This window comes from Pelomicrobium sp. G1, assembly GCF_051905455.1.
GTDB lineage: Bacteria > Pseudomonadota > Gammaproteobacteria > Burkholderiales > UBA6910 > Pelomicrobium.
This window is the reverse complement of the sequence record NZ_JBQACR010000015.1, coordinates 27,317-82,513: the sequence shown is the minus strand read 5'-3', so window position 1 is coordinate 82,513 and position 55,197 is coordinate 27,317. Positions and strand designations below refer to the sequence as shown.

The following is a 55,197-nucleotide window of genomic DNA, read 5'->3' as shown; positions in this document are numbered from 1 at the left end:
GTACCGGTGTGTGGCCACATCGGGCTCACCCCTCAATCGGTGCACCAGCTGGGAGGCTTCAAGGTGCAGGGGCGCGACGAAGCCCAAGCCGCCCGACTTATCGACGACGCCAAGGCCCTGGAGCAGGCGGGCGCCGGGCTCCTCGTCCTGGAGGCCATGCCAGCAACCCTGGCCCAGCAGGTGACCGCTTCCATCGGAACTCCCACCATCGGCATCGGCGCCGGTCCCCATTGCAGCGGTCAGGTGCTGGTGCTCTACGACATGCTGGACCTCTATCCCGGACGCCGGCCCAGGTTCGTGCGCAATTTCATGGCAGGAACAGGCAACGTCCAGGCGGCGGTGGGGGCCTTCGTGCAAGCGGTCAAAAACCACAGCTTCCCGGGGCCCGAAGAAAGCTTCGAGTAAATGGAGCTCGTGTCCCGCATCGCCGCCCTGCGGGAGCGGCTAACCGGCCACCGGCAGATCGCCTTTATTCCCACCATGGGGAACCTGCACGAGGGGCACCTGGCGCTGGTGCGCCTCGCCGGGAGCCACGGTCGACCCGTGGTGGTCTCCATCTTCGTGAATCCCCTCCAGTTCGGCCCGCGGGAAGATTTCGCCACTTATCCCCGTACCCTAGAGGAGGATTGCGAAAAGCTGCGGGAGCTTGACGTGGATGTCGTGTTCGCCCCGGACATGGAAGAAATGTATCCCGTCCCCCAAACGTTCGTAGTAGAGCTGCCCCGGCTGGGTCAAATCCTAGAAGGGGAGTTCCGACCCGGTTTCTTCCGGGGGGTAGCTACCGTGGTGCTCAAGCTCTTCAACATTGTGCAGCCCCGCTGGGCGGTCTTCGGCAAGAAGGACTACCAGCAGCTCCTGGTGGTGCGGGAGATGGTGCGCCAGTTCAACCTGCCCATCGAAATCGTCGCGGGGGAGACAGTGCGGGCCCCGGACGGGTTGGCCTTGTCGAGCCGCAACGGCTATCTCTCCTCCGCCGAACGGGCCGAAGCCCCCCGCCTTTACGCCACCTTGCGCGAGATCGCCCGGGCCATCGAAGGGGGAGCGCGGGACTTCCGCGTCCTGGAACGGGAAGCCCGGGACCGCCTTGACAAGGCGGGGTGGCAGGTGGATTATGTTGCGCTGCACCAAAGAGCTTCTCTGGAGCCTGCCCGGCAGGGAGATCGGGAGCTGGTGGCCCTCGCCGCCGCCCGGCTGGGCGGCACGCGGCTGATCGACAATCTGGAAATCACGGTTCCGGCCTGAGGGCCTTATACTTCGCGTTTTTTATCAAAAAAAAGCCAAAGGGGAGTGCCCGTCCATGCAGCGCACGATGCTTCAGGCGAAATTGCACCGGGTCACGGTGACCCACTCGGAGCTGGATTACGAGGGTTCCTGTGCCATCGATGAGGCCCTGCTCGATGCCACCGGCATACGGGAATACCAGCAGATCGACGTCTACAACATCGCCAACGGCGAGCGCTTCACCACCTACGCGATCCGCGCCGAGCGCGGGAGCGGCACCATCTCGGTGAACGGGGCCGCCGCCCACAAGGCCAAACCCGGCGATCTCCTCATCATCGCCGCCTACGCCGCCTATTCGGAGCCGGAGCTGGCCCGCTATCACCCCCGGCTCGTCTACGTGGACGGCCGCAACCGCATCACCCACACCAGGGACAGCATCCCGGTCCAGGCGGCCTGAGGACATCCCTCTCAAGCGCTGCGCCGGGCCCCGCGCAGTGCCTGCAGCCGGGCCAGATCCTCGGGCCGGTCCAGGTCCCAGCGCTCCGGCAGGCAGGCGACGCGCCAGTTCAGGCGCTCGAGCCGCTCCATGGTCTCGCGGAACACGCGGGCGCTGCCCCACGGGATCCCGGAGAAAAGCTCGGGGTTAAGGCGCCGCAGGCCGATCAACACGTAGCCGCCGTCTTCGGCCGGCGCGAGGACCGCGTCGGCACCCCGGCCAAGGGCCCCAGCGGCGGTCCGCAGGTCCTCGACGGTGAGGGGCGGGCAATCGGTCCCCACTAGCAGCGCCATGGGCGCCCGGTCCAAGGCCCTCTTCAGGGCCTCACCCATCCGCTCTCCCAGGTCCGCGCCTTCTTGGCCCATCAGAGCCACCCCGTAGCGGGCGGCGCAGCAGGCGAAGAAGGGATGCGCCGCGCTGGGGTACCCCGCTAGGGTGACGGGGCCCAGGCCGCTTTCCACCGCTTTCGCCAGGGTCTCCCGGGTCAGCCGGCGATGGAGCGCGGCGGCCCGTAGGGCCCCCAGGACCGGGATCAGCCGGGTCTTGACCTGCCCCGGCACCGGCGCCCGGGCGAACACGATGAGCTCGCAAACTTCCATCATTCCGTAATGGTACAGTTCGTCCTACCTCCCGTTTGATCGGCGTTCCCGGCCAGTGAGCACCGCCATCGTCTGGTTCCGCCAGGATCTGCGCCTGGCCGACAACCCGGCCCTCGCCCGGGCCCTGGCCCGCTGTCGGCACGTCGTGCCCGTGTATATTCACGCCCCGGAAGAATCCGGCCCATGGGCGCCGGGGGCAGCCTCCCGCTGGTGGCTGCACCACGCCCTCGCCGCCCTGGACGTTGCCTTGCGAACGCGGGGCTCCCGCTTGATCCTGCGCCGCGGTCCAAGCTTGGAAGCCCTGGAGCGGCTCGCGAGGGAGACGGGAGCCACCCACGTGTTCTGGAACCGGCTCTACGAGCCCGCCCACCGGGCGCGGGACCGGCGCGTCGAAGCGCGGCTTCGCGCCGCTGGGGTGCAGGTGGAATGCGCCAACGCCGCCCTCCTCTTCGAGCCGGGGTCCCTCCTCAAAGACGACGGCAGCCCCTACCAGGTGTTCACCCCTTTCTGGCGGGCCTGCCTGCGCCGGGGCTGGCCCGCCGATCCGATTCCCGCCCCACAGGCTCTGCCGCCCGTCCCCCCAGCGCTTTCTTCCCTCGAGCTCGAAGAGCTCGCCCTGTTGCCGAAAATTCCCTGGGACGGGGGCCTTCGCGCCGCTTGGTGCCCCGGCGAAGCGGGGGCCCAGGCCCGGCTCGAGACTTTCCTGGACAGCGCCCTCCCCCGCTACGCCGAGGCGCGGGACCGGCCGGACCTGGCAAGCACCTCCCGGCTCTCCCCCCATCTCCACTTCGGCGAGATCGGCCCGCGCCAGGTCGCCGCGGCGGTGAGGCGGCGCCTGGCCCTTGACCGGGTAGCGGCGCTACACGCCCACGGAGAAAGCTTCCTGCGGCAGCTCGTCTGGCGGGAATTCGCCCACCATCTGCTCATCCATTTCCCCCATACCCCAGAAGAACCTCTGGATCGGCGTTTCGCCCGTTTCCCCTGGGCCGAGCGCTACCGGGACGCCCTCGCCGCCTGGCAGCGGGGACGCACCGGGGTCCCCCTGGTGGACGCCGGCATGCGGGAGCTCTGGGCGACGGGCTGGATGCACAACCGGGTACGGATGATCGTCGCCTCCTTCCTCACCAAGAACCTGCTGGTTCCCTGGCAGGAAGGCGCGCGCTGGTTCTGGGACACCCTGGTGGACGCGGATCTCGCCAACAACACCTTGGGCTGGCAATGGGCCGCCGGCTGCGGAGCGGACGCAGCGCCCTATTTCCGCGTCTTCAATCCGGTGCTCCAGGGCCGCAAGTTCGATCCCCGGGGCGCCTACCTGCGCGGCCACTTGCCGGAGCTCGCGGGGCTTCCCGACGAGCACCTCCACGCCCCTTGGGCGACACCGCCCGCGGTCCTGGAAGCCGCCGGCGTTCGCCTGGGGGAGACTTACCCCCGCCCCCTCGTGGACCTGAAAGCGAGCCGGGAACAGGCCCTGGCCCGCTTCCAGCGCATCAAAAACCGCCTCATGCCACCCCCATAAAGGATGTTCTGTTCTTTTAGCTCCTTTTCAGCGGTAGCACCGCGCCAGGCGCTCCGGCGGCACCCCTAGGGCATAGGCGGCGCGCAGCACCCACATGAGGAGAATCGTGCGAATGATTCCGCCCTCTTCCCAGCGGCGGCTGGAGGTGACCACGGGCACGCGCAGGCACAGTGGCCGGCCATGCCGCTTGAGCCGCTTGGAGAGCTCCACGTCCTCCATGAGAGGTTGGTCGGGGAAGGCGCCCACTTCGAGGAACAGACGGCGCTCGACGAACATGGCCTGATCGCCTGTGGCGATGCCCGACAGCCGGGAGCGCAGGTTCATCAGGCGCTCCACCACCCGCAGCAGGGGATGGACTCCGGAGAGCCGCACGTCGAACCGGCCCCAGCGGCGACCGGTTCGTGCCATGCCCATCTCGATTTGCCGATGCGCGTCCGCCGGAAGTCGGGTGTCTGCGTGCAGGAACAGTAGCACGTCGCCCCGGGCAGCGGCGGCGCCGGCGTTCATTTGGGACGCCCGCCCCCGGGGCGCTGCCAGCACCCGGTCAGCCCAGGCTTGGGCGAGGGCCACGGTGGCGTCCCGGCTGCCTCCGTCCACCACGATAACTTCGCAGCACTGGGCGCGCAGGGGCGCCAGGGCCTGCAGGGTGTCCCCGATCACGCCCGCTTCGTTCAGGGCCGGGACTACGATGGAAAGACGCACGGGGCGGGAACCTGTCTCTTCTTTCTAGGTAGGGTCTTTTTTTACTTGTTGTGGCCCACGCAGCTTCAGCCCAGCGCCGCGACGCTGGACAGGCGGCGGGGGCGGGCTCGAGCCACGCTGTAGGCCGGCCCTCGTAGCATGCGATCGAAATAGCTCTCGAAGGCGGGCGAGCCCGGCGGCCAGTCGGCGAGGAAAGCCCGCTGCCAGCGGGCGTGATCGTAGGGAAGGGGCAGCGCCTCCACGCGGAGGCCCCCCACGCGGACCCCGTAAAGGATCTTTTCCGGGGCGGGTGTCGCGCCGATGCGGGTCACCACCCCGAAGCGGGTGCCGGCGAAATTGGGCATGCCCGCCGCCCCGTTGTTCACCACACAGCCCAGCCCCGCCGGCAGCGCCACCTCCCGCAGCACGGGCAGGCAGGTGTGGCTGCAGGCGAAGACCCGCACGTTCGCCTCGGTGAACCACCGGGCGGGCGCCTCGCTGGAAGCGAGGCCGTCCAGGCTTTCGGCAGAAAAATTCCAGCCGGCGAGGGCATGGGCGTCCCCATGGACGATGGCCACCCGCTCGCCCGCCACCTCCGCTACCAGAAACCTGGGCAGCACCGCCAGCCGTTCCACCAGGGCTGGGAACCCCCGGGCCGTCTCCCGCAGCCGGACCATGATGGCGTTGGAGCGTTCCACCACCGCATCGGGCACCCACTCGGGATAGGCGCAGCCGCACCCCGCGCCCTCCTCGCGGCGGGCGAGCTCCGTTTCCACGTTGCCCCGCAGGGCGTCGAAGGCAAGCACCGCCTCGTTGATCGCCTGGAAGGTGTCCGGCCGCACGTCGAACCAGTGGAAATCCCCGTTGAACACCACCCGGGCGGCGGGCTCCCGGGCGGCGAGCCCGAGCACCGCTTCCAGCGCCTGGGGGTTTCCGTACAGGCCGCCCACCACGTAGAGGGCCTCGGCGGCGAAATCCGCCGGGCGGTTCAAGTCCCGCGGCTCATAGCGATAGTCCAGGGGACAGTTGCGCCCCGGAATGGACCGGGCTTCCTCCATGGCACGGCACCTCGGCGAAAAAGCTCGAGTTTTTGTCGCTCCGCTAGGGGGAAATCTTACGCCGCGGGGCGCGGGCGAAGCACCGCTGGGAAATGACCGTCCGACTCCCGGGCATGAGAAAAGCGCCCCGCGGGCGCCTTTCTCGACGAGCCGGTTACGGCAACGCCGGCGATCAATCCAGACCCGGATTCTCCACGGGCTGACCCACCTGGTGATGGGCCATCATCTCCAGCGCCTTTACCATGCCCGAGTGATCCCACTTCGCCCCGCCGTTGGCCACGCAGGCGTTGAACAGCTCCTGGGCGGTGGCCGTGTTGGGCAGCGACACCCCAAGGGCGCGGGCGCCGGCCAGCGCCAGATTGAGGTCCTTCTGGTGCAGCTCAATGCGGAAACCCGGATCGAAGGTGCGCTTGATCATGCGCTCGCCGTGGACCTCCAAGATCCGCGAGGAGGCGAACCCGCCCATCAAGGCCTGGCGCACCCGGGCCGGATCCGCCCCCGCCTTGGAGGCGAATACTAGAGCCTCCGCCACCGCCTCGATGGTGAGGGCGACGATGATCTGGTTGGCCACCTTGCACGTCTGCCCGTCCCCATTGCCCCCCACCAAGGTGATGTTCTTGCCCATGAGCTCGAACAGGGGCTTCACCTTGGCGAAGGCGTCCTCGGGCCCGCCCACCATGATGGTGAGGGTGGCGTTCTTGGCGCCCACTTCCCCTCCCGACACGGGGGCGTCTAGATACTGGCAGCCAAGCCCGTTGATGCGCTCGGCGAATTGCTTGGTCTCGATGGGGGAGATGGAGCTCATGTCCACCACGATCTTGCCCGGGGTGATTCCTTCTGCCACTCCAGCCTCGCCGAACAGCACTTTCTGCACGTCCGGCGTGTCGGGCACCATGGTAATGATGACTTCCGCCTTTTGCGCCACCTCCTTGGGCGATTTGCAGGCGGTCGCGCCGGCGGCCGTGAGCTCCTGGGGCACGCCGCTGCGGCTGTGGGCGAAGAGGGTGTGGCCGCCCTTCACCAGGTTGAGAGCCATGGGCTTGCCCATGATGCCGAGTCCAATGAATCCCACGTTCATTGCTTTCTTCCTCCAGACGGTTCAAAGCCATTGATAGAGGCCAAGCGTTCATCAGGCATTTTGAGGACGCTCGCTAAAACTTATCGCTCCCGTTCCTCAGGCCGCCGCCCGATAGGGGGCAAACCAGCCGAGCCCCGCCTCGGTGGTGGTGGCCGGCTTGTATTCGCAGCCGATCCAGCCGGTGTAGCCGATGCGATCCAAGTGGGCGAACAGGAACGGATAGTTGATTTCTCCCGTCCCCGGCTCATGCCGCCCCGGATTGTCGGCGAGCTGGACGTGGGCGATTAGCTTCAGGTTCTTTTCCATGGTGCGAGCGAGATCGCCCTCCATGATCTGCATGTGATAGATGTCGTACTGCAGGAACAGGTTGTCCGAGCCCACGTCTTCGATGATGCCCACCGCCTGGGCCGTATGAGTCAGGTAGAAGCCCGGGATGTCGATCGTGTTGATGGGCTCGATCAGGAGCTTGATACCTGCTTTTTTAAGTTCGGCGGCGGCGAACTTAAGGTTATCGACGAAGGTTTGGCGGACTTTGTCTAGGGGGACCTCCGCGGGGGTGATGCCGGCGAGACAATTCAACTGCCCGCAACCCAGGGTCTTGGCGTACTCGATGGCCTTGCCCACCCCGTCCTGGAACTCGCCCACCCGGTCCGGGTGGCAGGCAATGCCCCGCTCCCCCTTGCCCCAATCCCCCGCGGGCAGGTTGTGCAGCACCTGGACGAGCCCGTGGCGGTCCAGGCGCTCCTTGAGCGCGTTCTTGTCGTAGGGGTAAGGAAACAGATACTCCACGCCTCGGAAGCCGGCCTTGGCCGCGGCGGCGAACCGGTCCAGGAACTCGACCTCGTTGAACATCATGGTGAGATTGGCGGCGAACTTCGGCATACGGGATCCTCTTTGTAAAAAAACAGGCCCCTCGCCCGACCGTCCCTGCGGGGGCGAGGGTCAGATACTGTCCATGATAACCGGCGAAAGCCTGCGGGCGACAGGGCGCTCGCTTCTTCGGGGAGGAGGAAGGCCCCGCCGCCCCGGGCCCGCAAGCACGGCGTTGTCACGCCGTCGCCGGTTCTTTGGTGCCCGCGCGGTCCTCGATCGGCTCGAATTCCTTGATCTGATCGATCTCGGGACCCATGGCAATGTTGGTCGCGCGCTCGGTGATCACCTCCACCACCACCGGGACCTTGTGCTCGTTGGCGAGATTTCTCGCGTCCTCGAAGGCGGCGGCAAGCAGGTTCGGATCGAACACGCGGATCGCCAGGCAGCCGAAAGCCTCGGCCGCCTTCACGTGGTCGACCCCGTATTCCCCGATCTCGGGCGCATTGATGTTCTTGAACGACAGTTGCACTTCATAATCCATGCCGTAACCCAGCTCCGCTTGACGAATCAGGCCCAGGTAGGCGTTGTTGAGCAGCACCAAGACGAAGGGGATCTTGTACTGGGCTGCCACTGCCAGCTCCTCGATCAGGAACTGGAACGAGTAGTCGCCCACGATGCCCACCACTTCCTTGTCCGGGCAAGCGAGCTTTGCGCCGGTGCAGGCCGAGATCTCCCAGCCGAGGGGTCCCGCCTGGCCGCACACCAAGTAATGGCGCGGCTTGTTAATCTTCTGGAACTGGCCGGAGGCGATCTGGTACAGCCCGATGGCGGTCACGAACACGGTGTCGTCGCCGAACACCTTGTTCACTTCCTCGAACACCCGCTGGGGCTTGATCGGGACGTTGTCGAAATGGGTCTTGCGGTGCATGGTGCGCTTGCGCTCCTGCACCTCTGCCACCCAGGCGCTGCGGTCGGCGAGCTTGCCCGCCGCCTGCCATTCCCGGGCCACTTCCACGAACAGCTCCAGGGCGAATTTGGCGTCGGAGACGATGCCAAGATCCGGGCAGAAGACGCGCCCGATCTGGGTCGGCTCGATGTCCACGTGGACGAACTTGCGCCCACGGGTGAAGACGTCCACGCTGCCCGTCATGCGGTTGGCCCAGCGGTTGCCCAACCCCAGCACGAAGTCGCTGCGCAGGTAGTTGGCGTTGCCGTAGCGGTGCTGGGTCTGCAGCCCCACCATGCCGGCGTTGAGGGGATGGTCGTCGGGCAGCGCCCCCCACCCCATGAGGGTAGGCACCACCGGGGTCTGGGTGATCTCGGCGAATTCCCGCAGCAGATGGCACGCGTCTGCGTTGATCACCCCGCCGCCGGCGATGATCAGGGGCCGCCGCGCCTCCATCATCATGGTGAGGGCCTTCTCGATCTGGCGCCGGTGGGCCCGCGGCTTGAACACCTCCAGCGGCGCGTCGGCCTCCGGATCGTACTCGATCATCTCTTTCTGCACGTCGAGGGGCAGGTCGATGAGCACCGGTCCCGGCCGCCCCGAGCGCATGAGGTGGAAGGCGTGGCGGAAGGCCCAGGGCACCTGGGCCGCCTCCATCACGGTGACGGACCACTTGGTCACCGGGCGAACGATCGACGCGATGTCCACCGCCTGGAAGTCCTCCTTGTGGAGCTTCGCCCGGGGCGCCTGGCCGGTGATGCACAGGATCGGCACCGAGTCGGCCATGGCGGAATAAAGGCCGGTCACCATGTTGGTGCCGGCGGGGCCGGAGGTGCCGATGCACACGCCGATCTTGTCTTTCTTCGCCCGCGTGTAGCCCTCGGCCGCGTGGGTGCCGCCCTCTTCGTGCCGCACCAGGACGTGCTTGATGGAGCTCTTGCGCAACGCGTCGTAAAGCGGCAGGATCGCCGCTCCCGGCACGCCGAAGGCAAGATCGACCCCTTCGCTTTCCAAGACCTTCACTGCCGCTTCCGCGGCGGTCATCTTCGCCATAGCGACCTCCTAATAGGATTTCAGTATATGAAATTATTTGTTGTTATATGGAATCAAGCATAGCACTGGAAATTGCAGAATGCAAATCAAACTTCCATAATATGAAATTATCGTCATCATAAGCCGCGCCTAGATGCGGCAGAATCCCTCGCCGGCGAAGCGGTCCACGACTCGGCTTCGCTTCGCCGGCAATCGAGCTCGAAGCACCACTAGAGTAGTTGAGTAGTTATAGATGCGCCCCACCTTGACGAGTTAAAGCGCTCGCGGTAAATTGGTCTGATAATCAGGCCACTTGATAACCTAGTGGCTGAGTAATCATAACTGTTTGATTTAACGAGACGAGTGATATTATGACGGTCATGGAAGCCCTGCAAGAAGTCGCCCGGCCGCTGCGCCTGAGCGAGACGGTGATCCGAGCGTTGCAGGGGCTCATCCGGGACGGCACCTTCCGTCCCGGTGACCGGCTGCCCACCGAGCGGGCGCTGGCCGAGCGCTTTGGGGTAAGCCGGGCCGTGGTGCGGGAAGCGATCGCCTGTCTGAAAGCGGACGGCTACGTGGTCGCGCGCCAGGGGGCGGGGGCCTATGTGGCGGCGCGGCCGGAGCTTCTGAGCTTCAAGCTGGCTCATGATCAGCCGGACTTGCAGGAGCTCGGCCACGTCTTCGAGTTGCGCTTGTCGGTGGAGAGCACCGCCGCCGAGCTGGCGGCCCTGCGGCGCACGTCCCAGGACATCGAGAAAATCGCCGGACCCTTGGCCGCCATGGACCGGGCGCTCGCGGGCCAGGGCAACGGCTCGGAGGCGGATAACGCCTTTCACCGGGCGATCGCCGCCGCCGCCCACAACCCCTACCTGGAGCGCCTGGTCGCCCTCATCGGCCATCCTTTCGCCGACAGCCGCCGTCCCACCTGGAGCGAGGCGAGCCTGGCCCAGGCCGCCCAGGCGGAGCACCGGCGGCTGTTCCAGGCCATCGCCGCCGGAGACCCGGACGCCGCCCGGGAAGCGGCCCGGGCCCATCTGGTTAGCGCGGCCGCCCGGCTGGGGCTGGCCCCCATGGAGTTCGCCCGGCCCCGCGCCATCCCCCCGAGCCCCTCGTGAAACATCCGGACTAGATTCCGGAGGCATCGATGCTCCACGCAGAACAGACCTCAACCCGAACCTCCGCCCGCCCACTGGTGCAGCGGCTGCGCCGCCTAGTGGGCCCCGACAACGTGCTGTCGGAGCCGGAGGAGCTACGCCCCTACGAGTGCGACGGGCTCACTGCGTTCCGGCAAGTGCCGGGAGTCGTGGTTCTCCCGGAAACCGAGGACCAGGTGGTGCAAATCCTGCGTCTGTGCTATGGGGAGGGCGTACCGGTGGTGGCCCGCGGCGCGGGTACCGGCCTCTCGGGCGGTGCGCTTCCCCTCAAGGAGGGGGTACTGCTCTCCCTGGCTAAGTTCATGCGCATCTTGGAAATCGATCCCCTGGCGCGCACCGCCCGGGTGCAGCCGGGGGTGCGCAACCTGGCGGTTTCCGAGGCCGCGGCACCCTACGGGCTGTATTACGCCCCCGATCCCTCCAGCCAGATCGCCTGCACCATCGGGGGCAACGTGGCGGAGAACTCCGGCGGCGTCCATTGCCTGAAGTACGGGCTCACCGTGCACAACGTCATGAAGGTGCGCGCCGTCACCATCGAGGGCGACATCGTGGAGTTCGGCGCCGACGCCCTGGACGCGGCGGGCTACGACCTGCTCGCCCTGATCACCGGCTCGGAGGGGATGCTAGCGGTCATCACCGAGGTCACGGTGAAGCTGCTGCCCGTGCCCGAAACCGCCCAGGTGGTGATGGCCGCCTTCGACAGCCTGGAGAAGGCGGGCGACGCCGTGGCCGCCGTCATCGCTGCCGGGATCGTGCCCGCGGGGCTGGAGATGATGGACCAGCTCACCACCCGAGCCGTGGAGGACTTCGTGCGCGCCGGCTATAACCTGGACGCGGAAGCGATCCTGCTGTGCGAGTCGGACGGCACCGCGGAAGAGGTGGCCGACGAGATCGCCCGGGTCACGGAGGTCATGAAGGCGTGCGGCGCCACGGAGATCCGCGTCTCCCGCAACGACTCGGAGCGGCTGCGGCTGTGGGCCGGGCGCAAGGCCGCCTTCCCCGCCGCCGGGCGCCTCTCCCCCGACTACTACTGCATGGACGGCACCATCCCCCGCAAGAAGCTGGGCCAGGTGCTGAAGGGCATCGAAGCGCTTTCCCGGGAGTACGGCCTGCGCTGCATGAACGTCTTCCACGCCGGCGACGGCAACCTGCACCCCCTCATCCTCTACGACGCCAACGTGCCCGGCGAGCTGGAGAAGGCGGAAGAATTCGGCGGCCGCATCCTGGAGATGTGCATCGAGGCGGGGGGCACCATCACCGGGGAGCACGGGGTGGGAGTGGAGAAGCTCAACCAGATGTGCGTCCAGTTCCGGCCGGCGGAGCTGGAGGCGTTCCACCGTGTGAAGCACGCTTTCGACGAGCGCGGATTGCTCAACCCCGGCAAGGCGGTGCCCACCCTCGCCCGCTGCGCCGAATTCGGGCGCATGCACGTGAAAGCAGGGCAGGAACGCTTCCCCGACCTGCCCCGCTTCTGAACATCGCCCTCGGCCTGACCCATGCAAGAGACCATCGATCGCATCGCCGAAATCCTGCGCCGGGCATCCGCCGAGGGCACGCCGCTCCACATCGTGGGCGGCGGCACCAAGCGCTTCTACGGCGGCCCCAGCATCGGCGAAACCCTGAACGTGGCCGCCTACCGGGGCATCGTGGACTACGAGCCCTCGGAGCTGGTGCTCACCGCCCGTTGCGGAACATCCCTTAAGGAAGTGGAAGCCGCGTTGGCCCAGCAGGGGCAGATGCTTCCCTTCGAGCCACCCCATTTCGGCGAAGACGCGACCCTGGGCGGGTGCGTCGCCGCCGGGCTCTCGGGGCCCCGGCGCGCGGCGAGCGGCGCGGTGCGGGACTACGTGCTGGGGGTGCGCATGCTGGACGGGCGCGGCACCGACCTCTCCTTCGGCGGGCGGGTGATGAAGAACGTGGCGGGCTACGATGTCTCGCGCCTGATGGCGGGCTCCCTGGGAACCCTGGGCGTGATCCTGGAGGTGTCCCTCAAGGTCCTGCCCCGGCCTCGGGCCGAGCGCACCCTGCGCCTGGAAATGGACGAGGGCCGAGCCATCGAGACCATGAACGCTCTCGCCGGCAAGCCCCTGCCCATCTCCGCCACCTTCCATCACGAAGGCCTCCTCTGGATCCGGCTCTCGGGGGCCGAGAGCGCCATTCGCGCCGCCCATTCGAAGATCGGTGGCGAGGAGGTCGCCGAGGGCGAAGCCTTCTGGACTTCGGTGCGGGAGCAGACCCACCCGTTCTTCGCCTCCAGTCCGCGGCTGTGGCGGCTATCGATCAAGTCCACCACCCCGCCTCTGGCCCTCGGTCCCCAAGCGATGGAGTGGGGCGGGGCTCTCCGCTGGATCGCCCGGGATGCCCCGGCAGCGGAGATCCGGGCCGCCGCCCTACGATCCGGCGGCCACGCCACCTTGTTCCGCGGCGCGGACGGGACAACTCCCGTATTCCATCCCCTGCCCGCGGCCTTGGAACGCATCCACCGGCGGCTCAAGCAGGCCTTCGACCCCGCCGGGATCCTGAACCCCGGGCGGCTCTACCCCGGCATGTGAAACCGAATGGAAACCCATCTCGCCGAATTCATTCGTCATACCCCGGAGGGCCGGGAAGCGGAAGCGATCCTGCGCGCCTGTACCCACTGCGGCTTTTGCACCGCCACTTGTCCCACCTACCAGCTCCTCGGCGACGAGCTGGACGGCCCGCGGGGCCGAATCTATCTCATGAAGCAGGTGCTGGAAGGGGCGCCAGCGACGAAGAAGGTGCAACTGCACCTGGACCGCTGCCTCACCTGCCGCGCCTGCGAGACTACTTGCCCTTCGGGGGTCAAGTACGGGCGCCTCGCCGACATCGGCCGCGCCGTCATCGAGCGGCAAGTGGGCCGGGGCCGGATCGAGCGGCTCGTGCGCGGCGCCCTGCGGGCCGTGCTGCCCAGACCCTGGATTTTCAATCCCCTGCTGCGGCTCGGGCAGCTCGCGCGGCCGCTCCTGCCGCCCGCCCTGAAAAAGAGCGTGCCGCCGCGCCAGGCGCCGACTCCGTGGCCCGCGCCCCGCCATCCGCGGCGCATGGTGGTGCTGGACGGCTGTGTGCAACCCGGGATCGCTCCCAACATCAACGCCGCGGCTGCCCGGGTGCTGGACCGCCTGGGCATCTCCCTGGTGCAGGCGAGGCACCCCGCCTGCTGCGGCGCCGTCCCCTATCATCTCAACGCCCAGGAAGAAGGGCTCGATTACGCCCGCCGCCTGATCGACGCCTGGTGGCCCCACGTGGAGCAAGGGGCGGAAGCCATCGTGATCACCGCCACCGGCTGCGGCGCCATGGTGGCCGAGTACGGCCATCTGCTACGCCACGACCCCGCCTACGCGCCCAGGGCTGCCCGGGTCTCGGCCCTTGCCAGGGACGTGAGCCAGGTGCTCGTCGCGGAACGGGAGCGCCTCGCCACCCTCCTCGATGGGAAGCCCAGGCCCAGGCTCGCCTTCCACGCCCCGTGCACCCTGCAGCACGCGCTGAAGCTCCGGGGGGCGGTGGAAGAGTTGCTGCGCGGCGCGGGCTTCGCCCTCACCCCCGTGCCCAACGCTCACCTGTGCTGCGGCTCGGCGGGCACCTACTCCCTCCTGCAGCCGGAGCTTTCCCAGAGGCTGCTGCGCAACAAGGTGGCGGCCCTCGCCTCGGGAAAACCTGAGCTCATCGCCACCGCCAACATCGGCTGCCTCACCCATCTCGCAAGCGGCACGGACTTACCCGTCAAACACTGGATCGAAGTGCTGGACGAGGCGATGGCGGCGGTCTGAAGACGGCTGCGCGCCCGTGCCACCGGCCCCGTGGGCGCGTCCCCGGTCACGACCGCCGAGCGTTTATCTCCCATTCAGGTAGCGATTGTCGTCGAAGGTGCTTACCCAGGCTGGCCTGAACACCGCCATCATGGCGATGAGCATGCCGGTGATCATGCCTTCGGGTATCGCGAGCAGAACCAGCAGGGGAAAGTAGCGGTCCGCGAGGACCGCGAAAGAATAAGCGCCGCCCGCCCACAACACCGCCCATGCCGCCAGAACCGCGCAGACCATGGCCAGGGCGGCGCCCCAGTAACCAGCTAGGAACACGTAAACGAAGAAGTTGGGGGGTAGGAAGCGCTCGCTCGCCTTGAGGATTCCGTGGCTCACCATCACCGGAACGAGGCCCATGATCAGGGCATTCAAAGGATAGTTCAGGGCGTCGATCTCGCCGTTGAGCGCGCTTGCCGCCAGCACGAAGCTCATGCCCGCCATGGCGAGCCGCCAGCCGAACATGAGGGTGAGCAAGGTGGCCCCCAAGTAATGGTACTCGGTCCCGGGCAGGAGGGGCGTCTCGATCCACCACAGCACCATGAGCATCACGCAGGTGCCGAGATAGGCGTTAAGCTTTGCCTTGTCCTTGAGCCGTACCCAGGGGGCCCGGCGGATCAGGTGCACGAGGAGCAGCCCGTAGAGAACGGTCGCCACCCAGTACCAGTGAGCTGGGAGCAGATTTAAAGGGATGCTCATGATTCAACCTCTCGCCGCGTCCCGTTGCGGACACTAGAATCTATCTCAAAATCGGGTAGGGTGCGTTGAGCGCAGCGAAACGCACCGCTGTTTCAGAGGCGTCGCGACCGTGCGTTGAAGCGCACCTTATCGCGCTGGCGATTTTGAGATAGGTTCTAGAAACTCATACGCGCGCAGACAGCAATTTTGAGATAGGTTCTATTGAGAATTACGTAATCTCGTGACATCAGAACAGCTCAGCCTGTTTCCAGAAGGCGGCGATGAGGGATGTGCGTCGCTGTGCCGATTGGAGCTTGCCGCGTGCGGTGATGGCGAGGTCGGCAATGGAGCTGGGGCAGTAATTCGCAAGGGCATGTCGCTTGAGCCAGGCCCACAGGTATTCGAGCGGATTGAGCTCGGGCGCATAAGGTGGCAGGAAGGCCAGCTCGATCTTTTCCTCCAGGCCGTCGACGTAGTCCCGTACCAGACGGGAACGATGGGCCTTGAGACCGTCCCAAATGATCAGCAAGCGTCGTCCGATCTGTTTGACCAGTGCCTTGAGGAACTCGACGATCTGCGGCCCTTTGATCGATCCCTCGTGCAGGCGGAAATTGGCGTTCGTGAAGCTCACCCCGGCGATCTCCGCGCCGAGCTGCGTTTGCAGCGCGCGCCGTTTCCGCTCGCGCTCGTCGCGATCCTCTACTTCCCTGTAGCGGGTTTCTGCCAGACGCCGGGTGCGATAGGCAAAATGCGAGTGCCACAGCGCCGCCTGCGGGCGCGGGGTCTTTTCTTTTAGCTCGGCGGCCATGTCGGTATAGCGCAACAGGGCGTAGAGATAACCGGTAGACAGGGCATGCTCCTGTGCGGCCCGCTCCAGAGCTGCCGTGCGCTTCATGAGTTCACCGAAGTCGGCCCATGAAACTGACTGGCCAAAGCAGGTTACGGCGTTCTTGGTTCTCATGCCTGGGTTTTCCCTGTTGGGCATCGGGCCGGCATCGTAGTCCTTGGCATGGTCCAGCGCCTCCTTCGCCAGTGCCGCAAGCTGCCGGATGGGCAGCCCAGGCTTGGTCATGGACAGCCCCGCAGAGAAATGAATATCCGGATTGCCGGCAACATACCGTGCGAATTCCTCGCGCATCCTGCTTGCGAGCCCAATCATCGAATGCCACGGGCCGATGAGGAAGAAGTCGTCGCCGCCGGCGAACACGGTATAGGTGTTCGGAAATTCTTTTTGACACAACCACGGCAGATATACGGTGAAGAAGGCGTTCACCTGCCTAGACAGCGCGGCCATCTTTGCGAAGGTGGGACGCTCCAGTCCTTTTTGGAAGATGAGCCCCAAGTTATCCACGTCGCCCTTGAGCGTCATGAGTGCCTCGACGCCAATCCATCGGCCGTTTTCGTCGAGCCTGCGGTCGTTGCGCGCGAGATGGTTCAGGGTCTTGGGCTCGTGCGGATCGGGCTCGAAGTCTTCAGCCTTCTCGATACCTCGGTAACGCTCCGCATCCCAGGCATTCATCTCGCCAAAGCGCGGTACATGGGCGTTGATGTGCCGCCGCGCATAGCCGTTCCAAAGCGGCGCATCGGGCGATTCCGGGAGCGAGAAATCCCAGGCACGGACCAGGTTGCCGGTTCTCGCCTCGTTGCCGAAGCGGCCGGTGTCCGCTTCGCTCTCGGTAAAGTTCACGCGATAGCCGAAGAGGTCGAGACGCAGCGTATGGTGATTGAGGGGACTGCGGGTGATAAGCACACGCTTCTGCGTGGCAAGCCATTTTCCGGTGTCGATCTGGTCCGCCGCCAGCGCGCTCACCCAGGTTTCGTCGGCAATGTTTACCACGCCGGGCGAGCGGCCGTCGATGCGGCATTCGCCGTGTTCGAAGCGGTCGAGGAAGTCTTCGAAAACAGGTTTCGGCGGAGTCTCGCTACACAGACCGAAGCGTTGCAGCTTTGTCATCTCCAACTGCTGGAACAACCGGACCATCAGTTCGCGAAAGGGGCTCACATTGCCCTCGCCGTGTTTGAAGTGCTCAGCGCTGGCGGGCAGCCAGGCGAGCAAGAGACCCGACTGGCCATAGGTGTGCTGGAGAAACCAGTCATTAAGTTCTTTCTGTACAGCACACAGCTTCTCGACGGTCGCCGCGGCATTCGGCGCAACGATGAGGAACTTACCGGCCGCGTTGACGACCTGGCTGGTGGCGGGGAGACTCAACACCTCCAGTACCTTCAGCGCCGCGAGGTCAGTGAGCAGTGACACGTAGAACGAACGCCCGCGCAGCAGCTTCGCGGCGCGCTTCTGGGTACTGCCGCCCTCGGCAAAGATGAAGTTCTGGATACCGGTGAAATCGCCTTGCACCAGAAGGAATTTCTTGTCTTCCCACGCCTGGCGCGCCTCGGCGCTTTCACGACGCGCCTTGTCCCACTGTGCGCGCAATTGCTCGCGTACGGCTGCGGCATCATCACCGCGGTCATGGTGATAGCGCCACAGCGCCACCGCCAGCGCCGCCGTGGTCTTCGAATGATCATAGAGCGACACATCCGGCCGGACGTTTCCGCCGATGCCCGCCGTCGTCGAGGGGATGGCATGGGTGAACGTCAGCCACAGGCTGTCGAAGTGATCGAGCCACAGCGCGAGGTAGTACCGGTGGCTCGCCGGGACCAGTTTTATACCTTCCAGAAACTGATTGCACAGTTCAAGGTAATGAGCCTGTGCCGCGTCTTTGCTGTCACTTTCGCATTCCGCGGCGGAAACGGGAAAGATGGTCTCTGGTGCCAGTGGTTTCAGGGGATAACGCCAGTCGCTCGTCTCACGCCGACCGTCCAGGTGGATACGCTCCAGTAACGTTTCCTGCCGCGTGGTGTAGTGATTGAGCCGGCGCCCTTGTTGTTCATGTTCGTCGGCCGCGCGGTTGTAGCTCTCAAATTCCTCGCGCTCGAAGCCCGAAGCAAGCCGGTCCGCCGTAGCGATGATCCATTGGAGATAAGTGTCCGGACGGTGGTGCAAGGCCGCCGCATTGATAAGCGAGTCGTCCGCATTTTTCTCGCGCCATGGTGCAAATGGGCTCATGTCCTCGCCCACCAACTCCGGCAACCAGTCTTCCAGCAAATCCAACCCAATAGCCGTGTACGCGGCATGGATGTGGGTGCGGCGCCCGTTCGACTCTGGACAATACAACCCCTCGTTGATCTGCTGGCGAGTATTGCCATCCGCATCTTTCTCGAGAGCCTGCGGAATCCGAGCCCGCTCGGCGAACTTGCCCAAGTCGTGCATGAATGCAGCCAGCGCGACCCGGCAGGATGCATCTATCAAAGGTTTGTCACTCACGATACCCCCTTGAACGGCGGCGTGCGCCAGCGGCCGTTCTGCTTGGCGTCGCCGAGAAAGGCGGGGGTGAGGAAACGGACGGTGTATCGGCGCTCGGTCATTTTCATGGCGACTGCCCTTTTCGCGTTGTCGATCATAGTCGTCTGCCCTTCACGGCGTGTCGTTCGCAAGCTTGTCTCACCCCAACAGCCGCTTGAACAAGGCCTCGAGTGCTTTGTATAGCCGATCCGCCGAGGCGAGCGGCTGCCGAAACTTCGGATACGACGGCGCATTGCCGTGCACGAGCGCATTGCGCAGATTTTTCAGCATCCAGTAGGCCTCTCTCTTCCAGTCTTCGTGTTGGCCGGCCTAGAATTCCTGCTCTAAGGCCTCGATGGCGGCCTCCCGTCCTTCCTTGAATTGCTGCGGATCGAGCCCGCGTTCGAGACGCTCGCGGGTGACGAAAGCCTCCCAGCCGAAGATCGCCGCGCGCAGATAATCGCCGCGCGCGAGATACTGGTAGGCGAGTTTGCGTTGATGCTCGGCGAGGTCGGCACCGCGGACCCAGGCGAGCCGTTCGGCCAGCCGCTTCTGGAAGATGCCCGAGGCGCCGGGCAGGCTCGTTTCGAGCTGCGGGAGGAAGGTGAGAAGCTTGCGCCTTGCATCGGCGAGATTCTGTGTCTGCTCGTGAAAAGCCGCTTCTTCGAGACAAGCTGTCTTGTCGGCGGGGACGCCGTCGGCCGCAAGCAGCGGTGCGAAGGCGCCGTAATGCCCGGTGGCATCGTAGCGGTCGAGGGCATCCACCCAGCGTTGGATGGCAAGCAGCCCATCGAGCCGCAGCACGAGCGCCACACCCCCTTCGGTCATCTCGAGCGCCCCGTACCAGATGCCCTCGATTTCGAGCTTGCCCACGCGCTCGAGCATGAAGGCGGACACCAGGCCGAGCATGCTCAAGTGCCTGAACGCATGGGTGAGATCGAAACTCACCTTCCCGCTCGGCACCGCTTCGGCGACGGTTTCTAGAATGGCACGCTGCTCCGGGGCGTTCCTTCCGTAAGGAATGAGCCGCGGGAGCACCTCCATGCCGACGGCCCGGCTGAGCAACGGTTGCAGCCGGTCCAAAAGTCCTTGATCCACCCTCGCCGCCGGTTCGGCATCCAGGAGCGCAAGCCGCGCCTCTTCTTCCTCTCCCTCGACCGCGAGGTTTTCCACGAACACCCCCCACATGCTGCCTGCGGTTCCGAGAACCACGAGCCGCTGTGGGGCGAGCCGCTCGGCAAGCGCCAACCCAAAAAAGGCCGTCTCGCGCTCGTGCCCGCCCGGAAAGCGGTAACGCGCGCTACGATAGCCGGTCTTCGGATCGTCGCGGCCTTTGCCGAGAAAAGTCACCAGCGAATGCATCTCGCCTTTTCTTTCGAAAGCAGGATGGCTGCAGCGGGCAAGCATGCGGGACACTTGTCCCGATTCGCGAATCGCCCTAAAATACACATTAGGAGGTGTATAGCATGCGCACCAACATCGTGCTCGATGACCGGATCGTCAAGGAAGCGATGCGCCTGACCGGCGCCAAGACGAAACGCGAGGTCGTGGATCGCGCCCTGCGCGAGCTGGTAGCCCGCCGCAAGCAAAGCGCCCTGCGGGAGCTGGCGGGGCGCGACCTGATCGATCCGGCCTATGACGTGCGCGCGGTGCGGGCCGGGATGAATCGTGATTCTCGTTGACACGTCCGTCTGGATCGACTGGTTGCGGCGCAAAGCTACTGCAGCCGCGCGCGCTCTCGACCAGCTTCTCGACCAGGAGGACCTCGCTTTGGCCCCGGTCGTCTTGCAGGAGTTGCTCCAAGGAGCGCGCGGCCCCCGGGAGTTGGAAGTGCTGCGGTCGCACTTCGCTTCGTTACCGATGTTGCAGGCGAGCGCGGATACGTACGCGGCGGCGGGCGCCCTGTATGCTCGCTGCCGCTGGGAGGGTTTCACCCCGCGCAGCCCCCACGCTTGCCTGATCGCGTGCCTCGCCATCGAGCACAGAGCGGCTTTGTTGCACGATGATCGGGATTTCGAGCCGTTGGCCCGCGTCGAGCCGAAACTCAGGCTCGTTGCAGTCTGAGCGGCAGGCAAGCCGCTCCAGGCGGAAAGTCTATCCGCTGCGGCGGGTCGTCGTTTGTCGCTCATGGCGCGCCAATCGCTTGCTTTTCGTACCACGCGCCGACTCGGCCTCCTGCCCTCTGCAAGCCCTGCTTGCTGCCTCGGGAGAGAAGCCGGATGGCGTATCGTCGATGGCCGTGAAATGGATGGACTTAGGAGGCAGTTTGAGGCGATAGCGTTTAGGCCGCTTCCCTTCGCCGTGAATCAGGTACGGGCGAGCGGAAACATCCAGGGCGCGGGTCAATAGCTTCTTGAGCTTGGAATTGCGCTCGAGAAAGTCGTCCTTGCTCATACCTTTGGCGTAACGCTTTACAGTCGCCTCGTCGCCCCCCATCGGCCCGAGAATCGTGCGATATTCGCGCAGGTACGCCTCGGCGTACTCCTTTTCTGGAACGCCATCCTTTGGGCAAGCGAGGGGCTCGCGGCCCTCGGCGGCGCGCCTCGCGAACCAGGCAAGAAAAGCAAGATCCGCAGGCGGTAGCGGTACGATCCTCCCGCCGGCCCGGATACGCCGGCCATCGAGATCGATCACCAGCTCGGGAGGCCCAAGCATCTCCTGAGCCGCCGCCACCACCTCGCTGAAGCGCGCGGCGCCCGCGAGCAGCCGCCTGGGTAATTCGTGGCGCAGGCGGACGAAGGGAATATCGGCCAATGTGACTTTGGCATCCCGGGCATCGATGGGCCGGTTTTCCGGCGGATGGGTGTAAATCACACGGCTGTAAGGCGTGGGGTAATAAAACTCCTGATTCGATTCGTACGGCGTGGACACGAGCACGTGGGACAGCCGGTCCTGGAGCCTGCCGTAGAGGGAAAGTGCATAGCCCGCGTAGTAACCCATGGTCTTACGTCCGCCGGCGATGGACACATGGAGCGCCACTTCTTCCGAGGCCGTGAGCTGGCGAATGCGTTCGGTCAGGAAGTCCGCTACCCGTTCGTTGTCCTCTTGCGTGCGAATGTCCTCCAGCGCACCGCCTTCCGGCCAGCTCAGCACATGAATACGCGTTTCGTCGAAAGCGATCCCCTTGAGTTTGTAATCCAGACACAGGCGATGGAACCAGCCGGGATCCTTCGAAAGGAGCGTAAGGCGCGCCCGCTCGGCGCCTTCGGCCGTAGTGATCAGGTGCACTTCGGTGGGGACGAAGGCCGGCCTGCCCTCAGGCCTCACCGCGAGGGCATAGAGCGTCTCCGTCACCACCTGGGGCGAAAGCCCGGTCACCGCCAGCAGGATGCGGCGCGGGTAACGGTCGGGGCGCATCGGATCAAGTTCGCTCATCGCCGGACAATGTCGCAGAAATTTTTACCTCGCGGGCAACTTGCAAGCTTGCGAGGGTGTAGTGCCCGAGGCCCATGGTCGCGCCCGCACCGGCATGGGTCCACTGCCCCAGCCACAGGTAAGGCCAGAAGGGCGCGAGGTCTTGGCCGTCGATGTCGATCCGCCCCACCAGGCCGCCCAACCGCATGAGGGTTTTTTGACGCGCCGAATATCGAGTCCAGTCCTTCCAGGCGAGCTCGCTTCGGGTCGCGATCGTCTCGGCGTGAGTCACCAGCGCCTTGAAATCGGTCTCGAGCGGCGTATCGGTATGAAAGTAGGTGAGCATGGAGATCCGGCGCAGAAGGTTGCGGAATAAGTCCGAAAAGCGGAACTCCGCGGCGCCCACGTGGCGCCCGTCGCGTTTGATGCGCAGGGGCGTGTGCAGGTGGATGGTGATCGCCGGGGGCACGGGAGGCACTGGGACCGGCAAGGGTGGAAGGGGCGCAAGCACTCCGCCCTCCTCGTAAATTTTTATCCAGGCGCTGGAGCCCGGCGCCTCTTCCTGGCACACGCGCCGGAGCATCAACCGATTGCCGGCGATCCCCCGTTCGCCCGAGGCAGCGCGCATCAAGGCGTACAGAATGGCCGCAAGATGGCGGTTTGCATCGCCGAACAAGGTCAAAAGAAGGCTGACGCGCCCATCGTCGCCGGGCGCAGGTTCCGGACGCAGCGCAAACGGATGGGGAACGGCTTCGTAGCGACGCATCTTGGCCGCGTCGGGCGGCGGCGGCGTCTGAAAGACATAGGGGTAGAGGCAAGTGCGGTACAGCAGGCAGCTTTCGCAGCGCCGCTCGCGGGTCACGCAGACAGCGCGTTTGAGCGCATGCCCAAAGGCGCCTCGCCAGGCGGAGCCCGGGAACTCGCCCAGGATGACCGGGTTGTCGGCGGCAAACTCCAGCCGATAGGCCCCGATGGGAAGGTGCGGACGGCTCGTCCCCGGCTCCATATCCCCCAAGCGGCACGGTGAGGCCATAAGGACCTTACCCGCCCTCCCTATGCAATGAAATGCATGAAACTCTGTCTTTTTATCGCGAGGAGACACGCCCCGCCATTATGGCAAGCTTGCGAAAGAAATGGAATGCGTTTCATGCCAGGCGAGTGGCAGTCCTTCCGCGAGGTGGTGCCGGGCAGGGGTCCCGGGGTCAGGGCTAGGCCAGAGGGAAAGGGTCGAGCGTTGTCTGCCGATTCGCTGGCTACCCGGTGATGCCGCGGGGATGGAGCGGCGGTAGCGCGAGGCTGCCTGTTTACAGGCTATCTCAAAATTGCCGGTGCGGTAGGGTGCGCTTCAGCGCACCGTCGCGACGCCTCCGGAACTGCGGTGCGTTTCGCTGCGCTCAACGCACCCTACCCAATTTTGAGGATAGGTTCTACCGTTGATACGTGCCCACCAGCTCCGCGACGGCAAGCACGTGCCCTTGCATGGCTTTTTCCAACTGGGCCTTGGTGGGCTTCTTCAGGTCCGGCAGCACCGTGTCCAGGGCGTAGAGCTTGTGGAAGTAGCGGTGGCGGCCGATGGGCGGGCAAGGGCCCCCGTAGCCCGTGCGCTTCCAGTCGTTCAAGCCCTCCAGGGTGCCCGGCGGCAGCTTGGCGCCCACCGCCTCCGGCAGTCCGGTGGCGGTGGGCGGGATGTTGTAGAGCACCCAGTGCACCCAGGTCATCTTGGGCGCCTTGGGATCGGGGGCGTCCGGGTCGTCCACGATGAGCGCGAGGCTCTTCGCGCCAGCGGGCACGCCCGTCCAGGCGAGGGGCGGCGATACGTCCTCCCCGTCGCAGGTGTATTTCCTCGGAATTTGCCCCTGGTGGGAAAACGCGCTGGAAGTGAGCGTGAGCGTCATGGCAGCCTCCTTGGCGCCGCCCGTCGCGATGGGGGCGGCGCCGGCCAACACGGCGAGCAGGGCAAGGCCTATCATGGCCCCGCGCCGCCGCAGACAGTTTGTCGAATGCGGCATCCTCCGCGCCCCGGCCATCCGCCCGGCCCCTCAGAGCTCGGCGAGCATGGCCTCGGCGCTCGAGACCTCGAACTTGCCCGGCTGCTCCACCTTGAGCTTTTTCACCACGCCGTCCTCTACCAGCATGGCGTAGCGTTGGGAGCGGACGCCCATGTTGCGGGCGGTCAAGTCCAGTTCCAGGCCCAGCTTGCGGGTGTAGTCCCCGTTGCCGTCAGCCAGCATGCGCACCTTGCCGAGGGCCTTCTGCTCCCTGGCCCAGGCGCCCATGACGAAAGCATCGTTCACCGAAATGCACCAGATCTCGTCGATGCCTTTGCTCTTGAGCTTTTCGTAATTCGCGACGAAGCCGGGCACGTGCTTGGCGGAGCAGGTGGGCGTGAACGCCCCGGGCAGCCCGAAGATGACGATGCGCTTGCCCTTCGCGAGGTCCGCGACGCGAAAGTCGTTGGGGCCGACGGCGCAGCCCGGCTGCTCGGTTTCCACGTACTCGGTGAGGATGCCGTCGGGAAGGCGATCGCCGACTTGGATGGGCATGGGGTTCTCCTTTGTTCCGATCGGGACGATTTTCATCTTAGCGCCACCGCCGATCCCTTTCCACCCGCGCCGCCTGCCGTACAATGATGGGCCAGAGGTCCGGTCACATCCTGCCTGGCATCCATGCCTTCCGCCCGTTTCCAACGCGCCCTGGCCCTGATCGACGCGCTCCACCGCCAGGACCCCCACACCGAGGTGGTGGATGGGGTTCCGCGGCCGGGCGAAGCCCTCTACGCCGAGCGCATGGGCGCCTGGGTGGAGCGGCTGCGGCCGGAGGCCTCCGAGCCGCTCAAGCTGGCGGCCCGCTGCCAGCACCTGAAGCGCTGGGCCATCCCTCGGGACAGCTACCCCATGGACCGCGCCGGCTATCACCGGTGGCGGACGGCCCAGGCCGAGGCCCACGCCCGGCTGGCGGGGGAGCTCCTCAAGGAGGCGGGCTACGAGGAGATGACCGTCGCCCGGGTCCAGTCCTTGATCCGCAAGGAGCGGCTGCGCCGGGACCCGGAAGCCCAGTGCCTGGAGGACGCGGCGTGTCTCGTGTTCCTGGAGCACGCCCTGCCGGGCTTCGCCCGCCGGCATGACGAGGCCCAGGTGATCGACATCCTGCGCAAGACCTGGAACAAGATGTCGCCCCGGGCGCGGGAAGAGGCCCTGGGGCTCGAACTCGCGCCGCAAACCCGCGCCCTGGTGGAGCGGGCGCTCTCAAGCGGCTGACCGCTCGCGCCCGTGCCGCGCCAAGGCCCAGGCCACGTGGGCCCGCACTAGAGCTGACGGATGGTCGCGCCGCGCTTCCAGCGCCGCCACCACCTCCGGTGTGGTGGCGGCGTTGCCCAGGGCCACCGCGATATTGCGCAGCCACCGCTCGTAGCCCAGGCGTCGGATGGGGCTGCCGGCAAAGCGTTCGAGAAACTGCTGCTCGCTCCAGCCGAAAAGCGCCACCAGACTCGCGTCGTCCAGCCCGTTCCTCACGGCGAAATCCGGCTCGGGGGAGGTCTTGGCGAACCGGGTCCAAGGACAGACGAGCTGGCAATCGTCGCAGCCGTAGATGCGGTTGCCCATCAGGGGGCGCAGGGCTTCGGGAATCTCTCCCTTGTGCTCGATGGTCAGGTAGGAGATGCAGCGGCGGGCATCGATCCGGTAAGGGGCAATGATGGCCCGGGTGGGGCAGGCGTCGATGCAGCGGGTGCAGGTGCCGCAGTGGTCCGGCTCGGGCGGGTCGGCGGGAAGGGGAAGATTGGTATAGATCTCGCCCAAGAAGAACCAGGAACCCGCGTCCCGGGCGAGGAGCAGGGTGTGCTTACCCCGCCACCCCACGCCGGCGCGGGCCGCGAGCTCCACTTCCATCACGGGGGCGCTGTCGGCGAAAGCCCGCCAGGCGAACCCCTCCACGTGCCGGGCGATGCGGCGCGCAAGCTGCGCCAGCCGCGTTCGCACCACCTTGTGGTAGTCCCGCCCCAGGGCGTAACGGGACACGAAGGCACGCTGGGAATCCCCGAGCACGGCCCAGCTATCCCGCGCCCCGGGCGGCAGGTAGTTCATCCGCGCGCTGATGACCGACACGGTGCCGGGCACCAGGGCCGCGGGGCGGCTGCGCTTGACCCCATGGCGTGCCATATAATCCATGTCGCCGTGGTAGCCGTGGGCGAGCCACGCTAGAAGCCGCGCTTCGGCTTCCTCCAGGTGGGCCCGCGCGATGCCCACGTGCTGAAACCCCAGCGCGCGGCCCCAGTCCTTGATGGCCTGGGCGAGGGCCGCGCCCTCGAGCCGCTCGTCGTAGAGGGTGTCGCTTTGCATACTTCCCATCATACCGAGGACGGGCCCCGTTTTTCCCGCTTCCTGCCCGACGAGGAGGCGACTCTCGCCCTGGGCGGAGCCCTCGCTGCCTGCGTGCTCCCGGGTCTTCGCCTCTACCTGGGCGGCGACCTGGGCGCCGGCAAGACCACTCTGGTACGGGGGCTGCTGCGAGCCCTCGGCTACCGGGGAAAAGTGAAAAGCCCGACCTTTACCCTGGTTGAACCTTATGCTATCTCTAACTTAGACTTATATCATTTTGATTTTTATCGTTTCGACGATCCGGCAGAATGGGAACAGGCGGGGTTTCGCGAGTATTTCCATCCACGCTCGGTGTGCGTGGTGGAGTGGCCGGAGAAGGCGGGCGATATTCTTCCTCCGCCCGACCTGGATATCCGGCTCGCCTTTCAAGGATCGGGCCGAATCGCCCGCTTCGCCGCCCCCACGCCCACAGGTGAACGGTGCATCGAACGGTTGAACGCCCACTACGCCGGCTGAAACGCCCCCCGCGCATTTCCGCGGGCCGCCTTTTCGCCGCCCTCCTGCCGTTGCTCCTCTTGCTCGCCTCCCCTGCCCGAGCGGCGGAGGTGCCCGTGACCGCGGTGCGGGTGTGGCCGGCCGAGGAATACACCCGGGTCACCCTGGAGCTGCCGGTCCAAGTCGCCTATACCGTGTTCACCCTGGAGGATCCCCACCGCCTGGTGATCGACCTGGAGGGCGTGGCGCTTTCCCCGGCATTGGCGGCCCTGCCCGACAAGGTGACAGCCGCCGACCCCTACATCCGGGGAATCCGGGTGGGCCAGTTCAAGCCCGGGACCGTACGCGTGGTGCTGGACCTGAAGCAGCAGGTCAACCCCCAGGCGTTTCCCTTGAAGCCCATCGGCGAATACGGCCACCGGCTGGTGGTGGACGTGTACCCCCTCACCCCCGTCGATCCCCTCATGGCGCTGGTGATGAAAAAGGAGTCGCCCGCGCCGGATCCCGGTCGCGGCGAGCAGGGACCCGCCGGGTCCAGGGCTCCGGAGGCGAAACGGCTCATCACCGTGGCCATCGATGCCGGCCACGGAGGCGAGGATCCGGGCGCCCGCGGCCGGCGCGGGACCCTGGAGAAGGACGTGACGCTGGCCATCGCCCGCAAGCTGAAAGCCTTGGTGGACAAAGAAGAGAACCTGCGGGCCGCCATGATCCGGGACGGTGACTACTACATCCCCCTGCACCTGCGGGTCGCCAAGGCGCGCAAAGTGAATGCGGATCTCTTCGTGTCGATCCACGCCGACGCCTTCATCAAGCCCCATGCCCGGGGCTCCTCGGTGTTCGCCCTGTCCGAGCGGGGCGCCACTTCCGCCGCGGCCCAATGGCTGGCGAAGCAGGAAAACGACGCGGACCTGATCGGCGGCGTGAATCTGGACGTACCCGACCCTTATCTCAAGCAAACCCTGCTGGACTTGTCCCAGACTGCCACCATCGCCGACAGTCTTAAGCTGGGCCGGGCGGTGCTCGTCGAGCTAGGCGGCCTCAACGTCCTGCACAAGGAGGAGGTGGAGCAGGCCGGGTTCGCCGTGTTGAAAGCGCCGGACATCCCTTCGATCCTGGTAGAGACGGCCTTCATCAGCAACCCGGAGGAGGAGCTCAAGCTGCGGGACGAGGCCTACCAGGACAAGATGGCCCGGGCGATCCTCGCGGGCGTCAAGCGCTATCTGGCCCAGAACCCGCCCATCGCCCGTCCGAAGCTCGCCCAAAGCGAGGCGGAAACCCGGGAGCGTTGAGGGCCGGGGCAGGCCGCTTTGGGTTTCGCGGCAAAAGACGTTATCCTAGTGTCCTGTCCCGGAAAAACCTTGCCGAAAAACCGCGCCCGAGCGGCACCATGCGGTGTTGCTCGGCCTCGCCGTATTGCCGATACGGCTGCGGCCTCGCGCCTAGCCTGTCGCCCGCCGGGTCGGTTTTTCAGGCTCGACAAAGGAAGGCCTCTGCAGGCGGGCCAGGAGGTTCGATCGTCATGGGCAACCTTGCACAAGCTATTTCCGGGACAGGACACTAGGCCCTGCGCTGCGCGGGGCGGTCCTGCTGTCCGTCGCCCCTTTCCCGCGGCCGGCGCCCAGCCTTTTCCGTCGCTTCGATTCCGCTGACACGCCATGAACAAATTCTTCGAAAGCCTCGGTCCGGAATTCAAGGAAATGCTGCCCTATCTCCAGGACGGCGTGCGCATCATCCTGATCCTGGTCATGGCCTGGATCGTCCTCGGCCTCGCGCGCCGGGCCATCCGCCTGTTCCGGGAGCGCATGAGCGCGCGCACCGCCGACGTGGAGGAAGTGAAGCGCATCCAGACCTTGAGCCGCGCCTTCCGTTATCTCGCTTCCGTGGTGGTGTGGGTGGTGGCCGGCATGCTGATCCTTTCGGAGCTGGGCATTTCCATCGCCCCGATTCTGGCCACCGCCGGGGTGGCGGGCATCGCCATCGGCTTCGCCGCCCAAAGCCTGGTGAAGGACTATTTCACCGGCTTCATCATGCTGACCGAGAACCAGATCCGGGTCGGGGACGTGGTCAACGTGGCCGGCATCGGCGGGCTGGTGGAGGAGGTCACCCTGCGCTACGTGCGGCTGCGGGACTACGACGGCAACGTCCATTTCGTGCCCAATGGGGCGATCTCCACCGTCACCAACATGAGCCGGGAGTTCGCCCAGTCGGTGATGGATATCGGCGTGGCCTACCGGGAGAACGTGGACGAAGTGTTCGAAGTGATGCGCGAGGTGGCGAAGGAGATGCGTGAGGACCCGGTCTTCGGCCCCAAGATCCTGGAAGACCTGGAAATCGCCGGCGTGGACAAATGGGCCGATTCCGCGGTGGTGGTGCGCTGTCGCTTCAAGGTGAGGCCGCTCGAGCAATGGACGGTGCGCCGCGAGTACTTACGGCGCCTGAAGCGCGCTTTCGACGAACGGGGAATCGAGATCCCCTATCCCCACCTCACGGTCTACGCCGGCCAGGACAAGCTGGGCCGGGCCCCGGCGTTCCCCCTGCGCTGCCTCGACCGGGTCGACCCGCGGCCTGCGGGCGCCGTCGCGAGCGACCGATGAGGACGGTACGGCTACTGCGCCTGCTGCTGGAGGTCTACGGCGCAGCCTTCCTGCTGGTGATCGCTGTAGGCCTGGTGCAAGGTTACTTTCCCTACCGGGCATTCTTGGAGCTGGGCGCGGTGCGCTTTTACCTGCTTCTTGCCCTGGCCTTCGTCGCCTGGGTGGCCCTTGCGGTCCTGGCAGTGCGGCGCAACCCTCCGCCTCCCCTCTGAAAACCTGGAGTCGAGGCGCAAAGGCGCGCAGGGTCATGGCGACGCCCGCCTTCCGCACCCTGGTCCGCGCCGTCCTGCTCGGCTGCGCTTCGTTCGCTTCCATGATCGCGCTCATCCCGGCCCGAGCCCAGGCGCCCCAGCCCGAGTTTTCGGTGGAGATCGAGGCGCCACCGGAGATCAAGGCGCTGCTGGAGCGCCACCTGCGGATCCAGCAGCTCGCCGCCCAGCCGGACATGGGCCGGGGCCGCTTCCTCGCCCTGTACCGGGGCGCCGACGCCCAGATCCGGGAGCTGCTGGCGACGGAGGGCTACTTCTCCCCCCGCGTCGAAGCCGCCCTCGATCAGGCGCCTGACCGCTGGAGGGCCCGGTTTCGGGTCGACCCGGGGGAGCCTTCCCTCATCCGCTCCGTGGACGTCCGCTTCACCGGCCCCGTCACCGAGGACCGCTGGGATAACCTGAAGCGCCTGGCGGAGCTGCGGGAGCGCTGGCCCCTCAAGCCGGGATTGCGCTTCCAGCAGCGTCTGTGGGACAGGGGCAAGCAGGCGTTGCTTACCGGGCTCGCGAACGAGCGGTACGCGGCGGCGGAGATCGTGCAGAGCGAGGCCCGGGTGCATCCGGAGGAGCGCGCCGTCGACCTCACCGTGGTGGTGGACAGCGGCCCGCCCTTCACCTTTGGGCCCCTCCTGGTGGAGGGGCTTTCCCGTTACCCGGAGAGCCTGGTGCGGAACTTGAACCGCCTCGCCCCCGGCACGCCCTACAGCCAGAAGGGGCTCACCGACCTGCAGGAGGACCTGCTCGGCACCGGCTATTTCGCCTCGGTGCTGGTCACCGCCGACATCGACCGGGAGCGCCCGGAGCAGGCTCCCATCCGGGTCACCGTGGTGGAGCAGCCGTCCAAGAAGCTGCGGCTCGCCGCGGGGTTCAGCACCGACGTGGGGGCCAACGGGGAGATCTCCTACACCGACCGCAACGTCCTGGGCCGGGCCTGGAGCTGGACATCAGGGCTGAAGCTCGCCCAGAAGGAGCAGACGGCGGGCACGGAGCTGGCGCTTCCCCCGGCGCCCGATGGCTACCGCTATGCCGGAAGCCTGCAATGGCAGCGCACCGACATCCAGAACGAGGTGGCGAGCACCCTAGGCGCGTTCCTGCGCCGCTTCAAAACCGCCCGGGAAAAGGACTCGGAGCTCTCCCTGGGTCTGCTCTCCCAGAACAAGAAGATCAGCGGCATCCCGGCGGACAGCCTGGTGTCCCTGCCGCTGCAGTACAGTTGGACCCGGCGCAAAGTGGACGACCTGGTGGATCCCCGCGCCGGCTGGATTTTGAACTGGCAGGCGACGGGTGCCTCCAAGGCGCTCGTCTCAGACGAGGACTTCGCCCGGGGCTACGTCAAGGCGATGGGGTTCGTCCCGGTGGGCCGAAGCGACACCCTGGTGCTGCGGGGCGAAGCGGGCGCCGTCTACGCCCCCCAGCCGCGCAAGGTGCCGTCCCAGTACCTGTTCCGCGCCGGCGGCTCCAACTCCATCCGCGGCTACGCCTTCCAGAGCATCGGGGAGCAGGTGGGGGACGCGGTGACCGGCGCCCGGGTGCTGGGGGTAGTAAGCGGCGAATACGTCCACATGCTGACCGAGCGCTGGGGCGTCTCTGCCTTCATCGACGGGGGCGACGCCACCGACCGGTTCAAGAATTTCGACTTCAAGCTCGGCTACGGGGCCGGCGTGCGCTGGAAAAGCCCGGTGGGTCCCCTGGCCCTGGACCTGGCCTACGGGGAGGCCACCGAGGAATTCCGCATTCATTTCTTGGCGGGCTTCGTGTTCTGATGAAACGTCTACGCTGGGGTAGGGCGCTCTGGATCGGGGCGGCGCTGGTGGCGGCCGCGGCGGCCTTCGCCCTGTGGCTGGGAGGGCGGGAAGCCACCCTCGCCTGGATCGCCGGGCGCCTGAGCGCCGCGAGCGGCGGGGCGCTGGCCATCGAGGGGGCCAAGGGCTCCCTCTACGGCCCCATGGCGTTCGACCGGATCGTATACCGGGGCGCGGACCTCACGGTGAACGCCGAGCAGGTTTCCGTCCGCTGGACGCCCCTTGCCCTCGCGCGGTTCAAGCTCCAGGTGGAGGCGCTCTCGATCCGCACGCTGAAAGTCGCGGTCGTTCCGAAAGAAGCTCCCCCCTCTTTCCCCGGAAGTCTCACCCTTCCCCTGGCCGTGGCCCTCGAGCGCCTGGCGCTCGAGCGGATCGAGATCCAGCGGGGCGTCGAGACCCTGGTCGTGACCTCCGTCGCCGCCGGGGTCGCGAGCGACGGCAAGCGGCACCGGTGGCGGCTCATGGAGGCCTTCACCCCCTGGGCGCGGGTGAGCGGCGAAGGGCGCCTCGAAGGGACTGCGCCGTTCCGGCTGGAGGCCTCAGCGCGCTTGAGCGAGTTTCGCCTTCCCCATCTCATCGCGGCCACGGTCCAGGCCTCGGGCGATCTGCAGAGGCTCGCCCTGACCGTAACGCCCGAAGGCCCGTGGGAACAGGGGACCCTCGAGGCGACGGCAACGCCGTTCGAGGAGCGGCCGCTGCGCCGTCTGGCCGGAGAGTTCCAGGGACTGGACCTCTCCCGGCTTGGCCCTCCCTGGCCGACCACCCGGGCCGAGCTGCGCTTCACTCTGGAAGGGGCGGACGAAGGGCTCGAAGGCCCGGTGGAAGTGGTCAACCGCGCGCCGGGTCCCCTGGACCGCAACTGCCTTCCCCTCTCCCGGCTCGAAGGCCGCCTGGTGGTGCATGACAAAGGGATAAGCGCCCGGTTGCCCGTCATCGTCCTGGGGGGAGCCGGGGAAGGAAGCGGGGAAGGCCGCTGGGACGGGGAGCGGTTCGAGCTGCGCCTCACCACCCGGGGCGTGCGGCTCAACGCCCTGCACGGGAAGCTCCGCCCCTTGAAGCCCGCGGGGGAAGTGATCCTGGCCGGAACGCAAACCGCCCAGTCCTTCACCGCCCGGTTGCGGGAGGGCCCCTACGCCCTGGACCTGGAAGCCCGCCGCGAAGGGGACACGGTTCAAGTAGGCCGGGCGGTCCTGTCCCACGCCGGGGCCCGGCTGGAGGCCACGGGACGGCTGGAGCTTCAAGCGCCCAAGCGCTTCGCCGCCCGGGGGACGCTGCGGGACTTCGATCCGTCGGTGTTCGTGCAGGCGCCCCCCGCCCGTATCAACGCCGCCCTGGAGGCGAGCGGCCGGATCGACGCCCCATGGTCGGCGGCCGTCCGCTACCGCATCGCCCCGAGCAGCGCCTTCCGCGGTTCCGCCCTCGCCGGAGAGGGGGAGTTCCAGGTGGACGGGGAGCGCCTGGGGACCCCCCGCGCCTCCCTTGCCATCGGGCGGAACCGCCTCACCGCCCAGGGGACTTTCGGAAGCGGCCCGGACCGGCTGCGGCTCGACCTCGCCGCCCCCGCCCTGGCCCAGCTCGATCCCGCACTCGCCGGGTCCCTCTCGGCGCACGGATGGGTGGGCGGCAGCCCAAAAGCGCCGGCCTTCGCCCTTGAGATGAGCGCCCAAGCCTTGCGTGTAAGAGGCGATCTGGCGGTCGAACGGCTCGACATGCGCATGGATGCAAGCCGGGGGCTCGCCGAGCCGATGGCGGTGCGCGCTTCGGTGCAGGGGCTCGCTGCACAGGGGTGGACCCTTACCCAGGCAACCCTGAGCCTGTACGGCACCCAGCATGGCCACACCGCCGAGGTGCAGGTTCGAGGGCCTGGTATCGCGGGGGAAGCCCGATTGCAGGGAGCCCTCGAGCTGGATCCGGAACCGGCCTGGTCAGGGCGCCTGGTGGGCTTTCGCACCGCCGAGCCCTACTCTCTGGCCCTCGCTGCCCCCGTCTCCCTGGAACTTTCCCGGCGGCGCCTCGCCCTGGGGACGGGCCGACTGGAGCTGGCCGGCGGCGGCCGGGTGGATTTCGAGCCCCTGCTCGCTGATAGCGATCGGGTGCGATGGGCAGGCCGGGCCGAAGGGCTGCCGGTGGCGGCGCTCGCCCCCGAGCTGGGAAAGGAGGCGGGGCTCGAGGTGTCCCTGGTCCTGGGGGCCCGATGGACGATCGACGCCTCCGCCACCTTGAACGGCACGGTGGAGGTGTGGCGGGAGCGGGGCGATGTCCTGCTCCGGGGTGACCGCCCCCTGGCGCTGGGGCTGGAGCGCCTCGCCGTCGCAGCCCACGCCCGGGACAACGCCATCGAGGGGAGGCTGTCGGCGGCGGGCGCCCGCACCGGCCGCGTCGCGGGAACTTTCCGCACCGTAGCCCACCGGGAAGGCGGCCTGTGGCGCCTCGCGCCGGAGGCGCCTTTGGCCCTGGAGGTTCAGGTGGACATGCCCTCCCTAACCTGGGTCGGCCGGCTGCTCCGCGCCGGGGTGCGCCTGGACGGTTCCGTGCGCGGCGCCCTCACGGGGGACGGCACCTTGCGGGATCCTGGGTTGCGGGGGAGCCTGCGAGCGGAAAACCTGGCGGTGCGGCGGGAAGACCTGGGGCTCGCCTTCGAGCAGGGCGAGGCCGAGATGGAGTTCGACCAGGACGGGCTACGGCTGCGCCGCGCCGCGTTCCGGGCGGGGGAAGGCACCCTCGAGGCGAGGGGCAGCGGCCGCCTGGTGAACGGCGCGCCGGTTTTGGACCTGGACGTGGAGGCCCGCCGGGCCACCCTGATCCAGCGCCCCGACCAGGTGCTGGTGGCGAGTGGCAGCGGCAAGGTGAAGGGCGAAGGGGGCAAGATCTCGGTCACCGGGAAATTCCGGGCGGATCGGGGGCTGCTGGAGCTCGAGTCCTTCGAAACGCCCAGCCTGTCGGAGGACGTGGTGATCGTGGGCGCCCCGGTCCCGGAACAAGGCGCCCCCCTCGGGCTCGCCTTCGACTTGGAAATCGACCTGGGCGAAGCCTTCCGCATCCGCGGCGAAGGGCTGGAGGCGCGCCTCGCGGGGCGGTTTCGCGTGGTCTCCGACGACGCGGGCCCGGTCCAGGTCAAGGGCACGGTGCGGGTGGCCGAGGGCAACTACCGGGCCTACGGGCAACAGCTCACCATCGAGCGGGGAGTGCTGCTCTTCGACGGTCCCCTTGCCAATCCCACGCTCGACATCCTGGCGGTGCGCAAGAGTCCCACCGCCGAGGCCGGGGTCCTCATCACCGGCACGGCCCTCTCGCCCCGCTCCAGCCTCTATTCCAACCCGCCCGTTCCGGACAACCAGAAGCTCGCCTGGCTCATCCTCGGGCCCGGCACCGCCGCGGCCGACACCGACTTCGGCTTCAGCACTTTCCGCCAGGAACAACAAGAGATCACCCTGGGTACCCAGCTCACCTCCGCGGTCTACGTGAGCGTGGGGCGGACCCTGGAAGGCACGGGGAACGTGGCCCGGATCACCCTAGCGCTGTCCGAAAAATGGGCGGTCCAGGCGGTGACCGGCGCGGCCAACGGCGTCAACCTGGTCTATACCCTGTCCTTCGACTGACCGCCCTCTCCCCGAGAAACGGGGCCGCGCTAGAATGAACCCATGGCGCGCTGGCTCATCATCATCGGACTTGTCCTGGTCTTGATCGGGCTCGCCTGGCCCTGGCTGTCCAAGCTGGGGTTGGGCCGTTTGCCCGGCGACATCCACATCGAGCGAGAGGGCTTCTCGTTTTACTTCCCCATCACCACCAGCATCATCGTCTCCCTGGTGCTGACCCTGCTCTTCTGGATTTTCCGCCGTTGAGCAGCGGAAAATGTTTTTTCCTCTGTGCCTTGTGGTGAACTCTTAACCGCTTTCGCCGCGCCAGCGCCCGGTCTGGCGCCAGACCAGGTCCTGGAGGGAATGGCTCTCGGCGTAGGCTTCCCGCATCCAGCGGGCGTCGTTGCCCGTCCCCCGGACCCAGCCCAGCACTTCTTCCAGCGCCGCCTCGGCGCCCAGGTCCCGGGCGTGGGGCCGCAGCCGCTCGCAGGTGGCCGAGATGTCCTCCCTGAGGGTGCGGCGCGTCCCGCTTTCCGGATCCACCAGGTCCGCGTCGAGCCCGAAGCGGCAGGCGAGAAAGCGGTTGTAGGTATAGACCAGGTACATCTCCTCCCTGAGCCGGAAGGGACGCTCCTCGTGGAGAAAGCGGCACAGGGCCTGGGCGTAGGCGGCGAGGACCGCCGCTCGCTCCACCGTGAGGGGCGTGTCGCACACCCGGATCTCCAGGGTGCCGTAGCCGGGCGAAGGGCGCACGTCCCAGTAGAAATCCTTCATCGAACCCACGATGCCCGAGCCGGCCATCTTCTCGAAATACCCGTTGAATTCGCTCCAGCGGGTCAGGAACGGCGCCCGGCCGCTCAAAGGAAAAGCGAAGATGGCGTTCAACCGGGACGAGTCGAAGGCCGTGTCCACGCCCTGGTAATAGGGGGAGGCGGCCGACAGGGCGATGAAGTGGGGAATGAAGCGCGCGAGCCCGTGCATGAGCTCAAGCGCCTGGTCCCCGTCGCGGCAGCCCACGTGGATGTGCTGGCCGAAGACGGTGAACTGCTTGGCGAGGTAGCCGTACAGCTCCGACAGGTGGCGGAACCGGGGGCGGTCGCAGATCTGGCGCTCGCTCCAGCGCTGGAAGGGATGGGCGCCGCCGCCGGCCACCCCGATGTTGAGCCGGTCGGCCGCCTTGACCACGGCGTCGCGCATCGCCCGCAGCTCCTCGGCCAGCGTGTCGTAGCGGCTGTGAACCGAGGTGCTGATCTCGATCATGCTCTCGGTGATCTCGGGTTTCACGTCGCCGGGGTGCTTCCCCTTCTCCAGCAACGCGAGCAGATCGGACGCCCCACGAGTCAAATCCCAGTCCCGGGTGTTGACCAGTTGCAGCTCCAGCTCCACTCCGAAGCTGAGAAAAGTCGAGGGCTTGAACTCGAGGGATGCCATCACGCCCTCGCCTCTCCGGAGGCGCGCAGCGCGTAATGGGTGGCGAGGGGCCCCAGGACCTCCATGAGGGCCACCGCCACCATCACCACCGCGGTGGCTTCTCCGCTCAAGATGGGATAAGCGGACGAGGCTTCTTTGAGCAGGATCACCGCCATCAGGGACATGGGCGCCAGGGCCAAGGCGAGAAGCCCAGATTTTCGCACGCTCAGGGCCGAAAACGGGGCGAGCGCCAGCACTCCCGCCGCCTTGCCCAGGAACCGGACCGCCACCAGGGCCAACGCCGGCAGGGCCACCGCGCCCAAGTCCTTCAGCTCGATCGCCGCCCCGGTCAGGGCGAAGACGATGATGGTGGCGAGCAACCCCACGTCACCGAAGCGGATCGAGGCGAAGCGGCGGGCGCGGTCCAGGGTGCGGGTGAGCGCTCCGCAGGCCAGCAGGCTCAACACCACCGAGAGGTTGAGGCTGGTGGTCAGGGTAACGGCCAGGATCACCACCGCGATGGCCGCTCCTACCTGGGCGTCTTCCTGGCGGCCAAGGTAGCGCAGCAAGACGAGCAGCGCCCCCGCCGCCGCCAGGGCGATGGCGAGGGACCCGCCGATCAGGTACAGGGGATGCAGCACCATGACCGGCCAGCCGCTGCGCTCTTCCAGGTGCATGCCGGCGAGCAGCAGGGCCAGGGCCACGAAGGCATAGACGGCGTTCAAGGTGGTGAGCAGAAGCAGACGCTCGGTGACCTGGCCTTCGGCGCGCAATTCCCGCGTGATGGTCATGACCGCGAAGGGGGAGGTCCCCACCGCGATGGCGCCCGCGAGGGCGGCGATCAGAGGCCGGCTACCCAGGGCGGACAACACGCTGAACACCGCCAGGAAGGCGAGCACGCTCTCCAGCAGGCTGGTGGCCAGCAATCCCGGGTTGCGCCGCAGCCAGTTGAGGTCCACCCGCTGCCCCAGCTCGAACAGGATGAGGCCGATGGCGAGATCCAGCAGCAGGCGCAGTTCTCCCAGTGTGCCTGGATTCAGCAGCCCCGTGAGCTGAGGGCCGGCCACGATCCCCGCAGCCAGGTAGCCAAGCAGGCGCGGCAGGCGCAGCCAACGTCCGGCCGCCTCTCCCGCCGCCGCGGCGGCGATCAACACGACCGCGAACCACAGCAGACCGGAGGAGCGGATGGGCCACGACGGCAGAAAAAACCACTGGTCCATGCGCCCTTTCCCGATGGGACGGCTTCGCTTTTCGTCGAAAAGCGAAAAGCCAATGGGAATCCAGAAGGGCGGATTTTAACCCGGATATCTCACGAGAGATTCGGAATGATGGCGTGGAGACCCGCCTGGGCGCCGCGTCCCGTTTTGCTCGGAAACCGCTCAAGCCGTGTCGCCAGGCCGGTGGCCGCCGTCTTTCAAACCGCCGCCAGGGCGATCGCGGGAAGGAATGCGATAGAGATAAAGGGCCAGCGCCGCGCCGAAGACGGCCAGCAGCGCCCGGACGAGGGGATGGGAGACGAAGAAGACGATGGACACGCCCAAGGTGAGCAGCATGAGCGCGATGGCGTTCACCTTGGCGCGATGAGGGATGCTTCGATGACGTTGCCATTCCCGGATCAACGGGCCGAAGACGGGATTGCCCAACAGCCAACCGTGGAAGCGCTCCGAGGCCCGGGCGTAGCAGGCGGCGGCGAGCAGCAAGAAAGGGGTGGTGGGGAGCACCGGAAGGAACAATCCCAGGAAGCCCAGGCCCACGCACAGGGTTCCCGCCGCCAGTAGCAGGCCCCGCACCGTGGCGGAGCCGTGGAGCTGGGGTGCCGGTTTTTCCTGGTGCCGGATCACGGGGCGTGGCCCTGGGCGGGCCGGGCTGCCGCTACCTGGCGAAGAGCTGGGACAGGTCCTTGAACCCCTTGAACTCCAGCGCGTTTCCCGAGGGATCGTAAAAGAACATCGTCGCCTGCTCCCCCACCAGGTCCTTGAAACGGATGTAGGGCTCGATGGCGAAGCGCACGCCCTGGGCCCGCAACCGCTGCACCAGGGACTCCCACTGCTCCATGGTGAGCACGACGCCGAAGTGGGGAACGGGCACCCCGTGGCCGTCCACGGGATTGACGTGGGCGCGCACCCGGCCTTCCTTGCCGAGGCTCGGGTCCAGGTGGCACACCACCTGATGGCCGAAGAGGTCGAAGTCCACCCACGTCTCGTCGCTGCGGCCCTCGGGGCAGCCCAGCACGCCGCCATAGAAACGGCGGGCCTCGTCCAGATCGCGTACGGGAATGGCCAGGTGGAACGGGGTCAGCATGATGCGGGCTCCGGCAGACTCAGGATGACGACGGGACTTTTCATTATACGACGCCAGCGCCCCTCGGCCTGCGGGTCACAGGGGATAGGACAGGGCCAGCACGGCGTAAAGATGATGGTCGTGGGGCTGGGTTTCGAAATCCCGCGTCCGGTAGACCGCCAAGAGGCTCAACGAGAGCTCCCCGGTGCGCAGCCCCATTCCCGCCGCCAGGCCGGCAACGAAAGGCTTCTTGTCCACACGGCGGCTGTCCTTCCAGGTATTGCCGTCGAGGAAAACGTTCCTCGCCACGGCCTCGGCCCAAGGGGCCAGCACGCCGTACAGGGAATAGCCGGAAGCGGTGCGGCGGGCCGGACCCGCCACCGGGCCGCCGTTCAAGAAGGCCACTTCGCCGAAGTCCGGCGGCACGCGGTAGCCGAAGCGCAGCTCGAGCTGAAGTCCCCAGGCGGTCGAGACATTGCCCAGGTTCGCCCCCACCGCCGGCACCAGATTCCATCCCCAGCCGTCGCCCCACCCCCCGGCCCAGGCCCGCCAGCGGCGCTCCCAGTGCATGACCACGCCGGGCTCGTCGCCCAACTGGAAGTCCCAGCCCCGGCCCTTCTGGCTGCCGGTCAGGTCGTGCAGCCAGCTCTGGACGGCCTCCGCTCCTGAAGAAGGTCCCACCACGCCGAGGGCCAGGCGCCAGGCGTCGAGCCGCCGGCTGTCCCACCCGGTCACGCCCAGCCGGACGTAGGTCCAGCCGGCGTAGGGGCGATCGGAGCGAGGCGGATCGGTGGCGCTCAAGTCATCGGGGGTGTAGGCCTGCTGGCCCAGGGCCAAGGTCCAGTGGCGCCGGCTCTTCGGCCCACGAAGGGAGGAAAAACCCGGCAGCCATCCGGGCCAGGCGCCGTCACCGGGTCGCCCTTCGCCGGAAAACCAGACAAGCTCGATGCCACCCGTATACTGGCGGTCGGTGGCGAAGGGCCAGTCGTTTTCCACCTGAAGCATCACGGTGCCGGGTGCCGGACCGGGCGGGGCCTCGCCCCAAGCGGCCTGGACGAGCAGGAGCAGGAGCCCCCCCAGCGCTGCCGGGGGCGCCGGTTTCATGCCGCCGCCCCTGGGCCGCCCGTCCCTCCGGCCGGACCCACGAGCGGGGAAGCCGGGGGGCTGGGGACGGGGCTCTCCACCGGGTGCCCTCACCCGAGCGCGAGGAGCGAGCCCAGCCGGCGCAGCACGTGGGGTGCCAGGGCCCCCTGCCGGGCATAGTAGCGCAGGCGCTCGAGGGGCAAATCTTCCGCGCAGCCCACCTCGCCTCGGCAGCCGGCGGCGCCGCAACGGCACTGGAAACGCCAGCCCGGAAAGGCGGCGATGCCCGCGCGGGTGGTGGTGGTGGCGTAGTCGAAGCTCAGGTCCTCGCCGGGCGCGATATCGCGCATCGCCACGAGGAAGACCCGCCCGTCGGGCTCGAACCGGAGGCGGCAGTTGGGCTCGCAGCTATGGTTGACGTAGTCGTCCAGGTCCCCCGAGGCGAGGAACACCTCATCCTCTCCGATCTCCATCACGTGATCGGACGCCTCGCCCTGCCCTTCGGCGAAGCTCACCCGCCTGCCGTAGTGTTCGAGCAGCACTTCCCCGGCGGGATGGCCGGTGCGGCTGTAGAGGCTGCGCCCCATGACGTTTTCCCGGACCGCGATGCCGGGAAGGGGCGCCATCACCGAGAGGGGCGGATCGCCGGAGAGAAGGTTCAGCATGACGACATTCCCCGGAGCGGAAACTGGGCCGGTTGCCTGCGCGCGAGGCGTGGGCTGGGCGCAGTTCTAGCACATCGCTTGGATACTGGCAAACCCGGGGGCGCACCCTCCCAAAAAAAAAGGGCGCAGCCTCGCGGGCCGCGCCCCTTACGGGCTCTCCTCCTCCCCTCAATCGATCGCCTTCACCATGTCCTCGACCACCTTCTTGGCGTCGCCGAAGACCATCATGGTCTTGTCCATGTAAAAGAGCTCGTTGTCCAATCCAGCGTAGCCCGCCGCCATGGAGCGCTTGACCACGATCACCGTCCTTGCCTTGTCCACTTCCAGGATCGGCATGCCGTAGATGGGGCTACCCGGCTTGCGCGCGGCCGGGTTCACCACGTCGTTCGCCCCCAGCACCAGCACCACGTCGGTGTTGATGAATTCGCTGTTGATGTCCTCCATCTCGAACACGATGTCGTAGGGGATCTCGGCCTCCGCCAGCAGCACGTTCATGTGGCCCGGCATGCGACCCGCCACCGGGTGCACGGCAAAGCGCACGTTGACCCCCTTCCCCTGCAGCTTGTCCACCAGTTCTTTCACCGCGTGCTGGGCGCGGGCCACCGCCAGCCCGTAGCCCGGAACGATGATCACGTTCTCGGCGTTGGAGATGAGATAGGCGGCGTCCTCGGCGCTGCCCGAACGCACCGTCTTCTGCCCCGCCTCTTCCACCGCCGCGCCCTCGGCCGCGCCGAAGCCCCCCAGGATCACGCTGATGAAGGAGCGGTTCATGGCCTTGCACATGATGTAGGAGAGGATCGCGCCCGAGGAGCCCACCAGGGAGCCGGCGATGATCAGCATGGGGTTGTTCAGGGAGAAGCCGATGCCCGCCGCCGCCCAGCCCGAGTAGCTGTTCAACATCGAGATCACCACCGGCATGTCGGCCCCGCCGATGGGAATGATGATGAGAACGCCCAAGACGAAGGCGATGGCGGTCATGACGATGAACGGCAGCCAGTGGGTGTCGCTTCCGCCCAGGAAGAAGGCGGTGCCGAAGCCGATCATCGCGATCGCCAGCGCCAGGTTCAACAGGTGCTGGCCCTTGAACACCACGGGGGCGCTGGAGAAGAGCCGGAAATGCTTGCCCAGGCCCGCCAGCTTGCCGAAGGCGATCACCGAGCCGGAGAAGGTGATGGCGCCGACGAATGTGCCGATGAACAGCTCCAGCTTGTTGCCCTTGGGAAGGGGATCGGGAAGCCCGAAGGCGCTCGGGTTGTTGACCGCGGCGATGGCGATCAGCACCGCCGCAATCCCCACCAGGGAGTGCATGGCGGCCACCAGCTCCGGCATTTGGGTCATCTGCACCCGGCGGGCGATCACGGCACCGATCGTTCCGCCGATGGCGATCGCCAGGACGATCAGGGCCCAGTTGCGAGTGATGGCGAAGGTGGTGGCAATGGCGATCGCCATGCCGATGATACCAAACAGGTTACCACGCCGGGCCGTGACCGGCGAGGAGAGCCCTTTTAGCGCCAAGATAAACAGGACCGAGGCGATCAGGTAGGCTAGAGCGACTTGGTTGGCGGTCATTTTTTCTCCTTCGGAGCACTGGGGCCCTTGCCGCCAATGCTCGTGGTTGCGACGGAAAAGCGCATTGTGTTCTTCACTTCCTCGTTATTCCTTGCCTTTGCCGCTTTTGGACTTTTTCTTAAACATTTCTAGCATGCGCTGGGTGACCAGGAAGCCGCCGAAGACGTTGATCGACACGAGCAACACAGCGATGAAACCGACTACGCTCTCGAACCCGAAGCCGCCCACCCCCGCCGCCAGGATCGCGCCGACGATGATGATGGAGGAGATGGCGTTGGTCACCGACAAGAGGGGGGTATGCAGCGCCGGCGTCACGTTCCAGATGACGTGGTAGCCGACGAAAACGGCTAGCACGAAGATGGTGAGGTTGACGACGATGGGGTCAATCGCTCCGGTCATGGGTGCTCCTTGGAATCATGCTCGTGGCATCGAGCGCTAACGCGGGTGCGCTTCAGCTCTTTTTCACTAGTTCTCCGCCGGTACACACCAAGGCGCCGGCGATGATTTCGTCTTCCCGGTCGAGCTTCAGCTCCCCGGTCTTGGAGTCGAGCAGCAGGTTGAGGAAGTTCAGAAGGTTGCGGGCGTACAAGGCGCTCGCGTCCGCGGCTACCAGGGCCGGCAGGTTGGCGATGCCGACGATCTTCACCCCGTGCTTGACCACGATCTTGTCGAGCTCGGAGCCTTCCACGTTGCCCCCCTGCTCGATCGCCAGGTCCACAATCACGGATCCCGGCTTCATGCCTTTTACCGTTTCTTCCTTGATCAGTTTGGGTGCGGGACGGCCCGGGATGAGGGCTGTGGTGATGACGATATCAGCAGCCTTAGCCCGTTCGTGCACCAGCTCCGCCTGACGGCGCATCCAGTCGGGGGGCATGGGCCGAGCATAACCGCCTACGCCCTCCGCGATCTCGCGCTCTTCCTTGGTGAGGTAGGGCACGTCGAGGAACTTCGCCCCCAGGGATTCCACCTGCTCCTTCACCGCCGGGCGCACGTCGGAAGCCTCGATCACCGCCCCGAGGCGCTTCGCCGTGGCGATCGCCTGCAGGCCCGCAACGCCCGCACCGAGCACCAAGACCCGCGCAGCCTTCACCGTGCCGGCGGCCGTCATGAGCATGGGCATGAAACGCTGGTATTCGTTGGCGGCAATGATCACCGCCTTGTAGCCGGCGATGTTGGCCTGGGAGGAGAGCACGTCCATCGCCTGGGCCCTGGAAATGCGCGGCAGCCACTCCATGGCGAAAGCGGTGACACCGTGACGGGCGTAGGCCTCCATCATTGCGCTGTCGTAGGGATTGAGCAGGCCAATCAGGATTGCACCCTTTTTCAAATGGGCCAACTCCCCAGCCGAAGGGCCGCGCACCTTGAGCACGATGTCGGCGTTGGCGTACAGCTCTTCGGCACTCGGCACCATGGTGGCCCCGGCCGCCTCGAACTCCGCGTCGGGAATGCTGGCTTTGACGCCCGCCGAGGCCTGCACCAGGACCCGGTGACGTCCGCCCGCCACGAGCTTTTTCACCGTCTCCGGAGTGGCGGCCACGCGGGTTTCGCCCGCGCGCGTTTCCGCAGGGACTCCGATTTGCATGCGTGTTCTCCTTCTTCTCGGACGAGGGACCGGCAGGCGAAAGCGGGCCTAGCCGTGCCCGCTCGCTTCTTATTCGCAGGAACACCCCTTTTTCCCCGCCGAGAGGCCTTGGGAGGCGAAAGCCGCGAAACGCCGGACGGTCATCGAATTCAATTCTTGTGCTGCCTCGCCTCTGCGGCCGGGCGAGGCCCAATCCTAATCGCTTCGCCGGGACGGCGCAATAACGGCGGTCAAGGGCAACCGCTATAATGGTGCATGCTCCCGAAACGACTTCCCCATGCCTTCTATTCGGGTTCTTCCTGAGCTGGTGGTGAGCCAGATCGCGGCGGGAGAGGTGGTGGAACGGCCTGCCTCCGCCTTGAAGGAGCTGCTGGAGAACAGCCTGGACGCGGGCAGCCGCTCGGTGAGCGTGGAGCTCGCCCAGGGCGGCCAGAAGCTGATCGTCGTCACCGACGACGGCTGCGGCATCCCGGGGAAGGAGCTGCCCCTGGCGCTGGCCCGCCATGCCACCAGCAAGATCGCCAGCCTGGAGGACCTGGCCCGTGTCGAGAGCCTAGGCTTCCGCGGCGAAGCGCTGGCGGCAATCGGTGCGGTGGCGCGCCTGCGGCTCGCAAGCCGGCACCCCTCGGAGCCCCACGGCTGGGCGATCCGCTGCGACGGGGGCAGCATCGGCCACCGGGAGCCCGCAGCCCTCGCCCAGGGCACCCGGGTGGAGGTACGCGATCTCTATTTCAACACGCCGGCCCGGCGCAAATTCCTGAAGAGCGAGGCGACCGAGTACGCCCATTGCGAGGAGACCTTCGTTCGCATCGCCCTCTCCCGGCCGGATCTGCGCCTCACCCTCCAGCACAACGGCCGGCTGCGTTGGTCCCTCGCTCCCGCCGATGCGGCCGCGCGCATCGGAGAGCTCATGGGGGAAGCGCTCTCGGCCGCCCCGATCGCCGTGGACGAGGGTGCCCCGGGGCTCAAGCTCTTCGGGCTCGCGGCCCGCCCGGCCCAGGCCCGCGGCCAGCGGGACGCCCAGTATCTTTTCGTCAACGGCCGCTTCGTGCGCGACAAGCTCCTCGCCCACGCGGTGCGGGAAGCGTACCGAGACGTGTTGCACCACGAGCGGCATCCGGCCTACGTCCTGTTCCTGGAGCTGGACCCCGAGGCGGTGGACGTGAACGTGCACCCGACCAAGAGCGAAGTGCGCTACCGGGAGCCCGGCGCCGTGCACCGGTTCGTTTTCCATGCCCTCCACAAGGCCCTGGCCGGGTCCCGGGCCGGCGCCCCGGCCGCCCAGCCGCCCGGGAGTCCCCGCCGGGAAACGGCGCCTGCGCCGTGGCCTAGGCGGAAGGCGGGCCCTGGGCCATCGCTGCGCCAGATGGCGGTCCCCTTGTCCGCCGCCCAGCCTGTCGCCGCCTACCAGGCCCAATTCGCCCAGGCCCTGGCCGAGGCGCCGGTGGCTGCCGAGGCCTCCTCCGAGATCCCGCCCCTGGGATTCGCCCTGGCCCAATTGGGCGGCGTCTACATCCTGGCCCAGAACGCCCACGGCCTGGTAGTGGTGGACATGCATGCCGCCCACGAGCGCATCGTCTATGAAGCGCTAAAAAGCGCCCTGGACGAGGCCACACCTGCGTCCCAGCCCCTGCTCATTCCCCTGACCTTGTCCGCCAGTGTCCACGACGTGGAAACGGTCGAGCGCAACCAGGCCCTGATCGGAAGCCTGGGCTTCGACATCGCGCCCCTTTCGCCCACCACCCTGGCGGTGCGAGCGGTCCCCCCGGCGCTCCAGGAGGCCGATGCCACGGGTCTAGTCCGGGACTTGATTCAGGAGCTGCAGGAATACGGCGCCGCCACGGTCGCCACCGCCCACCGCAACGAGCTCCTCGCCCGGCTCGCCTGCCACGGAGCAGTGCGGGCCAACCGGCGCCTCACCCTGGCCGAGATGAACGCCCTGTTGCGCCAGATGGAGGCGACGGAGCGTTCCGGCCAGTGCAACCACGGGCGGCCCACATGGTTGCAGTTGAGCCTCCAGGACTTGGACCGCCTGTTCATGCGGGGCAGGTGAAGGTGGAGAGGGAAGCTCCGGGGCTCTCCGGTCAAAACTCCCGCGAGCGCAGGGCGCCCGATCCCCCCGCCATCTTCCTGATGGGGCCCACCGCCACGGGCAAGACCCGGGTGGCGGTGGCGCTGGCCCGGGAGCTTCCGGTGGAGATCGTGAGCGTGGACTCGTCGCTCGTCTACCGCCACATGAACATCGGCACCGCCAAGCCGGACGCGGAGACCCTCAAGTCGGCGCCCCATCATCTGATCGACCTGGTGGAACCCGACGAAGCCTATTCGGCGGGGCGCTTCCGGGACGATGCCCTCGCGGTGATGCGGGAGATCACCGAGCGGGGCCGCATCCCGCTCCTCGTGGGCGGGACCATGCTCTACTTCAAGGCACTGCGAGAAGGCCTCGCCGAGCTGCCCAAGGCGGACCCGGCGCTGCGGCTGGTGATCGACGGCATGGCTGCCGAGCAGGGCTGGCCAGCGCTGCATCGGATCCTCGCCCGCGTCGACCCGGAGACCGCGGCCCGGCTCTCTCCCAACGACGCCCAGCGCATCCAGCGGGCTTTAGAGGTGTACTTCCTGACCGACCGGCCCTTGTCGGCCCTACTCAAGAAACCCAAGTACGTGTACTTCCCCTATCGGGCTATTCCCTTGGCCCTGGTACCCGGCGACCGGGAGCGACTCGCCCAGCGTATCGCCCAGCGTTTCGAGGACATGCTGGAGCTAGGCTTAATCGGAGAAGTGCGCTGGCTGCGACGCCATTACGCCCTGGACCTCTCCATGCCCTCTATGCGCTGTGTCGGCTACCGGCAGGTATGGAAGTACCTGGAGGGCGAGTACACGCTGGAAGTCATGCGGGAGCGGGCCGTGGCGGCGACACGCCAACTCGCCAAGCGGCAGCTCACCTGGCTGCGGGCGATGAAGGACGTGACCGAATTCGACTGCTTCGCAGAGTTGGTTGCCGAGGAGGTGTTGGCCTACCTGCGGGCAGCCCTCGCGGGCTGAGACCTGGGGCAGCGAAGGAAAGCAACGCCAAAGCGCACTCATTGTCCCCTTGAGCCACCCTGACTTCCTCTACTCGCCGTCGCCCTTCTCGTGCACCCCGGCCCGGGCCCAGCCCCGGGCGAAAATGAGCTCTAAGAGATCCCCCGAGACCACCTGGGTCGCCGAGCGCACGATGCTGCCGTCCATGGTCCGGACGATGCTGTAACCCCGCTCGAGCACGTGCTGAGGGTTCAGGTGGGCGAGGTGGGCCTCGAGCCGGGAAAGCTCCCGTTCGGCGTAGGAGAGCCTGCGGGCCATCGCCCGGGCCAGCCGCTCCGCCCCCCTGCGCCGGGCTTCGAGCAGCGCCTCGACGTCCGGACGCGACCGCCGGAGACGCTCCGCCAGGTACGCGGTTCGCGTCGTCTCCTGGGCGAGCCGGCGGCGCGCCGCGGCCGCGAGCCGCCGCTGGAGGTCCGCCAGCCGCAGCGATTGGGCTTGGAGGCGCTCGCCGGGATGGATGAGCCGTCGTGCTAGGGAGTCCAGTTGTTGCATGCGCGCTTCGTGCCGCCGTTCATAGCCCCGACGCAGGCGCCGCGCCAGGCTCTCCAAGCGGGCCAGCAGGTCGACGCGGCTGGGGCTCGCGAGCTCCGCCGCGGCGGTGGGGGTCGGCGCGCGCCGGTCGGCGACGAAATCGGCGATGGTGAAATCGGTCTCGTGGCCCACGCCGCTCACCACCGGGATGGGACAGGCGGCGATCGCCCGGGCGACCACCTCCTCGTTGAATGCCCACAGGTCCTCCAGGCTCCCTCCGCCCCGGCACAGGATGAGGACGTCGCACTCCGCCCGCTCGCCCGCGAGGCGAAGAGCCGCGGCGATCTGCTGGGCGGCGCCTTCCCCCTGCACCTGGGTCGGATAGATGACCACTGGCAAGGTCGGCAAGCGCCGGCGCAGGGTGGCGAGCACGTCCCGCAGCGCCGCCGCCTGGGCAGACGTGACAATTCCTACCTGGCGCGGGAAGAGGGGAAGGGGCCGCTTACGCTCGGGGGCGAACAAGCCTTCCTGCGCAAGCTTCGCCTTCAGGCGCTCGAAGGCTTCGTACAGGGCTCCCAGCCCCGCCCGGCGCATGGTCTCCACGTTGAGCTGGAACTCCCCCCGGACCTCGAACAGCGTCACCAGGGCCCGCACCTCCACCAGGGCGCCGTCCGCCGGCTCCCAGTCCAGGTATTGATTGCGGTTGCGGAACATGACGCAACGCACCTGGGCTTCCCGGTCCTTCAGGGCGAAGTACCAGTGGCCCGACGCGTAGCGCTTCAGGTTGGAAATCTCCCCCCGGACCCACAGCAAGGGGTACGCCTGTTCTAGGAGGACGCGGGTCGCCCGGTTGAGCTCGGTGACGGTGAGCACCCGGGCGGGGTCGATGGTGGGGGCGCCGAAATCCACTTGACAAACCTTTTAATCCACATTCTTCCCGTCAGGGCGGGCTTCTGCGTCCAGGCCGCGGGCCATTCCCTCCGGAAGCCGCGTTCGATGGACTAACTCATTGAAAGGTAATGGCAAATTTGAGCGTTCAAAAATTAATCGCGGCAGAAAAATTCGTGTAACGAACGCGACTTAGCCCGCATTTTTACAGACTGCCCACAAAGTTATCCACAAAGGTTGTGGACAATGATCGAGGCCGAAATCGGCGGTGGCGGCGGCGCTTTTAGCGCGTAAGGCCTTGAGCCGTCGTGTGGCTTGCTCCGCCCGGTGCTTGCGGATAGAGTTACCACATTTTTTTCCGTTCGGGCTTGGGAGTACGGATTTGTTCGCCCTCATCGAAGCGGCCGGCTGGCCGATCTGGTTTCTCATCGTCGCCTCTGTTGTCGCCGTCGCCATCATCGGCGAGCGTCTTTGGTCCCTGCGCCAGAGCCAGGTGGTGCCGAAAGATCTCCTCCATCGGGTGGTGCAGGAGTACCGCAAGAACGGCGTCAGCGAGGAGCTGATCGCCCGCCTCAACCGGGGCCCGGTGTTGGGGCGCGTCTTCGCCGCGGGCCTGAAGAACATCCGAAGCTCCCGGGAAATCATCAAGGACTCCATCGAGGAGGCGGGCCGCGCCGCCACCCAGGAGCTGGACCGCTTTCTCACCATGCTGGGGAGCATCGCCGCGGTGGCACCGCTCCTCGGCCTGTTCGGCACGGTGGTAGGGATGATCGAGATCTTCGGCTCCCAGACCCCCACGGGCAGCAACCCGATCCAGCTCGGCCACGGCATCTCCATCGCCCTGTACAACACCGCCTTCGGCATCCTGGTGGCCGTGCCCAGCATTCTCTTCTACCGCTACTTCCGGGCCAAGGTGGACGCGATGGTGGTGGAAATGGAGCTCCAGGCGATCAAGCTGGTGGAAGTCCTGCTGGGCGAGCGCAAGGCATGAACTTCCAGCGCGGGCGACAGAAGGACGAGCCGCGGATCGACTTCGTTCCGCTGATCGACGTGCTGCTGGTGATCCTGATCTTCCTCATGGTCACCACCACCTACAACCGGTTCTCCGAGTTGCAGATCAACCTGCCCGAGGCGGGCGCGGAGAAACAGCCCGAGCGCCCCAACGAGATCACGGTCGCCGTCGATCCCGCCGGGCAGTACGCGGTCAACAACCAGCCGGTGCGCTTTACTGGGCTCGAGGTGCTGGTGGAGAGCCTGCGCCGTGCCGCGGCCGGCGCCGCCGAGCCGGTGATCGTGATCGCCGCCGACGCCAAGGCTTCCCACCAGTCCGTGGTGAACGTGATGGAGGCGGCGCGCGTCGCCGGCTACCACCGGATCACGTTCACCACCCAGGCGCGGGAGCGGTAAAAGAGGAACCCGCGGAGCCAAGGCGGCGCGACCCGCCCCAACGGACCGTGCCCTGGGATCCCTACGGTTCCTCCCTTCCGGCGCTGCTGCTGGCCGACCTTGAGGACCGGTGCACCGGCCGGTCCCACCGGGCGAACGCCCGCTGGGGTTTCCTGCGCCCGCCGTCCGAGGGCAAGACGGTCTGGGTCGTGGCTGGGAGCCATCCTCGCAGCGTGCGCCTCGGGGCGGAGCTCGTCCGCGCCATCCGGCAAAAGCGCCTGGACGTGCGGCTGGTTTTCACTTTCGAGCAGGAGTATCCCCAGGTCCTCGCGCCGCTCGCCGGCAATCCCCGCACCGGCTGGGGATTCGGCCCCTGCGACCATCCCCTCGCCGTGGGCCGGGCGCTTACGCGGCTCGAACCCATGGGTATCGTGTTCGCGGGCGTGGCCCCCCGGCCCCACCTGGCCCAGGCCACCGCCTGCCTTTCCCACCGGCTGCTGGTGGCCGCGGGCCGCAGCCCGGGGATGGATTTCGAGCAGGTCTATCCCTCCACCGAGGAAGAAGCCGCTTCCGCGGGAAGCGGGGCCGCGCCGGCCGCGAATCTCCTCACCCTGGTCATGCCGTCCCAAGTGGATCCCAGCTTCGCCGCCCTGGTGAACGGTCCCTCCAGCCGCTCCCTGTGGTGGTGGCACGGGGTCGATCCCCAGGCGCTGGAGGGTTTCCTCGCCCCCTTCCGGGCGGTCTTTCCCCGGGATCCCCTCTTCGTCACCGGCTTCACGCCTCGGCAAGCGCCGAAACTGAAGCTCATGCCCATCAGCGGCTGGGAGAGGACGCCCTTGCCCGACGGTGCCCTCGTCGCCGTCGACGATCCGGCCTGGCTTCCGGCGGTGGCTTCCGCCTGCGTCGCGGTCCATTTCGACGCCCGGGACGACGAGCATCTGTGGCAGGCGTTGGGCGGCGGGGCGGCGGCGAGCCGCCGCCCCGGCATTCCCCTGCCCAAGGCCGCCCTGGCGTCCACCGTCATGGAGTCGGCCAATCCCGCCGACGTCGTCCAGGCGTGGCGGACCTGGCAGCAGGAGCCGCTCCTCAAGCGGGAGCTGAGGGACCGGGCGCGCCAGGCTTTCTGGGCCGAGCGGCGCCTGGCGGGAAGCGTGCGGAACGAGTTGCTGGAGCGGGTTTTCAACTGGGATTGACCCCGGCGCTGGCTCTTCGTCAAACTGAGCCCGGACATCCGGGCTTCCCCCCCATGAACTCCACGGTGCGCTGGATCGAGCGCCACTGGCGCCGGACCCCCTGGCTCGCGGCCCCGCTTGTCCCCTTGAGCTTGCTCTTCGGGGCGGCGGCCGCCGCCCGCCGCGCCCTGTATCGGGCAGGGATCTTCAAGACCGAACGGCTTCCGGTGCCGGTCATCGTGGTGGGCAACCTCACGGTGGGAGGCACCGGCAAAACCCCGTTCGTCATCTGGCTCGTCCAGCGGCTGCGCGGCCTGGGATGGCGGCCGGGGATCGTGAGCCGGGGCTACGGCGCCACGGTGGCGGGCCCCGCCCCGGTGGAGGCCGCCTCCGACCCGGCCCGCTTCGGCGACGAGCCCGTGCTCCTCGCCCGCCGCACCGGCTGTCCGGTGTGGATCGGACGCGACCGGGTAGGCGCGGCCCGGGCGCTCCTTGCGGAGCGGCCCGAGTGCGACGTGATCGTCTCCGACGACGGCCTGCAGCACTACCGCCTCGCCCGGGACGTGGAGATCGCAGTGGTGGACGGCGACCAGGGATTTGGCAACGGCTGGCTCCTTCCGGCGGGCCCGTTGCGGGAGGACCCGTCCCGGCTCGACCGGGTGGACCTGGTGATCGTGCACGGGAACGCCCCCCGCGCCTTCGCGCCGGGGCGGGAGTACCGCATGCGGCTCGAGGGCCGGCAGTTCTACAACCTGCTCAATCCCCGCTTTGTGGTTCCGCCGGGCCACTTCCAGGGCAAGCGCACCCACGCGGTGGCGGGCATCGGCAATCCCCGCCGCTTCTTCGACGCCCTTAAGGCCCTCGGGATCTCCGGCACGGCCCACGCCTTTCCCGATCACCACCGCTTCCGCGCCGAAGAGCTGCGCTTCGCCGGCGCGGAAGCCATCCTCATGACCGAGAAGGATGCGATAAAATGCGAAGCCTTCGCCGACGAGACGCATTGGGTGCTCGCCGTTACCGCAGTGGTCGATCCGGACCCGCTGCCCGCCCTGCTCGCCAAGATCGGATACCCCCATGGATCCCAAGCTGCTTGACATTCTCGTGTGCCCCCTGTGCAAAGGCCCCCTGGTCTACAAAAAGGCCGAGCAGGAGCTAATCTGCAAGGCGGACCGCCTCGCCTACCCCATCCGGGACGGCATTCCGGTGATGCTGGAAGAGGAAGCCCGCAAGCTCCCTCCGGAGGAAGAGGTCGCCTGAGGCGCTCGAGCCGGTGCCCCGCGCTTCCATGACGCCCGAACCCTTTACCGTGGTGATCCCGGCGCGCTACGCCTCCACGCGGCTACCGGGCAAACCCCTCGCCGACATCGGCGGCCGTCCCATGGTGGTGCGAGTGGCCGAGCGGGCGCGGGAGAGCGGCGCCCGGGCGGTGGTAATCGCCACCGACCATCCGGACGTGGCCGAGGCGGCGCGCCGCCACGGGTTCGACGCCTGCATGACCCGCGCCGAGCACGCCACCGGCACCGATCGCATCGCCGAAGTGGTGAAGGCGCGGGGGTTCCCCCCCGAAGCGGTGGTGGTGAACGTGCAGGGCGACGAGCCGTTCATCGATCCCGAGCTGATCCGGGAAGCGGCCCGGCATCTCCACGGGAGGAGGGAGGCCGCCATCGCCACCGCCTGCCACCCGATCCGGGAGCTGGAGAGCTTCTTGAGCCCCAGCGTGGTCAAGGTGGTGCTGGACGCCCAGGGCTGCGCCCTGTATTTCAGCCGCGCCCCCATCCCCTATCCCCGGGACGCCTTCACCGCGGGCGCCAAAGCGCTTCCCGCGGGGCTGCCGGCCTACCGCCATATCGGCATCTATGCCTACCGGGCCGGCTTTCTCGCCGCCTACGCCGGGCTGCCCAAAAGCGAAGCGGAGGTCTTCGAGTCCTTGGAGCAGTTGCGAGCCCTGGCCCACGGCTACCGGATCGCCGTCTGGGTGACGGAGCGCAGCGCGCCGGCCGGCGTGGACACGCCCGAGGATCTGGAACGGGCGCGGCGCAGGGCGGCGGATCCGGAGCCGGAGCCTTATAGATCCCATCACAATTAGCGATCCGCGGGCGTCATGGACGTTCTATCATTCGCGGGGACGACATCGTGGCGAGCGGCCAAGGAGGAAGCGCCATGCGACTGATCCTGCTGGGCCCCCCGGGGGCGGGCAAAGGTACCCAGGCGGCCTTCATCACCGAGCGTTATGGCATACCCCAAGTCTCGACGGGGGACATGCTGCGGGCGGCGGTGAAGGCCGGCACGCCCCTGGGCAAGCTCGCCAAGGAAAAGATGGAGGCGGGAGCGCTGGTGCCCGACGATCTCATCATCCAGCTCGTGAAGGAGCGCATCCGCGAGCCCGATTGCGCCAACGGCTTCCTGTTTGACGGTTTTCCCCGCACCCTTCCCCAGGCCCAAGCCATGCGGGACGAGGGCGTCAAGATCGATTACGTGCTGGTGCTGGAGGTGCCCGACGAGGAAATCATCACCCGCATGGCGGGCCGCCGGGTGCACCTCCCCTCCGGGCGGACCTACCACGTGAAGTTCAACCCGCCCCGGGTGCCGGACCGGGACGACCTGACGGGGGAGACCCTGGTCCAGCGGGAAGACGACCGGGAGGAGACGGTGCGGGAACGGCTGCGGGTCTATCACGCCCAGACCAAGCCTCTGGTGGATTACTATTTCCGCTGGGCGGCCGAAGGCGACCCCAGCGCCCCCAAGGTGGCGAAGGTGGCCGGCACCGGCAACGTGGAGGAGATCCGCGACCGCATCTTCGCCGCGCTAAGCTGACGCCAGGCCGTCTCGGAGGAAACGGTCCATGCCCGCCATCCCCGAATTCAGCGACGCCGAGCTATGGGTGGTGGAGTCCGCCCTCAAGGAGCGCTACGGCCGGGAGGTGCCCGTCGAAGTGGCGACGAGCGAGATCCAGCTCGATCCCTCATCGTCCGAGCTCATGGCTTGCCCCACCCTGCATTGGACCCAGGACGGGGTGGGCTTCGTCATCAACAAGATCGCCGAGGGCCGCTACCGGGCCCAGTTCTACTATTCCGTCCACGACCAGTACGGAACCGACCGGGAAGCCTTCGACGATCTGGGCGAATGCCTGGGGGTGCTCCTCAAGCTGCAAGCCGACACCGCCAAGGACCGGGCCGGCGCCGCCTCCGGGGCAGACGGGAGCAGCCTGGGCAGCCCCTTCACCCAGTTCATCGACTTCTAGAGCGAAGAAAGGGAGGCAACTGGATGGCCAAGTTGAACGCGTTCTACGCCCAGTCCGGGGGGGTCACCGCGGTGATCAACACCTCGGCCTGCGCCGTCATCGAGACTGCCCGCAAGCACAAGGACAAGATCGGCAAGGTGTACGCGGGCCGCGACGGCATCCTCGGCGCGCTCACCGAGGACCTGATCGACACCAGCAAGGAGCCGGCGGCCAACATCGCCGGGCTGCGCTACACGCCCGGCGGCGCCTTCGGCTCGTGCCGCTACAAGCTGAAGAGCCTGGAAGAGAGCCGGGCCCAGTACGAGCGGCTCATCGAGGTGTTCAAGGCCCACAACATCGGCTACTTTTTCTATAACGGCGGCGGCGACTCGGCGGACACCTGCCTGAAGGTGTCCCAGCTCTCCGAGCAGATGGGCTACCCCATCGTATGCGTGCACGTGCCCAAGACGGTGGACAACGATCTGCCCGTCACCGACTGCTGCCCGGGCTTCGGCTCGGTGGCGAAGTATGTGGCCACTTCCATTCGCGAAGCCGGCTACGATGTGGCCTCCATGGCCAAGACCTCCACCCGGGTGTTCGTGCTGGAAGTGATGGGCCGCCACGCCGGATGGATCACCGCCGCCTGCGGGCTCGCCTCGGAGAAGGAAGGCGAGCCACCCCACATTCTGCTCTTTCCCGAGGTCGCCTTCGATGAGGATAAGTTCCTTGGGCGCGTGGAGGAGACCATCAAGCGCCACGGCTACTGCGTGATCGGCGTCTCCGAGGGCCTGCGTAACAAAGACGGCCAGTTCCTGTCCGAGTCCGGCATGCGCGACGCCTTCGGGCATGCCCAGCTCGGCGGCGTTGCGCCCATCATCGCCAACCTGGTGCGCGAGCGGCTCAAGCTCAAGTACCACTGGGCCGTGGCCGACTATCTGCAGCGCGCCGCGCGCCATATCGCCTCCAAGACCGACGTGGCCCAGGCCTATGCCGTCGGGAAAGCCGCGGTGGAGCTCGCCCTCAAGGGCAGGAACGCGGTCATGCCCACCATCGTGCGTAAGTCCAACCGGCCTTACAAGTGGTCGATCGGCGTGGCCGACCTCAAGGACGTGGCCAACCGGGAGAAAATGATGCCCCGGGACTACATCACCGAGGACGGCTTCCACATCACGGCGAAGTGCCGCGCGTATCTCCAGCCCCTGATCCTGGGCGAGGACTATCCTCCGTACAAGAACGGGCTGCCGGTGTACACCCGGCTCAAGAACGTGGCGGTGCCGAAGAAGCTCAAGACGGAGTTCAAGGTCTGAATGACGCTGGAAAAAGCACGGCAACTGCTCAAGGTCCAGGCCGACTTCGGCGGCTTCTACAACGCCAACGCCGCCAAACTGATCCTGTCCGAGGTCCAGCGCGAGCACGGCCAGGTAGCGGTGGACGCCCTGATCCGGGAGCTCAGGCTGGAGGAGATTTTCGGGTGGGAACCCGGAACGAGGTTCGAAGGAGCCTTGGCGGTCCCGAACAAGCGGAGGTGAGCTAGGAGCGCCGATCCGGGTTCCTC

The 55,197-nt window shown here is 67.1% G+C and carries 55 protein-coding genes and 2 pseudogenes (1 of these 57 running past the window's edge); 30 read left to right on the top strand and 27 right to left on the bottom strand.

The annotated features are described in order from the left end of the window. The 3 genes in view from panB to panD are tightly spaced (at most 55 nt apart) and all read left to right on the top strand, a layout consistent with a single transcriptional unit that may run on beyond the window. Positions 1–405: the 3' portion of a 3-methyl-2-oxobutanoate hydroxymethyltransferase gene (gene panB / locus ACTFO6_RS14215; protein WP_439935103.1), read on the top strand. 390 nt of this gene lie to the left of the window's left edge; only the last 405 of its 795 coding nucleotides appear in the window; the start codon falls outside the window, past its left edge; the stop codon is at positions 403–405. Further along, the gene (panC, locus tag ACTFO6_RS14210; RefSeq protein WP_439935102.1) at positions 406–1,242 is read left to right on the top strand and encodes a pantoate--beta-alanine ligase; all 837 of its coding nucleotides are present in this window, start codon (positions 406–408) and stop codon (positions 1,240–1,242) included. Between the two features lie 55 nt (positions 1,243–1,297). Then, complete coding sequence (panD, locus tag ACTFO6_RS14205) at positions 1,298–1,678, top strand: aspartate 1-decarboxylase (RefSeq protein WP_439935101.1); 381 nt, start codon at positions 1,298–1,300, stop codon at positions 1,676–1,678. A gap of 11 nt (positions 1,679–1,689) precedes the next feature. On the opposite strand, the gene ACTFO6_RS14200 is transcribed toward panD, so the two are convergent. Continuing rightward, positions 1,690–2,319: a TIGR04282 family arsenosugar biosynthesis glycosyltransferase gene (locus ACTFO6_RS14200; protein ID WP_439935100.1), complete on the bottom strand. Its 630-nt coding sequence runs from the start codon at positions 2,317–2,319 to the stop codon at positions 1,690–1,692. A 52-nt stretch (positions 2,320–2,371) separates the two neighbouring features. Between ACTFO6_RS14200 and ACTFO6_RS14195 the strand changes: the two genes are divergently transcribed. Continuing rightward, a complete protein-coding gene (locus tag ACTFO6_RS14195; RefSeq protein ID WP_439935099.1) occupies positions 2,372–3,832 on the top strand; it encodes a cryptochrome/photolyase family protein in 1,461 nt (486 codons plus the stop codon). Positions 3,833–3,859: 27 nt separating this feature from the next. Here the strand turns inward: ACTFO6_RS14195 and ACTFO6_RS14190 are convergent, their stop codons facing one another. The 5 genes from ACTFO6_RS14190 to gcl form a co-directional block, all read right to left on the bottom strand. Continuing rightward, positions 3,860–4,534, bottom strand: coding sequence for a TIGR04283 family arsenosugar biosynthesis glycosyltransferase (locus ACTFO6_RS14190; RefSeq protein ID WP_439935098.1), 675 nt, complete (start codon positions 4,532–4,534; stop codon positions 3,860–3,862). A 65-nt stretch (positions 4,535–4,599) separates the two neighbouring features. Further along, positions 4,600–5,571, bottom strand: coding sequence for a metallophosphoesterase family protein (locus ACTFO6_RS14185; RefSeq protein ID WP_439935097.1), 972 nt, complete (start codon positions 5,569–5,571; stop codon positions 4,600–4,602). A gap of 172 nt (positions 5,572–5,743) precedes the next feature. Beyond that, the gene (gene glxR, locus ACTFO6_RS14180; RefSeq protein WP_439935096.1) at positions 5,744–6,649 is read right to left on the bottom strand and encodes a 2-hydroxy-3-oxopropionate reductase; all 906 of its coding nucleotides are present in this window, start codon (positions 6,647–6,649) and stop codon (positions 5,744–5,746) included. A gap of 96 nt (positions 6,650–6,745) precedes the next feature. Beyond that, on the bottom strand, positions 6,746–7,531 hold the full coding sequence (hyi, locus tag ACTFO6_RS14175) for a hydroxypyruvate isomerase (protein ID WP_439935095.1): 786 nt from the start codon (positions 7,529–7,531) through the stop codon (positions 6,746–6,748). A 166-nt stretch (positions 7,532–7,697) separates the two neighbouring features. Continuing rightward, entirely contained in the window at positions 7,698–9,461 is a 1,764-nt protein-coding gene (gene gcl, locus ACTFO6_RS14170; RefSeq protein ID WP_439935094.1) for a glyoxylate carboligase, read from the bottom strand. Positions 9,462–9,811: 350 nt separating this feature from the next. On the opposite strand from gcl, the gene ACTFO6_RS14165 reads away from it, so the two are divergent. From ACTFO6_RS14165 to glcF, 4 genes are read left to right on the top strand one after another with little or no spacing between them, the layout of a single operon-like run. Then, the gene (locus ACTFO6_RS14165) at positions 9,812–10,555 is read left to right on the top strand and encodes a FadR/GntR family transcriptional regulator (RefSeq protein ID WP_439935093.1); all 744 of its coding nucleotides are present in this window, start codon (positions 9,812–9,814) and stop codon (positions 10,553–10,555) included. Positions 10,556–10,584: 29 nt separating this feature from the next. Next, entirely contained in the window at positions 10,585–12,069 is a 1,485-nt protein-coding gene (locus ACTFO6_RS14160) for an FAD-linked oxidase C-terminal domain-containing protein (protein ID WP_439935092.1), read from the top strand. 21 nt (positions 12,070–12,090) lie between these two features. Beyond that, positions 12,091–13,146 carry a glycolate oxidase subunit GlcE gene (gene glcE / locus ACTFO6_RS14155; protein WP_439935091.1) on the top strand — a complete coding sequence of 352 codons (1,056 nt, stop codon included), beginning with the start codon at positions 12,091–12,093 and terminating at the stop codon, positions 13,144–13,146. A 6-nt stretch (positions 13,147–13,152) separates the two neighbouring features. Next, on the top strand, positions 13,153–14,382 hold the full coding sequence (glcF, locus tag ACTFO6_RS14150) for a glycolate oxidase subunit GlcF (RefSeq protein WP_439935090.1): 1,230 nt from the start codon (positions 13,153–13,155) through the stop codon (positions 14,380–14,382). 63 nt (positions 14,383–14,445) lie between these two features. Here the strand turns inward: glcF and ACTFO6_RS14145 are convergent, their stop codons facing one another. The 6 genes and pseudogenes from ACTFO6_RS14145 to csx2 form a co-directional block, all read right to left on the bottom strand. Continuing rightward, complete coding sequence (locus tag ACTFO6_RS14145) at positions 14,446–15,111, bottom strand: energy-coupling factor ABC transporter permease (RefSeq protein WP_439935089.1); 666 nt, start codon at positions 15,109–15,111, stop codon at positions 14,446–14,448. Positions 15,112–15,337: 226 nt separating this feature from the next. After that, positions 15,338–15,730, bottom strand: a pseudogene (locus ACTFO6_RS14140) (transposase); the annotation flags it as partial. A gap of 42 nt (positions 15,731–15,772) precedes the next feature. After that, a pseudogene (gene cas10, locus ACTFO6_RS14135) lies at positions 15,773–18,412 on the bottom strand (type III-A CRISPR-associated protein Cas10/Csm1); the annotation flags it as partial. Next, entirely contained in the window at positions 18,409–18,549 is a 141-nt protein-coding gene (locus tag ACTFO6_RS14130) for a hypothetical protein (RefSeq protein ID WP_439935088.1), read from the bottom strand. The gene ACTFO6_RS14130 and the pseudogene cas10, both read right to left, overlap by 4 nt. A gap of 40 nt (positions 18,550–18,589) precedes the next feature. Continuing rightward, entirely contained in the window at positions 18,590–18,721 is a 132-nt protein-coding gene (locus tag ACTFO6_RS14125) for a hypothetical protein (protein ID WP_439935087.1), read from the bottom strand. Between the two features lie 39 nt (positions 18,722–18,760). Then, complete coding sequence (gene csx2 / locus ACTFO6_RS14120) at positions 18,761–19,792, bottom strand: TIGR02221 family CRISPR-associated protein (protein ID WP_439935086.1); 1,032 nt, start codon at positions 19,790–19,792, stop codon at positions 18,761–18,763. Positions 19,793–19,896: 104 nt separating this feature from the next. Here csx2 and ACTFO6_RS14115 point away from each other — a divergent pair, with 104 nt between their 5' ends. Continuing rightward, entirely contained in the window at positions 19,897–20,112 is a 216-nt protein-coding gene (locus tag ACTFO6_RS14115; protein ID WP_439935085.1) for a type II toxin-antitoxin system VapB family antitoxin, read from the top strand. After that, complete coding sequence (gene vapC / locus ACTFO6_RS14110) at positions 20,099–20,494, top strand: type II toxin-antitoxin system VapC family toxin (protein WP_439935084.1); 396 nt, start codon at positions 20,099–20,101, stop codon at positions 20,492–20,494. The genes ACTFO6_RS14115 and vapC overlap by 14 nt, the downstream gene beginning before the upstream one ends. A 30-nt stretch (positions 20,495–20,524) precedes the next feature. Here vapC and csm6 read toward each other — a convergent pair whose 3' ends face one another. The 4 genes from csm6 to ACTFO6_RS14090 all read right to left on the bottom strand — a co-directional run bounded on the left by csm6 (position 20,525) and on the right by ACTFO6_RS14090 (position 24,327). Further along, the gene (gene csm6 / locus ACTFO6_RS14105; protein ID WP_439935083.1) at positions 20,525–21,787 is read right to left on the bottom strand and encodes a CRISPR-associated ring nuclease Csm6; all 1,263 of its coding nucleotides are present in this window, start codon (positions 21,785–21,787) and stop codon (positions 20,525–20,527) included. Between the two features lie 4 nt (positions 21,788–21,791). Beyond that, positions 21,792–22,790, bottom strand: coding sequence for a CRISPR system precrRNA processing endoribonuclease RAMP protein Cas6 (gene cas6 / locus ACTFO6_RS14100; protein ID WP_439935082.1), 999 nt, complete (start codon positions 22,788–22,790; stop codon positions 21,792–21,794). A 421-nt stretch (positions 22,791–23,211) separates the two neighbouring features. After that, positions 23,212–23,679, bottom strand: coding sequence for a YbhB/YbcL family Raf kinase inhibitor-like protein (locus ACTFO6_RS14095; RefSeq protein ID WP_439935127.1), 468 nt, complete (start codon positions 23,677–23,679; stop codon positions 23,212–23,214). 144 nt (positions 23,680–23,823) lie between these two features. After that, positions 23,824–24,327 (bottom strand): peroxiredoxin, encoded by a 504-nt coding sequence (locus ACTFO6_RS14090; RefSeq protein ID WP_439935081.1) that lies wholly within the window; start codon positions 24,325–24,327, stop codon positions 23,824–23,826. A 123-nt stretch (positions 24,328–24,450) separates the two neighbouring features. Here ACTFO6_RS14090 and ACTFO6_RS14085 point away from each other — a divergent pair, with 123 nt between their 5' ends. Further along, the gene (locus ACTFO6_RS14085; protein ID WP_439935080.1) at positions 24,451–25,041 is read left to right on the top strand and encodes a DUF4202 domain-containing protein; all 591 of its coding nucleotides are present in this window, start codon (positions 24,451–24,453) and stop codon (positions 25,039–25,041) included. On the opposite strand, the gene queG is transcribed toward ACTFO6_RS14085, so the two are convergent. Then, on the bottom strand, positions 25,030–26,121 hold the full coding sequence (queG, locus tag ACTFO6_RS14080; RefSeq protein ID WP_439935079.1) for a tRNA epoxyqueuosine(34) reductase QueG: 1,092 nt from the start codon (positions 26,119–26,121) through the stop codon (positions 25,030–25,032). The two genes, ACTFO6_RS14085 and queG, sit on opposite strands and share 12 nt — an antisense overlap. On the opposite strand from queG, the gene tsaE reads away from it, so the two are divergent. From tsaE to ACTFO6_RS14045, 7 genes are all read left to right on the top strand, one after another. Beyond that, positions 26,116–26,616: a tRNA (adenosine(37)-N6)-threonylcarbamoyltransferase complex ATPase subunit type 1 TsaE gene (tsaE, locus tag ACTFO6_RS14075; RefSeq protein ID WP_439935078.1), complete on the top strand. Its 501-nt coding sequence runs from the start codon at positions 26,116–26,118 to the stop codon at positions 26,614–26,616. The genes queG and tsaE overlap by 6 nt on opposite strands. Further along, positions 26,613–27,884, top strand: a complete 1,272-nt coding sequence (locus tag ACTFO6_RS14070) for an N-acetylmuramoyl-L-alanine amidase (protein WP_439935126.1) — start codon at positions 26,613–26,615, stop codon at positions 27,882–27,884. The genes tsaE and ACTFO6_RS14070 overlap by 4 nt, the downstream gene beginning before the upstream one ends. Positions 27,885–28,250: 366 nt before the next feature. Then, positions 28,251–29,189, top strand: coding sequence for a mechanosensitive ion channel family protein (locus ACTFO6_RS14065; RefSeq protein WP_439935077.1), 939 nt, complete (start codon positions 28,251–28,253; stop codon positions 29,187–29,189). After that, positions 29,186–29,401: a hypothetical protein gene (locus ACTFO6_RS14060; protein WP_439935076.1), complete on the top strand. Its 216-nt coding sequence runs from the start codon at positions 29,186–29,188 to the stop codon at positions 29,399–29,401. The genes ACTFO6_RS14065 and ACTFO6_RS14060 overlap by 4 nt, the downstream gene beginning before the upstream one ends. Positions 29,402–29,436: 35 nt before the next feature. Beyond that, positions 29,437–31,218: an autotransporter assembly complex protein TamA gene (locus ACTFO6_RS14055; protein WP_439935075.1), complete on the top strand. Its 1,782-nt coding sequence runs from the start codon at positions 29,437–29,439 to the stop codon at positions 31,216–31,218. After that, positions 31,218–34,856 carry a translocation/assembly module TamB domain-containing protein gene (locus tag ACTFO6_RS14050; RefSeq protein WP_439935074.1) on the top strand — a complete coding sequence of 1,213 codons (3,639 nt, stop codon included), beginning with the start codon at positions 31,218–31,220 and terminating at the stop codon, positions 34,854–34,856. The genes ACTFO6_RS14055 and ACTFO6_RS14050 overlap by 1 nt, the downstream gene beginning before the upstream one ends. A 42-nt stretch (positions 34,857–34,898) precedes the next feature. Further along, positions 34,899–35,099, top strand: coding sequence for a DUF2905 domain-containing protein (locus ACTFO6_RS14045; protein WP_439935073.1), 201 nt, complete (start codon positions 34,899–34,901; stop codon positions 35,097–35,099). Positions 35,100–35,141: 42 nt separating this feature from the next. Here ACTFO6_RS14045 and ACTFO6_RS14040 read toward each other — a convergent pair whose 3' ends face one another. The 9 genes from ACTFO6_RS14040 to ACTFO6_RS14000 form a co-directional block, all read right to left on the bottom strand. Further along, entirely contained in the window at positions 35,142–36,266 is a 1,125-nt protein-coding gene (locus ACTFO6_RS14040; RefSeq protein ID WP_439935072.1) for a YbdK family carboxylate-amine ligase, read from the bottom strand. Next, a complete protein-coding gene (locus ACTFO6_RS14035) occupies positions 36,266–37,465 on the bottom strand; it encodes a cation:proton antiporter (protein WP_439935071.1) in 1,200 nt (399 codons plus the stop codon). The genes ACTFO6_RS14040 and ACTFO6_RS14035 overlap by 1 nt, the downstream gene beginning before the upstream one ends. Before the next feature lie 159 nt (positions 37,466–37,624). Then, a complete protein-coding gene (locus ACTFO6_RS14030) occupies positions 37,625–38,086 on the bottom strand; it encodes a YbaN family protein (RefSeq protein ID WP_439935070.1) in 462 nt (153 codons plus the stop codon). 31 nt (positions 38,087–38,117) lie between these two features. Continuing rightward, positions 38,118–38,546 (bottom strand): VOC family protein, encoded by a 429-nt coding sequence (locus ACTFO6_RS14025; protein WP_439935069.1) that lies wholly within the window; start codon positions 38,544–38,546, stop codon positions 38,118–38,120. A 75-nt stretch (positions 38,547–38,621) separates the two neighbouring features. Beyond that, complete coding sequence (locus ACTFO6_RS14020) at positions 38,622–39,629, bottom strand: lipid A deacylase LpxR family protein (protein ID WP_439935068.1); 1,008 nt, start codon at positions 39,627–39,629, stop codon at positions 38,622–38,624. 89 nt (positions 39,630–39,718) lie between these two features. Then, positions 39,719–40,273 (bottom strand): SET domain-containing protein, encoded by a 555-nt coding sequence (locus ACTFO6_RS14015; RefSeq protein ID WP_439935067.1) that lies wholly within the window; start codon positions 40,271–40,273, stop codon positions 39,719–39,721. A 168-nt stretch (positions 40,274–40,441) separates the two neighbouring features. After that, entirely contained in the window at positions 40,442–41,842 is a 1,401-nt protein-coding gene (locus ACTFO6_RS14010) for an NAD(P)(+) transhydrogenase (Re/Si-specific) subunit beta (protein ID WP_439935066.1), read from the bottom strand. Positions 41,843–41,926: 84 nt separating this feature from the next. Then, positions 41,927–42,241: a proton-translocating transhydrogenase family protein gene (locus ACTFO6_RS14005; RefSeq protein WP_439935065.1), complete on the bottom strand. Its 315-nt coding sequence runs from the start codon at positions 42,239–42,241 to the stop codon at positions 41,927–41,929. Positions 42,242–42,293: 52 nt separating this feature from the next. Continuing rightward, on the bottom strand, positions 42,294–43,424 hold the full coding sequence (locus ACTFO6_RS14000; protein WP_439935064.1) for a Re/Si-specific NAD(P)(+) transhydrogenase subunit alpha: 1,131 nt from the start codon (positions 43,422–43,424) through the stop codon (positions 42,294–42,296). 277 nt (positions 43,425–43,701) lie between these two features. On the opposite strand from ACTFO6_RS14000, the gene mutL reads away from it, so the two are divergent. Both mutL and miaA read left to right on the top strand, forming a co-directional pair. Further along, complete coding sequence (mutL, locus tag ACTFO6_RS13995) at positions 43,702–45,477, top strand: DNA mismatch repair endonuclease MutL (protein WP_439935063.1); 1,776 nt, start codon at positions 43,702–43,704, stop codon at positions 45,475–45,477. An 80-nt stretch (positions 45,478–45,557) separates the two neighbouring features. Continuing rightward, entirely contained in the window at positions 45,558–46,466 is a 909-nt protein-coding gene (gene miaA, locus ACTFO6_RS13990) for a tRNA (adenosine(37)-N6)-dimethylallyltransferase MiaA (RefSeq protein ID WP_439935125.1), read from the top strand. Between the two features lie 69 nt (positions 46,467–46,535). Here the strand turns inward: miaA and xseA are convergent, their stop codons facing one another. After that, positions 46,536–47,885 carry an exodeoxyribonuclease VII large subunit gene (xseA, locus tag ACTFO6_RS13985; RefSeq protein ID WP_439935062.1) on the bottom strand — a complete coding sequence of 450 codons (1,350 nt, stop codon included), beginning with the start codon at positions 47,883–47,885 and terminating at the stop codon, positions 46,536–46,538. A gap of 361 nt (positions 47,886–48,246) precedes the next feature. On the opposite strand from xseA, the gene ACTFO6_RS13980 reads away from it, so the two are divergent. From ACTFO6_RS13980 to ACTFO6_RS13935, 10 genes are all read left to right on the top strand, one after another. Next, complete coding sequence (locus tag ACTFO6_RS13980; RefSeq protein ID WP_439935061.1) at positions 48,247–48,855, top strand: MotA/TolQ/ExbB proton channel family protein; 609 nt, start codon at positions 48,247–48,249, stop codon at positions 48,853–48,855. Beyond that, a complete protein-coding gene (locus tag ACTFO6_RS13975; RefSeq protein ID WP_439935060.1) occupies positions 48,852–49,271 on the top strand; it encodes an ExbD/TolR family protein in 420 nt (139 codons plus the stop codon). The genes ACTFO6_RS13980 and ACTFO6_RS13975 overlap by 4 nt, the downstream gene beginning before the upstream one ends. 47 nt (positions 49,272–49,318) lie before the next feature. Continuing rightward, positions 49,319–50,443: a hypothetical protein gene (locus tag ACTFO6_RS13970; RefSeq protein WP_439935059.1), complete on the top strand. Its 1,125-nt coding sequence runs from the start codon at positions 49,319–49,321 to the stop codon at positions 50,441–50,443. A 53-nt stretch (positions 50,444–50,496) separates the two neighbouring features. Next, positions 50,497–51,516, top strand: coding sequence for a tetraacyldisaccharide 4'-kinase (gene lpxK, locus ACTFO6_RS13965; protein WP_439935058.1), 1,020 nt, complete (start codon positions 50,497–50,499; stop codon positions 51,514–51,516). Then, entirely contained in the window at positions 51,497–51,679 is a 183-nt protein-coding gene (locus ACTFO6_RS13960; protein WP_439935057.1) for a Trm112 family protein, read from the top strand. The genes lpxK and ACTFO6_RS13960 overlap by 20 nt, the downstream gene beginning before the upstream one ends. Positions 51,680–51,707: 28 nt before the next feature. Beyond that, the gene (kdsB, locus tag ACTFO6_RS13955; RefSeq protein ID WP_439935056.1) at positions 51,708–52,508 is read left to right on the top strand and encodes a 3-deoxy-manno-octulosonate cytidylyltransferase; all 801 of its coding nucleotides are present in this window, start codon (positions 51,708–51,710) and stop codon (positions 52,506–52,508) included. 74 nt (positions 52,509–52,582) lie between these two features. Continuing rightward, complete coding sequence (gene adk, locus ACTFO6_RS13950) at positions 52,583–53,236, top strand: adenylate kinase (RefSeq protein ID WP_439935055.1); 654 nt, start codon at positions 52,583–52,585, stop codon at positions 53,234–53,236. 28 nt (positions 53,237–53,264) lie between these two features. Next, positions 53,265–53,663 (top strand): hypothetical protein, encoded by a 399-nt coding sequence (locus ACTFO6_RS13945; protein ID WP_439935054.1) that lies wholly within the window; start codon positions 53,265–53,267, stop codon positions 53,661–53,663. Positions 53,664–53,686: 23 nt separating this feature from the next. Then, on the top strand, positions 53,687–54,949 hold the full coding sequence (locus ACTFO6_RS13940; protein ID WP_439935053.1) for a 6-phosphofructokinase: 1,263 nt from the start codon (positions 53,687–53,689) through the stop codon (positions 54,947–54,949). Continuing rightward, positions 54,950–55,171, top strand: a complete 222-nt coding sequence (locus tag ACTFO6_RS13935) for a hypothetical protein (RefSeq protein WP_439935052.1) — start codon at positions 54,950–54,952, stop codon at positions 55,169–55,171. The last annotated feature ends 26 nt before the right edge of the window (positions 55,172–55,197 follow it).

Bases quoted from the DNA above. Each gene is read 5' to 3' on its own strand.
- panC (WP_439935102.1), top strand. From the start codon at position 406: ATGGAGCTCGTGTCCCGCATCGCCGCCCTGCGGGAGCGGCTAACCGGC.
- panD (WP_439935101.1), top strand. From the start codon at position 1,298: ATGCAGCGCACGATGCTTCAGGCGAAATTGCACCGGGTCACGGTGACC.
- ACTFO6_RS14200 (WP_439935100.1), bottom strand. From the start codon at position 2,319: ATGATGGAAGTTTGCGAGCTCATCGTGTTCGCCCGGGCGCCGGTGCCG.
- ACTFO6_RS14185 (WP_439935097.1), bottom strand. From the start codon at position 5,571: ATGGAGGAAGCCCGGTCCATTCCGGGGCGCAACTGTCCCCTGGACTAT.
- glxR (WP_439935096.1), bottom strand. From the start codon at position 6,649: ATGAACGTGGGATTCATTGGACTCGGCATCATGGGCAAGCCCATGGCT.
- hyi (WP_439935095.1), bottom strand. From the start codon at position 7,531: ATGCCGAAGTTCGCCGCCAATCTCACCATGATGTTCAACGAGGTCGAG.
- gcl (WP_439935094.1), bottom strand. From the start codon at position 9,461: ATGGCGAAGATGACCGCCGCGGAAGCGGCAGTGAAGGTCTTGGAAAGC.
- ACTFO6_RS14165 (WP_439935093.1), top strand. From the start codon at position 9,812: ATGACGGTCATGGAAGCCCTGCAAGAAGTCGCCCGGCCGCTGCGCCTG.
- ACTFO6_RS14160 (WP_439935092.1), top strand. From the start codon at position 10,585: ATGCTCCACGCAGAACAGACCTCAACCCGAACCTCCGCCCGCCCACTG.
- glcE (WP_439935091.1), top strand. From the start codon at position 12,091: ATGCAAGAGACCATCGATCGCATCGCCGAAATCCTGCGCCGGGCATCC.
- glcF (WP_439935090.1), top strand. From the start codon at position 13,153: ATGGAAACCCATCTCGCCGAATTCATTCGTCATACCCCGGAGGGCCGG.
- ACTFO6_RS14145 (WP_439935089.1), bottom strand. From the start codon at position 15,111: ATGAGCATCCCTTTAAATCTGCTCCCAGCTCACTGGTACTGGGTGGCG.
- ACTFO6_RS14130 (WP_439935088.1), bottom strand. From the start codon at position 18,549: ATGATCGACAACGCGAAAAGGGCAGTCGCCATGAAAATGACCGAGCGC.
- ACTFO6_RS14125 (WP_439935087.1), bottom strand. From the start codon at position 18,721: ATGCTGAAAAATCTGCGCAATGCGCTCGTGCACGGCAATGCGCCGTCG.
- csx2 (WP_439935086.1), bottom strand. From the start codon at position 19,792: ATGCATTCGCTGGTGACTTTTCTCGGCAAAGGCCGCGACGATCCGAAG.
- ACTFO6_RS14115 (WP_439935085.1), top strand. From the start codon at position 19,897: ATGCGCACCAACATCGTGCTCGATGACCGGATCGTCAAGGAAGCGATG.
- csm6 (WP_439935083.1), bottom strand. From the start codon at position 21,787: ATGCGCCCCGACCGTTACCCGCGCCGCATCCTGCTGGCGGTGACCGGG.
- cas6 (WP_439935082.1), bottom strand. From the start codon at position 22,790: ATGGAGCCGGGGACGAGCCGTCCGCACCTTCCCATCGGGGCCTATCGG.
- ACTFO6_RS14095 (WP_439935127.1), bottom strand. From the start codon at position 23,679: ATGACGCTCACGCTCACTTCCAGCGCGTTTTCCCACCAGGGGCAAATT.
- ACTFO6_RS14090 (WP_439935081.1), bottom strand. From the start codon at position 24,327: ATGCCCATCCAAGTCGGCGATCGCCTTCCCGACGGCATCCTCACCGAG.
- ACTFO6_RS14085 (WP_439935080.1), top strand. From the start codon at position 24,451: ATGCCTTCCGCCCGTTTCCAACGCGCCCTGGCCCTGATCGACGCGCTC.
- queG (WP_439935079.1), bottom strand. From the start codon at position 26,121: ATGCAAAGCGACACCCTCTACGACGAGCGGCTCGAGGGCGCGGCCCTC.
- ACTFO6_RS14065 (WP_439935077.1), top strand. From the start codon at position 28,251: ATGAACAAATTCTTCGAAAGCCTCGGTCCGGAATTCAAGGAAATGCTG.
- ACTFO6_RS14060 (WP_439935076.1), top strand. From the start codon at position 29,186: ATGAGGACGGTACGGCTACTGCGCCTGCTGCTGGAGGTCTACGGCGCA.
- ACTFO6_RS14055 (WP_439935075.1), top strand. From the start codon at position 29,437: ATGGCGACGCCCGCCTTCCGCACCCTGGTCCGCGCCGTCCTGCTCGGC.
- ACTFO6_RS14050 (WP_439935074.1), top strand. From the start codon at position 31,218: ATGAAACGTCTACGCTGGGGTAGGGCGCTCTGGATCGGGGCGGCGCTG.
- ACTFO6_RS14045 (WP_439935073.1), top strand. From the start codon at position 34,899: ATGGCGCGCTGGCTCATCATCATCGGACTTGTCCTGGTCTTGATCGGG.
- ACTFO6_RS14040 (WP_439935072.1), bottom strand. From the start codon at position 36,266: ATGGCATCCCTCGAGTTCAAGCCCTCGACTTTTCTCAGCTTCGGAGTG.
- ACTFO6_RS14035 (WP_439935071.1), bottom strand. From the start codon at position 37,465: ATGGACCAGTGGTTTTTTCTGCCGTCGTGGCCCATCCGCTCCTCCGGT.
- ACTFO6_RS14025 (WP_439935069.1), bottom strand. From the start codon at position 38,546: ATGCTGACCCCGTTCCACCTGGCCATTCCCGTACGCGATCTGGACGAG.
- ACTFO6_RS14020 (WP_439935068.1), bottom strand. From the start codon at position 39,629: ATGAAACCGGCGCCCCCGGCAGCGCTGGGGGGGCTCCTGCTCCTGCTC.
- ACTFO6_RS14015 (WP_439935067.1), bottom strand. From the start codon at position 40,273: ATGCTGAACCTTCTCTCCGGCGATCCGCCCCTCTCGGTGATGGCGCCC.
- ACTFO6_RS14010 (WP_439935066.1), bottom strand. From the start codon at position 41,842: ATGACCGCCAACCAAGTCGCTCTAGCCTACCTGATCGCCTCGGTCCTG.
- ACTFO6_RS14005 (WP_439935065.1), bottom strand. From the start codon at position 42,241: ATGACCGGAGCGATTGACCCCATCGTCGTCAACCTCACCATCTTCGTG.
- ACTFO6_RS14000 (WP_439935064.1), bottom strand. From the start codon at position 43,424: ATGCAAATCGGAGTCCCTGCGGAAACGCGCGCGGGCGAAACCCGCGTG.
- mutL (WP_439935063.1), top strand. From the start codon at position 43,702: ATGCCTTCTATTCGGGTTCTTCCTGAGCTGGTGGTGAGCCAGATCGCG.
- miaA (WP_439935125.1), top strand. From the start codon at position 45,558: ATGGGGCCCACCGCCACGGGCAAGACCCGGGTGGCGGTGGCGCTGGCC.
- ACTFO6_RS13975 (WP_439935060.1), top strand. From the start codon at position 48,852: ATGAACTTCCAGCGCGGGCGACAGAAGGACGAGCCGCGGATCGACTTC.
- lpxK (WP_439935058.1), top strand. From the start codon at position 50,497: ATGAACTCCACGGTGCGCTGGATCGAGCGCCACTGGCGCCGGACCCCC.
- ACTFO6_RS13960 (WP_439935057.1), top strand. From the start codon at position 51,497: ATGGATCCCAAGCTGCTTGACATTCTCGTGTGCCCCCTGTGCAAAGGC.
- kdsB (WP_439935056.1), top strand. From the start codon at position 51,708: ATGACGCCCGAACCCTTTACCGTGGTGATCCCGGCGCGCTACGCCTCC.
- adk (WP_439935055.1), top strand. From the start codon at position 52,583: ATGCGACTGATCCTGCTGGGCCCCCCGGGGGCGGGCAAAGGTACCCAG.
- ACTFO6_RS13945 (WP_439935054.1), top strand. From the start codon at position 53,265: ATGCCCGCCATCCCCGAATTCAGCGACGCCGAGCTATGGGTGGTGGAG.
- ACTFO6_RS13940 (WP_439935053.1), top strand. From the start codon at position 53,687: ATGGCCAAGTTGAACGCGTTCTACGCCCAGTCCGGGGGGGTCACCGCG.
- ACTFO6_RS13935 (WP_439935052.1), top strand. From the start codon at position 54,950: ATGACGCTGGAAAAAGCACGGCAACTGCTCAAGGTCCAGGCCGACTTC.